The following is a 57,430-nucleotide window of genomic DNA, read 5'->3' on the forward strand; positions in this document are numbered from 1 at the left end:
GGGCGGCGAACCGGCTGAGCAGCATCCGCTTCAGTACGACGGTCACCGAGGTGACGTACGAGGACGGGCACTACCTCGTCCGCACCGACGCCGGTGACGTCCACCGCGCCCGCCATCTCGTCCTCGGCACGGGCACCCCGCCCCACATCCCTGAGGCCTGCCAGGGTCTGGACGGCGACTTCATCCACAACTCCCGCTATCTGCGGCACAAGCGGGAGCTGCAGAAGAAGGAGTCGATCACCCTGGTCGGCTCCGGCCAGTCCGCGGCCGAGATCTACTACGACCTGCTCAGCGAGATCGACGTCCACGGCTACCGGCTGAACTGGGTGACGCGCTCCCCCCGCTTCTTCCCGCTCGAATACACCAAGCTCACGCTGGAGATGACGAGCCCGGAGTACATCGACTACTACCGCGAACTCCCGGAAGCCACCCGCTACCGCCTCACCGCCGAGCACAAGGGCCTGTTCAAGGGCATCGACGGCGACCTGATCAACGAAATCTTCGACCTGCTCTACCGCAAGAACCTCGGCGGCCCCGTCCCCACGCGCCTGCTGACCAACTCCGCCCTCACCGGCGCGCGTCACGCGAACGGCACGTACACCCTCTCCTTCCGCCAGGAGGAGCAGGAGAAGGACTACGAGCTGGACTCCCAGGGCCTGATCCTGGCCACCGGCTACCGGTACACCGAGCCGGAGTTCCTGCGCCCGGTCAGGGACCGGCTGCGCTACGACTCCCGGGGCAACTTCGACGTCGCCCGCAACTACTCCATCGACAGCACGGGCCGGGGCGTCTTCCTGCAGAACGCCGGCGTGCACACCCACAGCATCACCAGCCCCGACCTGGGCATGGGCGCGTACCGCAACAGCTGCATCATCCGTCAGCTGCTCGGCACCGAGTACTACCCGGTCGAGAAGACCGTCGCGTTCCAGGAGTTCGCCATATGACCTTCGCCTTCCGTCCCCTCGACCCCCTCCAGGACGCCGAGCTGCTGCACGGCTGGGTCACCCATCCCAAAGCGGTCTTCTGGATGATGCGGGACGCCACGCCGGTGGACGTCGAGCGCGCCTACACGGAGATCGCGGCCGATGAGCACCATCACGCGCTGCTCGGGCTCGACGCGGACGGCGTGCCCGCCTTCCTGATGGAGAAGTACGACCCGGCCAACCGTGAACTGGTCGGCCTGTACGAGCCGTTGCCCGGCGACATCGGCATGCACTTCCTCACCCCGCCGGCCGAGAAGCCCGTCCACGGCTTCACCCGGTCCGTCATCACCGCCGTGATGGCGCACCTCTTCGAGGACCCGGCGGTGGAGCGCGTCGTCGTCGAACCGGACGTCTCCAACCGGGCTGTGCACGCCCTGAACGAGGCCGTCGGGTTCGTGCCCGACCGGGAGATCCAGAAGCCGGAGAAGCGGGCGCTGCTGAGCTTCTGCACCCGCGGGCAGTTCGAGAAGGCGACGGTGTCCGCATGACCCTCGCCGACGCCGTGGCCCACCTCTCCCCCGAACGCTGGGAGAAGGCCAACCGCCTCCTCATCCGCAAGGCTCTCGCCGAGTTCGCCCACGAGCGGCTGATCACGCCGGAGCGGGACGGTGACACGTACGTCGTCCGCAGCGACGACGGTCTGACCCGCTACCGCTTCACCACCACCCGCCACGCCCTCGACCACTGGCAGGTGGACGCCGGGTCCGTCACGCGCCACCGTGACGGCACCGAACTCCCGCTCGCCGCCCTGGACTTCTTCATCGAGCTGAAGGGCGCCCTGGGTCTGAGCGAGGCGGTCCTGCCGGTCTATCTGGAGGAGATCTCCTCCACCCTCTCCGGCACCTGCTACAAGCTCGCCAAGCCGCAGATCCCGGTCGCCGAGCTGGCGCGCGGCGGCTTCCAGGCCATCGAGAGCGGTATGACCGAGGGCCACCCCTGCTTCGTCGCCAACAACGGACGGCTCGGCTTCGGCATCCACGAGTACCTGTCGTACGCCCCCGAGACCGCGAGCCCGGTCCGCCTGGTGTGGCTCGCCGCGCACCGCTCGCGGGCGGCGTTCACGGCGGGCGTCGGGATCGAGTACGAGTCCTTCGTACGGGACGAGTTGGGCGAGAAGACGGTCGAGCGATTCGACGGCGTCCTGCGCGAGAAGGACCTCGACCCCGCCGACTACCTCCTCATCCCCGTCCACCCCTGGCAGTGGTGGAACAAGCTCACCGTCACCTTCGCCGCGGAGGTCGCGCGCGGCCGTCTCGTGTGCCTGGGCGAGGGCGACGACGAGTACCTGGCCCAGCAGTCCATCCGGACCTTCCTCAACCGGTCCCATCCCGAGAAGCACTATGTGAAGACGGCCCTGTCCGTCCTCAACATGGGCTTCATGCGCGGACTGTCGGCCGCCTACATGGAGGCCACCCCCGCCATCAACGACTGGCTGGCCCAACTCGTCGAGGGCGACCCGGTGTTGAAGGCCACGGGTCTGTCGATCATCCGCGAGCGGGCCGCCGTCGGCTACCGGCACCTGGAGTACGAGAAGGCGACGGACCGCTACTCGCCGTACCGCAAGATGCTCGCGGCGCTGTGGCGCGAGAGCCCGGTCTCCGGTCTCCGGGACGGCGAGTCACTGGCCACGATGGCCTCGCTCGTCCACGTCGACCACGAAGGTGCGTCCTTCGCGGGCGCGCTGATCGAGCAGTCGGGGCTCGCGCCGACGGAGTGGCTGCGCCACTACCTGCGGGCGTACTTCACCCCGCTGCTGCACAGCTTCTACGCCTACGACCTGGTCTACATGCCGCACGGCGAGAACGTGATCCTGGTCCTTGAGGACGGCGTGGTCCGGCGCGCGATCTACAAGGACATCGCCGAGGAGATCGCCGTCATGGACCCGGACGCGGTGCTGCCGCCGGCGGTCGAGCGGCTGCGCGTGGACGTACCGGAGGACATGAAGCTCCTCTCGGTCTTCACGGACGTCTTCGACTGCTTCTTCCGCTTCCTCGCCGCGAACCTCGCGGGTGAGGGGATCCTGGAGGAGGACGACTTCTGGCGCACGGTCGCGGAGGTCACCCGCGCCTACCAGGAGTCGGTGCCCGAACTCGCCGACAAGTTCGAGCAGTACGACATGTTCGTCCCCGAGTTCGCGCTGTCCTGCCTCAACCGGCTCCAGCTGCGCGACAACGAGCAGATGGTCGACCTGGCGGATCCGTCGGGCGCCCTCCAGCTGGTCGGAACCCTCAAAAATCCCATCGCCGGGCTCTGATCACAGGGACGGGCACCCTCGGAGTACGGTCCTCCGGGGGTGCCCGTCGGCGTCCGGCACCTCTAGCGCCCTCAGGGGCACGGGGCCGTATCGATGTGCGGCTCCGCCGCGTGGGCGCGATCAGCCCCCACCGGCGGTCAGACGAATCACCAAGGCACCTGCGGCGATCGGTAGTAGCTGATCCCCAACGCCTCCCACCGCGGAGCCTGCGCAGCAAGACGCACCTTGTAGGTGTCCCAGTCGTGCGTGGAAGCCGGCGACCAGCCGAGCTCGGCCACTCCGGGCAGCCTCGGGAAAGCCATGTAGTCGATGTCGGCGTTCGTCACGATCGTCTCGGTCCACAGCGGCGCCTCGACGCCCCTGACCGACGAACTCGGCGCTCCGGCAAGGTAGTTGCCCGGGTCCCAGTCGTAGGCGCGCCGCACCTCCACCAGGCCGGCCCAGTCCTGGCCGAGCGGGGTGTCCTCGGTGTACTTCATGTCGAGGTAGATCCGGTCGGCGGGCGAGAGGATCAGCCCCGTCCCGTTCTGCGCGGCCTTCGCGACCTGCGCCTTCTCCGCCGCGTCGGTGTCGTCCAGCCCCCAGTACTGGGCGATGGCGCCCTTGACCGGGTGTGCGCCGGTCAGCTGGTGCCAGCCGATCACCGTCTTGCCGTACTTGGCGACGACGGGCTGCACCCGGTCCATGAACTTCACGTAGTCCTCGTGGCTGGTGGAGTGCGCCTCGTCACCGCCGATGTGAAGATAGCGGCCCGGCGTGATGGCGGCCAGCTCGCGGATGACGTCGTCCACGAAGTCGTACGTGATGTCCTTGCCGACGCACAGCGAGCTGAAGCCGACGTCGGTGCCGGTGTAGAGCGGGGGCGCCACGCCGTCGCAGTTCAGGGCGGCGTACGAGGCGAGGGCCGCGTTGGTGTGGCCGGGCATGTCGATCTCGGGGACGACCTCCAGATAGCGGGAGGCGGCGTACCGGACGATCTCCTTGTAGTCGGCCTTGGTGTAGTGGCCGCCCTCGCCGCCGCCGACCTGGGTCGAGCCGCCGTACGTCGCGAGGCGTGGCCAGGAGTCGATGGCGATGCGCCAGCCCTGGTCGTCACTCAGGTGCAGATGCAGCTTGTTGACCTTGTAGAGGGCCAACTCGTCGATGTAGCGCTTGACCTGGTCCACGGTGAAGAAGTGGCGGGAGACATCGAGCATCGCCCCGCGGTAGGCGTAGCGCGGGCTGTCCTTGATCGTGCCGCCCGCGACCAGCCAGGGTCCGCGCTGCACAGATTCCTTCTCGACGGCCGCCGGGAGCAGCTGGCGCAGGGTCTGGACGCCGCGGAAGAGGCCTGCGGGCTCGGCGGCGGTGATGGTGACGCCCTTGCCGCCGCTGTCCAGGCGGTAGCCCTCAGCGCCGAACCCGCCTTTCTCCAGGCGGAGTCGGATGCCGCCCCCGCCGTGCGCGGTGAGGGGCAGGCGGTAGCCGGTGGAGGGCCGCAGGATGCCCGCGAGGTACTCACCGACGCGGCGCGCCTCGCGCGAGTCGTCCACACGGATGTGCGTGTCCCGGGTGATGCGGTACGGGGATCCGCCCGGCGTGACCGACGCGGGAGCCGGAACCACCCGGTCCAGCGGGGCCGCCTTCACCTGCGGTGCGGGTGCCGCGCCCGCGGTGAAGGCGCCGGCCGCAGCGACGAGCAGCAGGGACCCGAGGACGCGGGCCATACGGGGAGTCGTTCTGTGGTGCCGTCTCACATGCGCTCCCTTCGACAGTGATCATCGGTGATCACCACTGACCAGGATTGGTAGAGACCACTCTCCCGCAGATCCGGTGAAACAATCCCCCCATGGCGGAAATCATCCAGAAGGACGGCACGTGGGCCTTCGACGGCGATGCCGTGCGACTGACGCCCGGCCGGGACAGAAACGTCAGCCTGCTCCGCCGGACCCTGGGCGAACTCGTCGTCCCGCTGGGGGCGTTGGCGGGGATCTCGTTCGAGCAGGGCAGGAAGTCGGGACGGCTCAGGCTGCGGCTGCGCGACGGTGCCGACCCGCTGCTGCACGCCTCCGGCGGACGGCTCACCGAACCCAACGACCCCTACCAGCTGCTCGTCGAGGCCGACCGCTACGGCGTCGCCGAGTACTTCGTGGAAGAGGTGCGCAACGCCCTGCTGCTGGACGGCGTTCCGTCGGACCCGGTGACCGAGTACCTGCTGCCCGGCCCGTCCGTCCCGCTCTCCGTCGCCGCCGGGGACGGCGCCGCGACCTTCGACGGCGAGCACATCCGCCTGGAGTGGAACTGGAAGACGGAGGACGCCAAGGCGGCTGCCGGCGCCCGCACCCTGGCCGTCACGGACGTCGTCGCCGTGGAGTGGCAGCCGGCGGCCGGTCTGGAGAACGGGCATCTGCGCTTCAACGTGCGCCACGCGCCCACCAAGGCGCCGCCCAAGTACGACCCCAACTCCGTGGAACTGTGGGGCTTCAAGAAGGATCCGCTGATGGCCCTGATCGCGGCGGCCGTACAGGCACGGCTGCGGCATCCCTCGGCGGCCACGACGGCCACCACGGCCGACGTGCCTCCCCCCGAGTCCCCCGAGCGGCTCGTGTCCGCCGGCGGGCGCGAGGACGACCACGACGCGCTGCTGCGGCGGCTGCGCGAGCTCGGCGAGCTGCACCGCACGGGCGTGCTGACGGACGAGGAGTTCGCGCTGGCCAAACAGGCGGTCCTCAAGCGCATGTAGCGCATGCGAGGACCGCCTGTGTGACGCGGGTGTGCGCCCCGCCTCCCGGGCGCACGGCTGTTACTTGGCCTTGCGCGCCACCGTGAAGTGGTCGATGCGGTCACCGGTCTCGGCGATGCCCGACACCTTCAGCTTGGCGTAGTGACCCCGCGGCGCGGGCTCGACGTCCACGCGCAGGAAGGAGTAGTTGAGGTAGCGCACCCGCGACCAGGCGACGGTCTCGTTGACCTTGCCGTCCTTGGTGTTGATGAAGGAGGCGACGGAGTCGACCTCGTTCAGGTGCCCCTCGTAGGAGTCCGGCGCGGTGAACGCGTACAGGCTGCGGCCCGCGGCGCCCGCCGTCACGTAGACGACGCCCTCGGTCTCGGGGTACGCGGTCTCGCCGATGGGCAGCTTCTTGGTGACCTTGTCGCCCTTGATGACGTCGGTGCGCTCGTATTGGTGGTTGTGGCCGTTGATGACCAGGTCCACGGTGTACTTCTCGAACAGCGGCACCCACTCCTGTCGCACGCCCCCCTCCGAGGCGTGCGCGGTGGAGGTGCAGTACGCGCAGTGGTGGAAGAACACGACGATGAAGTCGATGTCCTTCGCGGCCCGGTACTTCTTCAGCTGGGCTTCGAACCACTTGGTCTGGGTGCCGCCGGAGATGCCGAGGTTGGCCGGGATCTCGAAGGAGACGTCGTTCGGGTCCAGCGAGATGATCGCCGTGTTGCCGTGGACGAAGGAGTACACGCCCGGCAGGTGCGCCTTGTCCGGCCCGTTGTCGGGGAGCGTGAAGCGCGCCTCCTCGCCGCCGTAGCCGTTGGGCGAGTACCAGGCCTCCATGTCGTGGTTGCCGTAACTGACCATCCACGGCACGGACTTGGCGACCGACTCGGTCTGGGCGAGGAACTGGTCCCACACCCGCGAGTCGAAGCCGGTGTCGGCGGTCTTGCCCGCGCCCGCCGGGTCGGCGTAGGCGATGTCGCCGGCGTGCAGGTGGAAGCTGGGGTTCTGGCCGAGGATCAGGCTGTCGTTGGCCAGGCCGTGGTAGCTGACGCCCTGGTCGCCGAAGGCCGTGAAGGTGAACGGCTCCTTGTGCGAGGGCGCGGTCCTGAAGGTGCCCAGGGTACCCAGCAGATGCGGCTCGGCGGGATCGAAGCCCTGGTGGCCGACGCCGTAGTAGTACGTCTTGCCGGGGCGCAGGTGGCTGAGCCTGGCGTGCACGTAGTACTGCGTGTGGTCGCCGCTCGCGCCGACGCCGGCCGGCGTGTAGAGCGTGCGGACCTCGGCCTCGATCTTGCGGGAGAGGTCCCAAGGGTGGGCGCCGATGCGGATGAAGGGCTTCTTCACCGCGACCGGGACCTGCCAGGAGACGGTCATCTCGGTGCTGGCGTCTTTGCCGTAGGCGAGGTGGCGGCCGAAGGGGGCGACGAGCGAGCCGTCGACGTGCTCGGTCGCGGGGGCGGAGCGCTGTGTAGGTACGGCCGCCTGGGCGACCGCACCCGGCACGAACGCGCCACCGGCGACGGCGCCGATCGTCACGGCGCCGCCTCTCATCAGGTTGCGCCGCGAGAATCTTGCGCGCAGGTACTCGTGCTGCTCGGCCATGCTCATGCGCTCGGCGAGCTGCTCCGGTACTCCCATACGAGGAATGTCCATGGCGTCTGAAACTCGTGCACATGAACGACGTCGCACAAGACTCAGGATGGACAGTCCGCAAACAGAGGTTCATAAGAACACCAAGGAACCCCCTCAGGCCCTTGCCCGATATCGGGCAGGATTCTTGCGAAACGCCTTTCGGTACCCCAGGATCTACCGGGTGCACGACGAACTTGTTGATCACCTGACCCGTTCCACGCCCCTGAGCCGGGGCGAGGCGCTGCGGGTGATCCAGGACGTGCTCGCCTACTTCGACGAGACGACCGAGGACTACGTCCGTCGCCGCCACCGCGAGCTGCAGGCCCAGGGCCTGGTGAACGCGACGATCTTCGAACGGATCGAGGCGGACCTGAAATACCGCGCGGTCGCGCCGCCGGAGCTTACGCTCAGGCAGCTGCGCCGCATCGTCTACGGCTGAGGGATTCATCTGCATGTGCGGAATCGTCGGATACATCGGGAAGCGTGACGTGGCCCCGCTGCTGCTGGAGGGGCTGCAGCGGCTGGAGTACCGCGGCTACGACTCGGCGGGCATCGTCGTCACGTCCCCCAAGGCGGCGGGCCTGAAGATGGTCAAGGCCAAGGGGCGCGTGCGCGAGCTGGAGGCCAAGGTCCCGGCCCGCTTCAAGGGCACCACGGGCATCGCCCACACCCGCTGGGCCACCCACGGCGCCCCCTCCGACGTGAACGCCCACCCGCACCTGGACGCCGAGGGCAAGGTCGCCGTCGTCCACAACGGCATCATCGACAACGCCTCCGACCTGCGCCGCAAACTGGAGGCGGACGGCGTCGAGTTCCTCTCCGAGACGGACACCGAGGTGCTGGTCCACCTCATCGCCCGCGCCCAGGCCGAGACCCTGGAGGAGAAGGTCCGCGAGACCCTGCGGGTCATCGAGGGCACGTACGGCATCGCCGTCATGCACGCCGACTTCCCCGACCGCATCGTGGTGGCCCGAAACGGCTCCCCGGTGGTCCTCGGCGTCGGCGAGAAGGAGATGTTCGTCGCCTCGGACATCGCCGCCCTGGTCGCCCACACGCGGCAGATAGTGACTCTGGACGACGGCGAGATGGCCACCCTCAAGGCCGACGACTTCCGGACGTACACCACCGAGGGCACCCGCACGACGTCCGAGCCGACCACCGTGGAGTGGGAGGCGGCCTCCTACGACATGGGCGGCCACGACACCTACATGCACAAGGAGATCCACGAGCAGGCCGACGCCGTGGACCGCGTGCTGCGCGGCCGCATCGACGACCGCTTCTCCACCGTGCACCTCGGCGGCCTGAACCTGGACGCCCGCGAGGCGCGCCAGATCCGCCGGGTGAAGATCCTCGGCTGCGGCACCTCGTACCACGCGGGCATGATCGGCGCCCAGATGATCGAGGAGCTGGCCCGTATCCCCGCGGACGCCGAGCCGGCCTCCGAGTTCCGGTACCGCAACGCGGTCGTGGACCCCGAGACCCTCTACGTCGCCGTCTCGCAGTCCGGCGAGACCTACGACGTCCTCGCGGCCGTCCAGGAGCTGAAGCGCAAGGGCGCGAGGGTGTTCGGCGTCGTCAACGTGGTGGGCTCGGCGATCGCGCGCGAGGCGGACGCCGGCATCTACGTGCACGCGGGCCCCGAGGTCTGCGTGGTCTCCACCAAGTGCTTCACGAACACCACGGTGGCCTTCGCCCTTCTCGCGCTCCACCTGGGTCGCACCCGCGACCTGTCGGTCCGCGACGGCAAGCGGATCATCGAGGGCCTGCGGAAGCTGCCGGCGCAGATCACCGAGGTCCTGCAGCAGGAGGAGGAGATCAAGAAGCTGGCCGCGCAGTACGCCGACGCCCGCTCGATGCTCTTCATCGGCCGGGTCCGCGGCTACCCGGTGGCCCGCGAGGCCTCCCTGAAGCTGAAGGAGGTCTCGTACATCCACGCCGAGGCCTACCCCGCCTCCGAGCTCAAGCACGGCCCCCTGGCCCTGATCGAGCCCGCCCTCCCCACGGTCGCGATCGTCCCCGACGACGACCTCCTGGAGAAGAACCGCGCGGCCATGGAGGAGATCAAGGCCCGCAGCGGCCGCATCCTCGCGGTGGCGCACCAGGAGCAGGAGAAGGCCGACGCGACGATCGTGGTCCCGAAGAACGAGGACGAGCTGGACCCGATCCTGATGGGCATCCCGCTCCAACTCCTCGCCTACCACACGGCCTTGGCCCTCGGGCGGGACATCGACAAGCCGAGGAACCTCGCGAAGTCGGTGACGGTCGAGTAGCGCCTCGTCAGGGGCGCGGGGCTGTGCCAATGTGCGGCTCCGCCGCGTGGGCGCGAGCAACCACAACGCTCCTGCAGAGGCCGAGCAAGGGAACGGACCCCCACGTGTTGCCACCAACCACGTAGGGGTCCGCTCCATTCGCCGGGGGCCGCCCAAACCCCCGGCCTGCGCGGCTAGCCGGTGGCCGTCACGCCCCGGCCGGCGGCACGTCGAGGAAGCACGGTCGGCCAGTGCGCGAGGGCCGCGGTCGCCGCGTACCAGGCCACCGCCCCCGCCGCGACGGAGAACCAGCCGCCGGCCTTCGCCACTGAGTCGCTGGTCGCGAACTGCGCGATGGCGAGGAGCACGAGGGAGACGAAGAACAACCCGTAGGTGCCCTGGGTGAGTTGGTCCCCGCCCGCGAGGGTCAGGGTGAGCGCCACGAGGGCGAACAGCAGCAGGAAGAGTCCCGCCGCGTTGGCCGACATGGCGCTGCCGGCCGCGAGCGCCCAGGTGAACCAGAGGGCGCCGAGGGCGGCGTAGGCCGTACCTGTCGGCACGTCACGGTCGCGGAAGGCGAACAGTCCGGCGACGAACAGCGCAACGCCGCCTACGTAGTGGGCCAGTGATACGGCGTCAGCGGCCGACACCCCATTGATCACGTCGGTGTGTCCGAGTCCGAACGCCAACAGGGTGATACCCAGGGCGAGTCGGCCGACCACGGTAGTGGTTCCGCTTCCCGCGGAGACGTCGTTGTCCACGGCGGGGCTCCCTTCGTGCATGTGCAGTTGTGCGGTGACCGATGTATGCCCTTCACAAAGGCACAAACACCTCTACGCGCGAGTAGGTTTGCACGCTGCACAAAGAAGGCCGCCTGTTCCCGGATCGCATCTCACCTGGGGGAACGAGACGTTACGGAATCACAACGACGGGTCGCTTTGCCCGCTTGGCGAGCCGCCCGGCCACGGAGCCGAAGATACGTCCGACGATGCCGTGCGTGGAGCCGACGACGATCGCGTCCGCCTCGTACTCCTGACCCACCTCTTCGAGTTCGTGGCAGATGTCGCCGCCGCGCTCGACCAGGATCCAGGGCACCTCGGCCAGATAGTCCGCGCAGGCGAGTTCGAGCCCGAGCACCTCGGTGCGGTGGTCCGGCACGTCGACGAAGACCGGTGGCTCGCAGCCGGCCCACACCGTGGTGGGCAGCCGGTTGGCGACATGGACGATGATCAGGCCCGATCCGGAGCGGTGGGCCATGCCGATCGCGTAGGCGAGGGCACGCTCACTGGAGGTGGAGCCGTCGAAACCGACGACGACACCGTGCTTGAAGGCTGGATCGCAGGAGTGGCGTGAGTCTTCCGCCGCCTGGGGCTCGGCCGCCGTGGGATCGGCGACGGGCCGCTTGCGGTCCGCGGGTTCGAAGAATTCGTGACCGGCCATGGCTGTCTCGGGGATTTGATCCTTTTGGGAGGGACGACAGTGTGCGGCGGAGCTGTGTCCGGGAATCATCTTCCCAACCCCATACCCCCAAGGGTACGGCGGCACGCCTCCTTCGCCCAGATCCCGCACACGGCGCGTGGGGGTTCCAGGGAGCATGCACGAGGGGGCGCCCGTAACGCAATGGTTGCTGCGCTGTACAGGCGGTTCGCACAGGATTCACTTACCCGGCGGCCGGCAGGACGGGGGCGTACAGTGACCGACCGGTCGAACAGGCGTTGAACACCGTGACCCAGCCCCAGGGAGCACGCATGCCCGGACCGCACCCCACCCCCGAGACTCCCCGCACGACCGCCCCGCCCCAGGACACCGCGACCGACGTCGTCCGCTGGGCGGCCTTCAGCTGCGTCCTCGTCCCCGTGGTCCTCCTCTGGTACGGCACCTCTCTCGCCGGCGCGACGGGCACGGCACTCGGTCTCGCCGCCGTCACCGGCGCCTGCCGCCTTCTGCTGCGCCAGTCCGAACGCTGCGCGGCGCGCCCGCCGGGCGGGGAACCCACGTCCCGCCGCGGCCGCCATCACAGAAGCGGCACGGGTGCTCACAGAGGCGGGCGTCACACTGGGGGAAGTACACCGGTCGGCTGACCGGTTTCCGCGCACGCGTCCGACGCTTTTCAGCCAACTTCCGGACACCGTGCATTCCTTGCCCCAACCACCCCCCAACCCCCGTTCCACCTGCACGGACAGGGGTGCGAGGGGACCGCGTACCCTACGTGGATTGGCCACTGCGACAAGGCGCACTTCCCTGCACGGCCCGTGAGTGCAACGCTTCGTGATCGAATGCTTCACGCCAAGTTGCCATGTCGACAATGTGCCGGTTGCCGAACCGGGTCACCCCGGCACCACGCGACACAGTAGATTCGATCTTGACGTCTTACGGCGGGGGACTCGTGCAGGACCGAGGGGAAACGTGCAGGAGCGACACAACCGAGGAGCCGCGACCACCGAGGGGGGCTTAGCAGTATGAGCCACGACTCCACTGCCGCGCCGGAAGCCGCGGCCCGGAAGCTTTCCGGGCGACGCCGCAAGGAGATCGTCGCGGTGCTGCTGTTCAGCGGCGGCCCCATCTTCGAGAGTTCCATACCACTGTCGGTGTTCGGTATCGACCGCCAGGATGCCGGCGTACCGCGCTACCGACTGCTGGTGTGCGGGGGTGAGGAAGGCCCGCTGCGGACCACAGGGGGCCTGGAACTCACGACGCCACACGGCCTGGAGGCGATCTCACGCGCAGGCACGGTCGTCGTGCCGGCCTGGCGCTCGATCACGTCTCCGCCACCGGAGGATGCGCTCGACGCACTGCGTCGGGCGCACGAAGAGGGTGCCCGCATAGTCGGCCTGTGCACCGGCGCCTTCGTCCTGGCGGCGGCGGGCCTGCTGGACGGCCGTCCCGCGACCACACACTGGATGTACGCGCCGACGCTGGCCAAGCGCTATCCGTCGGTGCACGTCGATCCGAGAGAACTCTTCGTCGACGACGGCGACGTGCTGACGTCCGCCGGGACGGCGGCCGGAATCGATCTCTGTCTCCACATCGTGCGGACGGACCACGGCAACGAGGCGGCGGGCGCGCTGGCCCGGCGTCTGGTCGTCCCGCCGCGCCGGTCGGGCGGTCAGGAGCGCTACCTCGATCGATCTTTACCAGAGGAGATCGGCGCCGACCCGCTCGCCGAGGTCGTCGCCTGGGCGCTGGAGCATCTGCACGAGCAGTTCGACGTGGAGACGCTCGCCGCGCGTGCGTACATGAGCAGGCGCACCTTCGACCGCCGTTTCCGCTCGCTCACGGGAAGCGCTCCCCTGCAGTGGCTGATCACTCAGCGCGTACTGCAGGCGCAGCGTCTCCTGGAGACGTCGGACTACTCGGTGGACGAGGTCGCGGGTCGCTGCGGCTTCCGCTCGCCGGTGGCCCTGCGCGGACACTTCCGCCGTCAGCTGGGTTCGTCTCCGGCCGCCTACCGCGCCGCGTACCGCGCTCGCCGTCCGCAGGGCGACAGGCCGGTCGACGTGGAGGGAGCGTCCGGCCCACCCGGGCCTCCGCCCCTGCTGCATCCGGAGGGACCGGTGCCGCTGCAGAGCCGACGGGCTGCGGCGAGCGCGTTGGGAGCGGCGGCGCTGTCCGCGTCCGCCCCCCTGGAGAACGGCCGTGAGGCATACGTCACGAGCCGGGCGAGCGTGCCGGGGCAACGCAGCAGCGGTATGTGAGCACGTCCTCGGACACCGGTCGGGCATGCTGTCTTCTCAGCCCGTCCGGCGTCCGAGGATCAGGCGCCTTCAGGACCGAGCAGGGATCCGGGGGCCGGAGCCCGCGGCGAGGCCCGCTGCCACACCGGGCACCCCAATAACCGGGCGCCAGCCTTAGGGTGGTCGCATGAACGATCGCATGGTGTGGATCGACTGCGAGATGACCGGCCTCTCGCTGTCCGACGACGCGCTCATCGAGGTGGCCGCCCTGGTCACCGACTCCGAGCTGAACATCCTCGGAGAAGGAGTCGACATCGTCGTCCGTCCGCCGGACCGGGCACTGGAGACGATGCCGGAGGTGGTGCGTCAGATGCACACCGCGTCCGGGCTGCTGGAGGAACTCGCCGGCGGCACGACGCTGACGGACGCCGAGGAGCAGGTCCTCTCCTACGTCCGCGAACACGTGAAGGAACCCGGCAAGGCCCCGCTGTGCGGCAACTCGGTCGGCACCGACCGCGGCTTCCTGCTCCGGGACATGCCGACGCTGGAGGACTACCTCCACTACCGGATCGTCGATGTGTCGAGCATCAAGGAGCTCGCCCGGCGCTGGTACCCCCGGGCCTACTTCAACAGCCCGGAGAAGAACGGCAACCACCGCGCCCTCGCCGACATCCGCGAGTCGATCGCGGAACTGCGCTACTACCGCGAGGCGATCTTCGTACCCCAGCCCGGCCCCGACTCCGACACGGCGAGGACGATCGCCGCGAAGCACGTCCTGCCTGCGCAGTAGACGCCCAAACGGGGCGCCGGAAAAGCCGTGCGCGAGCACCCCTTCGGACCCTGTACACTTTTTCTCGGCCGGTCGGAAAACCACGAAGTTAACCGCCGGTCGTGGTGGGTGTAGCTCAGATGGTAGAGCACCTGGTTGTGGTCCAGGATGTCGCGGGTTCGAGTCCCGTCACTCACCCTGAAGGATCAGCCGGTGATCCCGCGGAAGCGGGGTCACCGGCTGATTCGCGTTCAGCCACCGCACTGCCGGCCCTCAAGTCCCTCGCTGATCCGGTGACTTGGCGCTCGGCGTAGGCTGCCGCGGATGACCGAGCCGTTCCGCACCGCCCGTCTGGACGTCGTCCCGCTGCGCGTCGGGCACGCCGCCGAGATGGCCGCCGTCCTGTCGGACCCGGCCCTGCACACGTTCATCGGCGGTGCCCCCGCCTCCCCCGAAGACCTCCGGCCCCGCTACGAGCGCCTGGTCGCGGGATCCTCCGACCCGTCCGTCACCTGGTGCAACTGGGTGCTCAGGCTGCGCGAGGACTCCCGGCTGGTGGGGACCCTCCAGGCCACGCTCGGACAGGCCGTCGCGGAGATCGCCTGGGTGGTCGGCACCCCGTGGCAGGGGCGGGGCCTGGCCTCCGAAGCCGCCCGCGGACTCGTCGCACTGCTGGGACAGACCCCCTCCGTGCTCACGGTGGTCGCACACATCCATCCCGAGCACCGGGCGTCGGAAGCGGTGGCGCGGGCTGCCGGACTGGAGCCTACGGACGAGGAGCAGGACGGCGAGCGGACGTGGCGGCTCCCGCTACGCCCCTGACCACCCGCCGCCCACCGCGCAGACGGAGGCTCGACGGCGGCAGCCTCGCCAAGGGCCGGCAGTGGATGAGGAGTCATTCGCCCCGGCGATCGTCATCAGGAACAGGTGGGGCAAGGGGCGACGAGGCCGTGATCAGGAACCGGTGGGGTGACGAGGCCGTGATCAGGACGACGTCCGCGTCACCAGTTCCGTCGCCAGTACCACCTGTCGGCGTTCCAGATCGCGGGAGACGGCCGGGCGGCGGTCGGCGATCTCGCCGAGCAGGAGGTCGATCATGCGGCGGCCCATCTCCTCGATGGGCTGGCGGACGCTGGTGAGCGGCGGGTCCATGTGGCGGGCGATGGCCGAGTCGTCGTAGCCGACGAGCGCCACGTCGTCGGGGATGCGGCGGCCCTTCTCGCGCAACACCTGGCGGGCGCCGGCCGCCATCACGTCCGAGCCCGCGAAGACCGCGTCCAGGTCGGGGCGGCGGGCGAGCAGCTTCGTCATCGCCCGGCGACCGCCCTCCTCGGTGAAGTCGCCCGGCTCGATGAGCTGTTCGTCGACCTCGTGGCCCGCGTCGCGCAGGGCGTCGCGGTAGCCGTCGACGCGGCGCTGGGCGCCGTAGACGTCGAGGCGGCCGGTGATGTGCGCGATGCTGCGGCGGCCCCGGCCGGCCAGGTGCTCCACCGCCGAGCGGCCGCCACCGTAGTTGTCCGAGTCCACCGACGTCAGCGTCTCCGCGGCCGACCTGGGACCGCTGATCACCGCCGGGATCTCCAGCTGGGCCAGCAGATCCGGGAGCGGGTCGTCCGCGTGCACCGAGACCAGCAGGACGCCGTCCACGCGGTGGGCGGCCAGGTACTGGGCCAGCCGGCGGCGCTCCTTGTCGCCGCCCGCGAAGATCAGCAGGAGCTGCATCTCGGTGTCCGACAGCTCGGCGCCGACACCTTTCAGCATGTCCGAGAAGTACGGCTCCGAGAAGAAGCGGGTCTCCGGCTCGGGGACGACCAGGGCGATCGCGTCCGTGCGGTTGGCCGCGAGGGCGCGGGCGGCCGTGTTGGGGACGTAGCCGAGCTCGGCCACCGCCGCCTCGACCGCGGCGCGGGTCGCGTCGCTGACCCTGGGCGAGCCGTTGATCACCCGGGAGACCGTGCCGCGGCCCACGCCGGCGCGGGCGGCCACCTCTTCGAGCGTGGGCCGCCCTCCGCTTCGGCTCCGCGACATTGGCTCCGCCCTTCCGCCGTTGACCCCGTGTTGGCCTGGAATCTAACAGTCCCGTGGGACCGGTGAGCGCCCCTGGGGGCTGCCCCGGGTGGGACGGGTGCTTCGGCCCGAACAGCCTTGCCCCCACACGCCGAACGGCTTCGCCCTCGCACGCCGACGGGCCGGAAGACGACACCCGGCACCGGAACCATCAAGTCCACTTAACGGCCCGATAACTGAACGCATCTCGCCCCGCGCACTCCCTTGACACCCCCGCCCGAACCGACGAACCTTCAACACATCACTTGTGGGAGCGCTCCCACAGTACCTGACACATACACATCCCGCACGTTCCCCGCCCGAGCCGCAGCGAGTAAGAACGGGCCCAACCAGTGCAGTTGGCCGGGGGGTCGGCACGTCAGGCAACAGGAGGACGCAAATGGGCACGAGTACCCGACGGTCCCGCAGGCTGATGGCTCTAGCGGCCGTCGCCGCGCTGGCGACGGGACTGCTGGCCGGCTGCTCCAAGGACTCGGACGACGGTTCGTCGAACGACAGCGGCGGCAACGCCAAGGGCAAGACCACGTTGACCATCGGCACCTTCGGTGTGTTCGGCTACAAGCAGGCCGGTCTCTACGACGAGTACATGAAGCTGCACCCGGACATCAGCATCAAGGAGAACGTCACCACCCGTACCGACGTGTACTGGCCGAAGGTCCTCACCCGGCTGCAGGCCGGATCCGGCACCGACGACGTCCAGGCGATCGAGGTCGGCAACATCACGGAGGCCGTGCAGACGCAGGGCAGCAAGTTCGTCGACCTCGGCAAGGACGTCGACAAGTCCCAGTGGCTGGGCTGGAAGAACTCCCAGGCCACCACCAAGGACGGCAAGCTGATCGGGCTCGGCACCGACGTCGGCCCGATGGCGATCTGTTACCGCAAGGACCTCTTCAAGAAGGCCGGCCTGGACACGGACCGCACCAAGCTCGCCGCGCAGTGGAAGGGCGACTGGTCGAAGTACGTGGACGTGGGCAAGGAGTACATGAAGAAGGCGCCCAAGGGCACGAAGTTCGTGGACTCGGCCTCGTCCGTCTACAACGCGGCCCTCGGTGGCGCGAGCGAGCGCTACTACGACAAGGGCGGCAACGTCATCTGGGACAAGTCCAACGGCGTGAAGAGCGCCTGGGACGACGCGATGGCCGTGGCGACCAGCGACATGTCGGCGAAGCTGAAGCAGTTCGACAAGCCGTGGGACCAGGGCTTCGCCAACGGCACCTTCGCCACCGTGGCCTGCCCGGCGTGGATGATCGGCTACATCGAGCAGAAGTCCGGTGACTCCGGCAAGGGCAACTGGGACGTGGCGGCGGCCCCGACCGCGGCCAACTGGGGCGGCTCCTTCCTCGGCGTGCCGACGGCGGGCAAGCACCAGAAGGAGGCCATCGCCCTGACGAAGTGGCTGACCGCGCCCGAGCAGCAGGCGAAGGTCTTCGCCAAGCAGGCCAGCTTCCCGTCGACCCCGTCGGCGTACGCGGGCCTGAAGCCGGCCGCGGACACCACGGCCTACTTCTCGAACGCGCCGATCACACAGATCTTCGCGGACTCGGCGAAGACCATCCCGGTCCAGTACTTCGGCATCAAGGACCAGCCGATCAACACGGCGATCACCGACGTCGGCATCCTCCAGGTCGAGCAGAAGGGCAAGAGCCCGACGCAGGGCTGGGACGCGGCCAAGAACGAGGTCAAGGACGTGCTCGGCCAGTGACCAGCTCCAAGCAGGCTCTCGCGCATCCCGCGTCGAGCGCCGAGGCCGCGCCCGGCACCCCGCCGGGCGCGGCCCGGGGCGCTCACGGTCGCGGTACACCGCCGGGCCCCGATTCGTGGCGCAGCCGGCTGTACCGCTGGGACATGAAGGCGTCCCCGTACGCGTTCATCGCCCCCTTCTTCATCATCTTCGGGGCGTTCTCGCTGGTCCCGCTGCTGTACACGGCCTGGTACTCGCTGCACGACGTGCAGCTGTCCTCGCTGGACCAGCAGACGTGGGCGGGCCTGGACAACTACCAGAACCTGCTCACCTCGGACTTCTTCTGGAACGCCCTCAAGAACACCTTCACCATCGGTGTGATCTCGACCGTCCCGCAGCTGATGGCGGCGATCGGCCTGGCGCACCTGCTCAACTACCGGCTGCGCGGCTCGACCGTGTGGCGGGTCGTGATGCTCACCCCGTACGCCACCTCGGTGGCGGCGGCGACGCTGGTCTTCACGCTGCTGTATTCGTGGGACGGCGGCATGGTCAACTGGTTCCTGCACTTCGTGGGGATCGGTCCGGTCAACTGGCGTGAGTCCGACTGGGGTTCGCAGTTCGCGGTGTCCTCGATCGTGATCTGGCGGTGGACCGGGTACAACGCGCTGATCTACCTGGCGGCGATGCAGGCGATCCCGGTCGACCTGTACGAGTCGGCGTCGATCGACGGCGCCAACCGCTGGCAGCAGTTCCTGCATGTGACGGTCCCGCAGCTGCGGCCCACGATCCTCTTCACGGTCGTGGTGTCCTCCATCGGCGCGACCCAGCTCTTCGGTGAGCCCCTGCTGTTCGGCGGGGTCAGCGGCTCCAAGGGCGGCTCCGAGCACCAGTACCAGACGCTCGGCCTGTACATGTACGACCAGGGCTGGATCATCGGCAACCTCGGCAAGGCGTCCGCGATCGCCTGGTCGATGTTCCTGATCCTGCTGATCGTCGCCGTGATCAATCTGCTGTTCACCCGACGCCTGAGGAAGTCCCTATGACCACCAGCGAACTGACGTTGCCTCAGGCGCGGAAGAAGAAGGGCCGCGGGCCGACGGAACGCCGCCGGGTGATGGGCGCGGGCAAGCAGCTGCACGCGGGCCCGGTGACGTACATCGTCCTGACGGTCTTCGCGCTGCTCTCGCTGGCACCCCTGGTGTGGACGGCGATCGCGGCCTCGCGCACCGACCGGCGGCTGGCCGAGACGCCACCGCCCCTGTGGTTCGGCGGGAACCTGTTCAAGAACCTGGAGAGCGCCTGGGACCAGGCCGGGCTCGGCACCGCGATGCTGAACAGCACGGTCGTCGCGGGCACCATCACCATCAGTACGGTGCTCTTCTCCACGCTCGCCGGGTTCGCCTTCGCCAAATTGCGGTTCAGGTTCTCCAGCGTTCTGCTGCTGCTGACGATCGGCACGATGATGATCCCGCCGCAGCTGGCCGTCGTACCGCTGTATCTGTGGATGAGTGACCTGGGCTGGTCGAACCAGCTGCAGACGGTCATCCTGCCGACGCTGGTGACGGCCTTCGGGACGTTCTTCATGCGGCAGTACCTGGTGCAGGCGCTGCCGACCGAGCTGATCGAGGCGGCCCGGGTGGACGGTGCGAGCAGTCTGCGGGTGGTGTGGCACGTGGTGTTCCCGGCGGCGCGGCCGGCGATGGCCGTGCTGGGCCTGCTGACCTTCGTGTTCGCCTGGAACGACTTCCTGTGGCCGATCATCGCCCTCACCCAGCAGAACCCGACCGTGCAGGTCGCCCTGAACTCGCTCGGCACCGGTTATGTCCCCGACCAGGCCGTGATCATGGCGGGCGCGCTGCTGGGCACGCTGCCGCTGCTGATCGCGTTCATCCTGTTCGGCAAGCAGATCGTGGGCGGCATCATGCAGGGCGCGATCAAGGGCTGACCGCGCTCCCTGCCCTCCCTCTCCCCCCTCGCCTTTCTGTCCTTTCTCTCCTTACCCCGTACGACGTTCGGGGCCGGGTCACCGCCGCCTCGGCCCCCTTCTCCCCCCTCCGACTCTTCGGTCTGCACGACCAGTTATGGGAGCGCTTCCATGCTTGAAACCGCACAGCCGGCGACTCCGGTGACCTTTCCCCCCGCCTTCCTCTGGGGGGCGGCGACCTCCGCGTACCAGATCGAAGGGGCGGTGCGGGAGGGCGGCCGGACGCCCTCGATCTGGGACACCTTCAGCCATACGCCGGGCAGGACGGCCGGCGGTGAGCACGGTGACATCGCTGTCGACCACTACCACCGGTACCGCGAAGACGTGGCGCTCATGGCCGAGTTGGGCCTGTCCGCGTACCGCTTCTCGATCTCCTGGTCGCGGGTGCAGCCGACGGGGCGGGGTCCGGCCGTGCAGGTGGGCCTGGACTTCTACCGGCGGCTCGTGGACGAGCTGCTCGCCCACGGCATCAAGCCCGCCGTCACCCTCTACCACTGGGATCTGCCGCAGGAGCTGGAGGACGCGGGCGGCTGGCCCGAGCGGGACACGGCGCTGCGGTTCGCCGAGTACGCGCAGATCGTCGGGGAGGCGCTGGGCGACCGCGTGGAGCAGTGGATCACGCTCAACGAGCCGTGGTGCAGCGCGTTTCTCGGCTACGGCTCAGGGGTGCACGCGCCGGGCCGTACGGAGCCGGAGGCCACGCTCAGGGCCGCGCACCATCTCAACCTGGCACACGGACTGGGCACTTCGGCCCTGCGGTCGGTGATGCCGGCCCGCAACTCGGTCGCCATCAGTCTCAACTCGTCGGTGGTCAGGCCGCTTTCGCCGGGCGCCCCGGCGGATCTGGCGGCGGTGCGGAAGATCGACGACCTGGCCAACGGTGTCTTCCACGGCCCCATCCTGCACGGGGCGTACCCGGAGTCGCTGTTCGCGGCGACCGAGCCGATCACCGACTGGTCGTACGTCCTCGACGGGGACCTGCGCGCGATCAACCAGCCGCTGGACGCGCTGGGCCTCAACTACTACACCCCGGCGCTGGTTTCGGCGGCGGACGCCCGGATCACCGGCCCGCGCGCCGACGGCCACGGCGCCAGTGCCCACTCCCCCTGGCCGGGCGCGGACGACGTCGCCTTCCACCAGGCTCCGGGCGAGCGGACCGAGATGGGCTGGTCGATCGATCCGACGGGCCTGCACGAGCTGATCATGCGGTACTCGCGGGAGGCACCGGGCCTGCCCCTCTACATCACGGAGAACGGCGCGGCCTACGACGACAAGCCCGACTCCGACGGCCGCGTCCACGACCCCGAGCGCATCGCCTATCTGCAGGGCCACCTCTCGGCCGTGCGCCGGGCGATCACCGACGGCGCGGACGTCCGCGGCTACTACCTGTGGTCCCTGATGGACAACTTCGAGTGGGCGTACGGCTATGAGAAGCGCTTCGGCGCGGTCTACGTCGACTACGCGACCCTTGCCCGTACGCCGAAGTCGAGCGCCCGCTGGTACGGGCGGGCGGCCCGGACGGGGACGCTGCCTGCGGTGGCGGGCGACTAGCGGGGCCCCTGGGGAGGGGCCCACTGGCGGGGGGCGGGGCGGGCGGTCCGGGGGCGTCGCGCCCCGGCCGGGTGGGGGGTGGTCCGGCCGGGGCGCAGTTGCCCCCGTTCCGCGGTGGTCAGGTGTCCGCGGTGAGGCGTCCGTGGTCAGGTGTCCGTCTGGTGTGCGCCGTGGTCAGGTCAACTACCCGGCTCTGAAGGGCCAGGCTTGGAGGTAGAGCCCAACTGGCTGCTGGGTGGTCTCCTCCGTCCAGCACCCTGAGTGGGTGCAGGGGCGTGTGACTGCGCCCCGCTTCGCCACAACTGCCACGCACGGGCGCGGATGTTGCGGGAGGCATTGCGGTCGGCGTGATCAACGAATCCGCACGACCGGCACGCGAACCGTCCCTGAGAGACACGGTTCAGCTTGTCTGTGTGTCCGCACTCCGCACACATGCGGGAGGTGTAGGCGGGGTCAACGAACAGCACCGGGACACCGGCCCTGCGGGCCTTGTACTCCACGAACTGTCCGAGCTGGGCGAAGGCCCAGGAATGCAACGCGACCCGTTGGGGCTTTCTCAGCCGTACCCGCTGGCGGATACCGGCAAGGTCTTCCATGCCGATTCCGCGCCCGGTGCGTTCAGCCTCGGTCACAATGCGCTTTGAGATGATGTGGTTGGCCTCAGCCGCTTTGCGCTGCTCCCTGCGGCACTGCCGCTTGAGGACCCGCTTGGCTGACTGGGTGCCCTTCTTCTGGAGCTTCGCCCGCAGGGCAAGCTGACGCTTGCGGTAGCGGTTCAGCCCGCGTCCGGCGTGGATCTTCCCGTCCGAGGTGGTGGCGATGTTGACGATGCCCAGGTCCACGCCGAGGAAATCGGCCGGCTCGTACTGCTCGGCCTCGGGGACTTCGCACGTGGCGATGAGGAACCACATGCCGTCACGGTGGACAAGATCAGACTCGCCCTTGCGGCGATCGGCCAGCAGCTTGCGGGCCTGCTCGGAGCAGGCGAACCGTACGCCCCGGATACGTCCGGCGGTGGTCCAGATGCTGACGGTCTGCTCATCGACCTGCCAGCTGAGACACCGGTCGTCATACGGCTGTGCCGCGTCCGGCCGGAAGCCGATCGGCTTTCCCTCTGCCCTGCGGCGACGCTTCGACCCCGGCTTGCCGAGGTTCCCGTTGCGGATGTTCGCCCGCAGGGTGGTGTAGGCATCGGCGACCTTCCGCAGCACGTGCAGCGCGGGTTGCGCCGACAGTCCCCGGTCTTTCAGGTCGCGGTAGGCGAAGCCCTGCAACGCCTTGCGGGAGCTCTCACCCCGCTCATACGCCTGGCCCGACAGCCAGTTCGCCGCGTCGTTCGCCGTGCGCAGGGTGCACTCAAGTGCCGACGCCACCTCGGGTGTCGGCAGGAGACGAACCTGCACGACGAGCTTCATGCGGATCATCGTAGCATCGTGTCTATGTCACCTCGATGGGAACCAAACCCCGATATCCGTAGGGGCCGCAGCGTCGTCTACACCCTTCATGCACATCTGGTCTTCGTCCCAAAGTACCGGCGCGGAGTCTTCACCGACGAGATCCTGACGCGCTGCGAAGAGATCATGCGGGAGGTCTGCGAGAAGGCCAACGCCGAGCTGCGCGAGTTCAACGGCGAACGCGATCATGTCCATCTCCTCATCCACTACCCGCCGCAGGTCAAGCTGTCCACGCTGGTCGGATCACTCAAGGGCGTGTCCGCCCACTACCTCCGCAAGGAGTACGCCGACCACATCCGCAAGTACCTGTGGGGCGCGCACTTCTGGTCACCCTCATACTTCGCGGCCTCCGCCGGAGGAGCACCGCTGTCCGTCATCAAGGAGTACATCGAGCAGCAAAAACGCCCGCTGTAACGCGGGCGTCAGAGCAGTCCAGACAAGCCATTCCTCCCGAGCCCCAAAGGGCCGGGATTCCTGGCTAGATCATGTTGAAGGCGCCGAACGCCTTCGAGAAGGCGAACTTGTCCTGGACGATCGAGCTGCAGGTGGCGTCGGCGGTGGGCTTGGCGCCGCCGTCGCACTGCTTGTCGCGGGTCGCCGACCACATCGACAGCCAGCCGAGGCCCTTGGACTTGGCGAAGGTCACCAGCTGCGCGGCGTCGTCGGCCTTGAAGACCTCCGACGAGACGTCGTTGACGCCGATCATCGGGGTGACGGCGACCGCCTTCCAGGCCGCGCTGTCGGACAGCCCGAGCACGCTCTTGACCTGGGCCTGCGTGGCGGTGGCGGCCTGCTCGGCGTAGGTGCCCATGTCGCCGCTGTACGAGGCGCCGTAGTCCATCGCCATGATGTTGACGGCGCTGGTCCTCACACCGTTGGACTTGGCGTTGGAGAGCAGGTTCACGCCGTCCTGGGTGAGGCCCTCCGGCATGACCGGGAGGGTGAAGGAGACGTCCAGGTCGGGGTGGGCCGCCTGGAGCTTGGCTATCGCCTTCGCGCGGTTGGTGTTCGCCGTGGTGTTCGGCAGCGCGCCGCCCTCCACGTCGAAGTCGACCTTGGTCAGCTTGTACGCGTCCACGACCTTGCCGTACGCCGCCGCCAGCGCGTCCGCCGAGGAGCACGTCGTCGCCAGTTCGGAACCGGAGGCACCGCCGAAGGAGACCCGGACGTCGCCGCCCTTGGCGCGCAGCGCGCCGATCTGTGAGGCCACCCCGTCGCTGCCGAGGTCGCTGACCCCGCCCCACTTCGGCGTGCAGCCGCCGCCGTCGGTGACGAAGGCGAGGTTGTAGTTCTTCACCCCGGTCGCCTCGGCGCTCGCGAGCAGGTCGAAGGCCGGGTAGAGGGAGGTGTCGACGTAGGGCGCGAAGCCGGCGCTCGCCGTGGTGCCGGTGCCGGAGCTCTGGGACGGGGTGGGGGTGGGCGTGGGGGTGGCCGACTTGGTGGGGGTCGGGGTCGGCATGGAGGTGGGTGTCGCGGTCGGGGTCGGGGACTCGGTGGGGCGGCCGCTGGGTTCGGGGGTCGCGCCGTCGTCCGCGGAGCAGTTGGCGCCGTCGATGAGACAGCTCTTCGGGTCGGCCGTTCCGTTGACGACGAAGCCGACGGTGACGGACTTGCCGGGCGCGAGGCCGTCGGTGTCCCACTTGGGCGGTGTCACGGTGACGTGCTGTCCGCTCACGCTGGACTCGGCGTTCCACAGCGAGCTGAGCCTGGCGCCGGTGGGCAGGTCGAACTCCAGCTTCCAGGCCTTCTCCGTCTGGCCGCTGTTGTTCGTGACGACGTACTGGGCGGTGTAACCGGTCGACCAGTCGCTGGTCTTGGTGTAGGCGGCGCCCACGCCGGCCGCCTGCGCGGTTCCGGTGAGCAGGATGGCGCCGCCACCGATCACGGCCGCCACGACAACGCCGCCGATCGCCTTGTTCCTGCCACTGACCTTGTGCCGGTGCGTGCTCATGCGCGTGCCTGCCTTCGCTGTTCACGGGGATCCACGGGGGCTTCCCGAGGTGGGGTGCGGCAGCACGCTAGCGATCCGGAATCGGGCAAAGCTCCTGATCCGGGCGGGGGTTGAGGATCTTAGGGTGCGCTTAAGGAAGGGATGGGGGCTGGTTAAAGGTAGAGACCAATTCGGCCTGCACGGTCACCGGTTCCGACGGCGGCCGTCACCTGGCGAAGGCCTTCCTGCGGCGCCGTACCGACCGGTGCCCGCGCCCGCCGGGCGTCCGCTCCCGCCCGTCCAGCTGGATCCAGATCCGCACCTCGGCGCCGCCGAGGACCGACGACCCGATGCGCACATCCCCGCCGGTCGACTCCGCGAGCCGGCGCACGATGTCCAGCCCGAGGCCGGTCGAGCCGTCGCTGCCGGAGCCCCGGCCGCGCGCCATCGCCCGCTCCGGGTCGGGGATGCCCGGGCCGGCGTCCGACACCAGCACGATCACCGCGTCCTCGCCGTTGTGCAGGTCGACCGCGAAGGCCGTGCCCTCGGCGGTGTGCCGGAACACGTTGCCGAGCAGGCCGTCCAGTGCGGCCACGAGGTCCGCCCTGGCCACCGGTATGCGCACCGGCCGGTCGGCGCCCGCCACCCGCCACTTGCGGCCCTCGTCCTCCGCGAGTGCCGACCAGAACGCCATCCGCTCGCGGACCACCTCGGCCGCGTCGCATCCGGCACCGGGGCCGGCCGCCGCGGTCTGCGGTTTGGCGTCCCGGGCCGTGCGGATGATGGTGTCGACCTCGCGCTCCAGCTGGGCGACGGCGGCCCGGGTCTGGTCGGCGGCCGGCCCCTCGCCCAGCGAGGCCGCGTTCAGCCGCAGCACGGTCAGGGGCGTACGCAGCCGGTGGGACAGGTCGGCCGCCAACTCCCGTTCGTTCGCGAGGAGTTGTACGACCTGGTCGGCCATGGAGTTGAACGCGACGGCGGCCAGCCGCAGTTCGGCCGGCCCTTCCTCGGGCACTCTCGCGCCCAGCTTGCCCTCCCCCAGCTCGTGCGCACCCTCGACCAGCTTCTGCGCGGGCTGCACCATCCGTACGCCCAGCCGGTCGGCGACCGCGACCGAGCCGACGATCAGCGCGACGCCGACCCCGGCGAGCACCGCCCAGGCCGTGCCGACGCCGTTGCTGACCTCGGACTCGGGGACGTACACCTCGACGACGGCGATCGAGCCGGAGCTGAGGGCGACCGGCTGCAGCAGGGTCGCGCCCCCGGCGACCTTGGTGGTGGAGGCGCGGCCCAGCTTGCGCACGGTCGCGATGTCCTCGTCGGCGGCGCGCCGCCGGCCGATGTCGACGGCCGTCTGTGTGCCGGCCGCCGGTATGTGCACCGCCATCCCGGAGTCCGAGCCCGCGGATGCCACGACCCGTTCCAACTGGTCGCGTTCGGTGGTGATGGACAGTGCCGGGGCGACCGCGGCCGCCTCCCGCTCGGCGTTGGAGAACGCGCGGTCCCGGGCCATCTCCTTGATGACGAGCCCGAGCGGCACCGCGAAGGCGACCACGACCATGGCGGTGACCGCCAGACAGACCCTGACCAGTGCCCATCTCATCGCGGCGGCCCCGATTCCTCGGAGGCGGGCGGCTCCAGCTTCACGCCGACGCCCCGCAGTGTGTGGAGATAGCGCGGCTGTGCCGCCGTCTCGCCCAGCTTCCGCCGCAGCCAGGACAGATGGACGTCGATGGTCTGGTCGTCGCCGTAGGACTGCTGCCACACCTCGGCGAGCAGTTCCTTGCGCGGGACGACGACGCCCGGCCGGCCTGCCAGGAAGGCGAGCAGGTCGAACTCGCGGCGGGTGAGGTCGAGCCGGACGCCGTCCAGTTCGGCCTGGCGGCGCAGTGGGTCGACGGTGAGGCCGCCGACGCGCAGGACGGTGGACGGCGGGGCGTCCGCGGGGGCGGACCGGGACCGTCGCAGGACCGCGGCCATCCGTGCGGAGAGGTGCTCGACGGAGAAGGGCTTGGTCAGGTAGTCGTCCGCGCCCGCGTTCAGCAGCCGGACGATCTCCGTCTCGTCGTCCCGCGCGGTCGCGATGATCACCGGCACGTCGGTGATGCCGCGCAGCATCTTCAGGGCCTCGGACCCGTCCAGGTCGGGCAGTCCGAGGTCCAGGATGACCACGTCGAAGGTGAAATGGGCGACCTCGCGCAGCGCCTCCAGCGCCGTCCCGACACTGCGCACGATGTGCGCGGCGTCCGTCAGGTGCCGGATCAGCGCCGAGCGTACGAACTGGTCGTCCTCGACCACGAGCACACTTGCCATGCGCGGCACCGTACGCCATGCGCAGGAGCCGCATCGGGGCCTGTGGACAACTCCGCTCATGTGGACAACGGGCGGGACACCGGTGGGACGTGTGAGGCAGTATGGCCCGCGATGCGCAGAGCCCTCGTACACGTACTGGCTTGGACGCTCGCCACGGGCGCGGCGGTCACGCTGTCGTGGTGGGGCGTCCACACGGTCATGGCGGGCACGGCCTACGACCCGCCGCGCGCCCTGCCGATCACGGCGGCGGACGCGACCACGCAGGAGTCGAAGCCGCTGGCGTCGTCGACGAAGCGGCCCTCCCCGTCAGCGTCGAGGAGCGCGTCGCACAGACCCCCACCGGCCCCGACCCGCACGCCGTCGACGACACCGACGGCCGGCGCCACCCCGACCCCCACCTCGTCCGGGCAGGTCAAGGCCTACGACACGGACGGCGGCCGTGCGGTGTTCGACCTGGGCAGGACGGACGCGACGCTGGTGTCGGCGACGCCGGGGGCGGGCTGGTCGATGCAGGTCTGGAAGACGGAGACATGGATCCGGGTGGAGTTCAGCTCGGGTGCGGACCGGGTGTCGGTGTTCTGCACCTGGCACGACGGGCCGCCGCATGTGGAGATCGGGAACTACTGACGGCCCGGGTCCGACAGGGCCTAGCGGAACACCGAGGGCGGCGGCGCCGGGGAGGCGACCGCAGCCGCGTCCGTGACGGGCGCCGCTCCGCCGGTGAAGTCGACGAGCGCGCGCCCGTGTTCGACCCGGCCGGGGTGCGGGTCGGAGGCGGCGCCGCGGGTCAGTTCCGCGATCGGCAGCGGGGCGTCGGAGGCGACGAGGACCGCGTTGCCGAAGCGCTTGCCGCGCAGCACGGTCGGGTCGGCGAGCAGCGCGAGTTCGGGGAAGCGGGCGGCCGCCGTGGCGATCTGGCCGCGGAGATGCGCGAGCGGCGGCCCGTCGGCGATGTTGGCGGCGTACACGCCACCCGGTTTCAGGGCCCGGCGGACCTCGTCGAGGAACTCGGCCGAGGTGAGGTGGGCGGGGGTGCGGGCCCCGCTGAACACATCGGCGACGACGAGGTCGGCCCAGCCGTCGAGCACCTTGGCGAGCCCTTCGCGGGCGTCCACGGAACGCACCCGGATCCGGGCGTTCGGGTCCAACGGCAGCTCCCGGCGGACCAGTTGGACGAGCGCCGCGTCCCGCTCGACGACCTGCTGGGTGGAGCGGGGGCGGGTGGCGGCGACATAGCGGGCGAGGGTGAGGGCTCCCCCGCCGAGGTGCACGGCGTGCACGGGCTTCCCGGCCGGCGCGACGAGGTCGATGACGTGCCCGAGCCGGCGCTGGTACTCGAAGGAGAGGTGGGAGGGGTCGTCGAGGTCGACGTGCGACTGCGGCGCCCCGTCGATCAGCAGCGTCCAGGCCCGCGCCCGCTCCGGGTCGGGCATCAGCTGGGCGAGGCCGCCGTCGACGGCCTCGACGACTGCTTCGGCGCCGCCACCACCGCGCCGTGACTTCCTGGTCTTTCCCACTGCGCCATTATCGGCAGCCCGGGACGGACCCGCCCGCGCAGGGGTCGGCACGGCCCCGGGTCAGCGGCAGCTGTCCGCGGCCTTGATGATCCGTGCCGCCTCGCCGAGCGCGGCACGCAGGACCGCCGGATCGGTGGCGAGGTCGGCCTCGCCGGGCGGGAGCAGCCAGTCCGAGCCCTCCACGGGCGGCTCGGGGTTCAGGCGCAGACCGCGGCCGTCGGTCTCCGTACAGGTGCTGCCCGGGACGTCCCAGGCGGCGGCCGTGCCGGGCGGGACCAGGAAGCCCAGGGTGGTGCAGCCGTCGTCGTGCAGGACGGGACCGACCGCGTCGCCCGTCCCGCGCCGCAGGATGTCGACCGCCTCAAGGCCCTGCCGCGTGGGCACGGTGACGAGATCGCACGCGCCGCCGGTGAGGGGCGGCTCGCTGCGCTCCGGGGTCGGGGCATGCGCCACCGTCGTCGACGGCGTACGAGGAACGACGCTCTGGCTGGTCTCCATCGCGGCCTCCACTACGGAACCCCTCCTTGAACGAAGCGGGTCGGGAGTTCGGGCGGCTCCCGGTCCACCGGGTTCAACGCGTCGCCGCGTCAACGGCTACGGCGGAAGTCAGCCACAAAGGATGGCAGTTCATGGCAGATCCCGTATGAGATATCCGGTTTGTAGCCAAACCCTGCGTGGCGGGTCGTGCACAGCCGGTACGTTCTTGCTCCGCCGGAAGCAGGGCGCTACACGGACAACTCACCCCGAATCCGGCATGGTTCGACGGTTCGCACGAGAGGACCCGGCCATGACGTCGTCCAAGCCGACCTCGTCTCAGCCCACGCCCACACGGCCACCGCGGCCGAACCTCGTCTTCCGGCAGTTGCGCGGACAGCGCTCGCCGGCCGAGTTCGCCGCGGCGGTCCGACGGGCCGCGCGCGAGATCGGGGAGCGGGTCAGCTGCGACGCGCGCTACGTCGGCCGGGTCGAGGCGGGCGAGATCCGCTGCCCCAACTACGCATACGAACGGGTGTTCCTGCATATGTTCCCCGGCCGCACGCTCACCGACCTGGGCTTCGCGTCCCGCGCGTCCGTACGCGGACGCCGGGCGCACGCCTCCGGTGAGACGCAGGGGGCGTACGAGCCGTATGAGACGCAGAACCGGCAGGAACCTCAGGACCCGTACGACCCGCATGAGCATCACGAGAGCCATGCGTTTCACGAGAACCACGAGGAGAGCGACGTGCTGCGTCGCGCATTCATGACCGGCGGGGGCGCCACGGTGGCCGCCGCCTCACTGAGCCCGATCGGGCTCGCCTTCGACGCCGCGGCAGCGGGGCGTCCCCTCCGCCGCCCCGGTACGAACGACGCGTACGCGCTCGAAGAGGCCGTTCGCAGAATCCGGCTGCTCGACGACCGGCACGGCGCGGACGGGCTCTACCGGCGCGCGTCGGAGCCGTTGCGCGCCGCGTACGCGCTGCTGGACGCGGGCGCGACCCGTCAGGCGACCGCCGAGCGTCTCCACTCCGGCGCCGGTGAACTCGCCATCTCCGTGGGCTGGCTGGCCCACGACTCGGGACGCTTCGACGACGCGCGCTCGCACTACGCGGAGGCGCTCGCGACCGCCCGGATGACCGGCGACGACGCCCTGGAGGCGCATGCCTTCTGCAACACGGCGTTCCTCGCGCGCGACGCCGGGCGCCCGCGCGAGGCGGTCCGAGCCGCGCAGGCCGCGCAACGCGTCGCGCACCCCCTCGGATCTCCCCGTCTGATGTCGCTGCTCGCGCTGCGCGAGGCGGGCGGCTGGGCGGGGCTCGCCGACCGCACCGGCTGCGCACAGGCCCTCGTCCGCGCCCAGACCTTCTATGAGCGGGGCCCCACGGAGGCGGATCCCGAGTGGATGAGCTTCTACGGAGAGGCCGAACTGGAGGGCCTGGAGGCGCAGTGCTGGTCGACGCTGGGCGACTGGCCGCGCGCCGCCCGCCACGCGCGCCGTGCGGCGCAGCTCCAGAACCCGCACTTCACCCGCAACATCGCCCTGTACACGGCCGAACTGGCCGACGACCTGGCGAGAGGCGGCCGCCCCGACGAGGCGGCGGCGGCCGGGATGCGGGTGCTGGATCTGCTGGACCAGGTCCAGTCGTCACGGATCCAGACCATGCTGGCGGGGACGGCACGCGTACTGCTGCCGCACCGGCGCGCGTCCGGGGTGTCGGGGTTCCTGGAGCGGCACGCCTCCGTGCCGCGCACGGCGTGAGCGGTCCGCGGCGGCGGGGTCAGCCCGCGAGGTGCCCCAGGTCGTTCCAGCTCTCGACGGCCGGCTCGCCGTAGGCCCATCCGAGCACCGACAGGGACGTCGGGTTGAGCCGGATCCGGGCCGCGAAGTCCAGCGGCAGACCCAGCCACCGTGCCCCGATGGACCGCAGGATGTGCCCGTGCGCGAACACGAGCACGTCGCGCTCCGCCTCGCGCGCCCACGCCACCACATCGTCGGCCCGGGCGCTCACCTCGGCGAGGGACTCGCCCTGAGGGACACCGTCCCGCCAGATCAGCCAGCCGGGCCTGACGGCCTGGATGTCCTCGGGCGTCATGCCCTCGTACGCCCCGTAGTCCCACTCCATCAGCGTGTCCCAGGCGGCGGCCCGCTCCCCGAACCCGGCCAGTTCGCACGTCTCACGCGCGCGTGCCAGCGGGCTGGTGCGCACCTCGACGTCCGGGAGCCCCTCGAAGGGCGCCCGGTGCAGCCGCTCGCCGAGCAGCTTGGCGCCGCGCCGGCCCTCCTCCAGCAACGGCACGTCGGTCCTGCCGGTGTGCTTTCCGGACAGCGACCACTCGGTCTGTCCGTGCCGGGCCAGCAGGATGCGCGGTGCCATGGGAGAAGGAACCTTTCCGGAAGAGTTCGCAGGCGGAACCCTTCCATCATCGCGCACCCCGCGCGGGGGCAACCCGGCGGGCGATCTCAGCGTCTTTGAGAGCCGGGGCGCCCGAAACGGGCGCGCACGTACGCCGTAAAGTGACACGACCGGGCCTCCGGGCACCGCGCGAGAACGAAGGGGGAGCGATCGGATGCCGAAGACCGAGACGGCACCGGGCATCGAGGCAGCAACCCCGCGGACCCGCCTGCGCTGGTGGACCGAGTTGCCACTGATACTCCTGGTGTACGCCTGCTACTCGGCCGGCCGGCTCCTCGCCCGCGGCGACACCGACGGCGCCGTCGACCACGGCCTGTCGATCCTGCGGATCGAGAAGGTCCTGCACATCAACGCCGAGCATCCGCTCAACCGGCTCTTCACGCACGAGGCGTGGCTCGGCGTCCCGGCCGACTTCTGGTACGCGTCACTGCACTACCTGGTCACGCCCGCCATCCTCATCTGGATGTTCCGGTCCCGCGCCGTGCACTACCGCGCCGCCCGCACCTGGCTGATGACGTCCACCTTCATCGGCCTGATCGGCTTCACCCTGCTGCCGACCTGCCCACCGCGCCTGCTCTCGGCGGGCCACGGATTCGTCGACACGATGGCCCAGTACAGCTCGTACGGCTGGTGGGGCGGCGAGGCCAGCGCCCCGCGCGGCCTCGGGGGCATGACGAACCAGTACGCGGCCATGCCGAGCCTGCACGTGGGCTGGGCGCTGTGGTGCGGGGTCATGCTGTGGCGGTACGGCAGGACGCCCGCGACGAAGGTCGCCGCCGTCGCCTACCCGCTGCTGACCACGATCGTGGTCATGGGCACCGCGAACCACTACTTCCTCGACGCGGTCGCGGGTGCGGCCGTGATGGGGGTCGGGCTGGTCCTGACGCCGTACGTGATACGCGGCGCGGACCGGGTCCGGGCGCGGATCTCGTTCGTCTCAGGGCGCTCCCAGGCCGCAGGTTCCTCCATTGTCAGTGCCGGATGCCAGACTTCCGCGGGTGAGCGAATTCCACGGCAGCGCGACTCCCGGACCGGATCCGGAGCCGAACCGGGTGCCTCTCCCACGGACGCGGGGGAAGGCGCTCCGGCAGCGGCTCGCTGAGCTGCGCGGGCCCGACGTACCACCCAAGGCGCTGGACGCGCGCGCCCTCGCGGCGCTCGCCGCCAACCCGGGCTGCCAAAGGCGCGCGATCCTGGACGGCGCCGGGGTGAACAAGGCCGTGCTGGCGAGCGCGTTGGGCTCCCCGTCTGCCTTCGGGCAGTCGCAGTTCGCGTTCACGCGGGGCAACGCGTTCGAGGCGAAGGTCAAGGGGGACGGCGGCGCGGAACTGCTCAGGCTGGTGCACGAGAAGCTGGACCGGCACGCCGAGCCGCCCGCCGAGGCGCAGGTGCCCGACCTCTTGGCCACCGGCCCCGAGGGCCGCGCGGCCCGTACGGCACTGGCGCTGCGCGAGGCCACCGCGGCCCCCGGCACCTGGACCCTGCTCGACCATCCGATGCTCGCGCTCGACGTCGCCGGCTCCCCCGCGTTCCTGGAGCCGGACGCCGTGGTCGTGCACCCCGACGGCAGCTGGACGGTCGTCGAGATCAAGTCCTTCCCGATGCTGGACGGTGCCGCGGACCCGGCGAAGGTGGGCGCGGCCGCACGACAGGCCGCGGTGTACGTGCTGGCCCTTGAGGAGGTCGCCGCCCGCCTCGACCCGGCCCCCCGGGTGCGCCACCGGATCCTGCTCGTCTGCCCCAAGGACTTCTCCAACGTGCCCACCGCCTCGGCCGTCGACGTGCGCAAGCAGCGCGCGGTCACCGGCCGCCAGCTGGCCCGCCTCACCCGCATCGAGGACATCGCCGACACGCTCCCCGAGGGCACCTGTTTCTCTCCGGAGCTGCCCGCCGCCGAGCTGACGTCCGCCGTGGAGTCGGTCCCGGCGACGTACGCGCCCGAGTGCCTGTCCGCCTGCGAGCTGGCCTTCCACTGCCGTGACCGCTCCCGCGCGGCCGGCGCGGTGACCACCCTGGGCCGCTCGGTCCGCGCCGAACTCGGCGGCCTGTCGACGGTCGAGGACGTCCTCGCCGCGGCCCGCGGCGAGAGCGGCGACCCCGAGGACCCGGCGGTGGCGGCGCTGCGCCGAGCGGCGCGACTCCGTGCGCAGGCCCTCGGCCAGGAGGTCACCCCATGTCGCTGATCTCCACCCTCGGCCGGCTGGAGGCCGTGCGCACCGGCCACGCCCAGCCCGCCGCCACCGTCCGGCACCGGCATCTGTCGGAGCGGCCCCTGGTCTTCGTGCCGCTCACCACCGCGGGCGAGGCCGGTGCCCCGCTCGGCGCGCTGGTGGGCACCGACCGGGACGCCCCGCGTCTGCTGGCCGTGTCCCAGCCGCGCGACCGCGACCTCAGGTTCGCGTTCCTGGCGGAGCTGGCCGACATCGTCCTGCCGTATCTCGACGCGTACACGGACGCCGTGGAGGCCGCCGAGCGCAACGAGACCGACCCGGAGACCGGCAAGCGGGTCAAGGTCGAGGTCGAACTGTGCGCGGACGCCCCGCAGTTGATCGTCCCGAGCCGCGCGGGCGTCGACTTCGTACGATTGCTCGGCCGCTCCATGCGCTTCAGGCGTACGGCGGAACAGGACCCGGAGACCCCGTATCCCGCGCCCCCGCGCGTGCCCCTGCTGGGCCGCTGGCTGACGCACTTCGGGGAGCGCGCCCGCGTCCCGGGCTCCTCCCTCCTGCTGGCGATGACGGACGTCCTGGCCCGGCACTGGGCGACCGGCCAGTCCACGCTGGAGGACCAGCACCTGGGCGCACTGCTCGCCTGGATCGCCCCGCCGGAGGGATCGACGGGTGCCGACGCGGCGCTCGCCGCCGAACTCGCCCGCGACGCCCGGGGCCAGCTGCTCTGCCCGCCCGCCGGACCGGCCACCGACCCGGCGTTCGACAACAAGCTGCTCGCCCCCGCGATCGAGCGCCACGACCGTGCGCGTACCGCCCTCGCCGCCGCCGAGGACGGTCTGGAGGCGGACGACCGGCTCGGTGAACTCACCAACGCCGAGCGGGACATCCGCGCCCTGGTGCTCAGCCGCACCCTGCCGACCTGGGAGAAGGTCTGGCAGGGCCTCGACCTTCTGCGGGCGCTGCCGGACGGGGCGCATGTCGAGGAGCGGTGGACGCGCGACCGCTGGTCCTTCACCGGCCACCGCGACCGGATCGTCGCGGGCGAGCCCCCGCAGCCGCGCCGCGACGACGCGGTCACCGCGGCGGGCAAGCTGGCCGCCCGCGAGCGCGAGCAGGCGCGGCTGGAGGCCCAGGAGGCCCTCGACGACCCGTTGGTGATGGCGGGGCGGCGGCTGTCCGGGGAGGCGTTCGCCGGGGAGGTGACGGACGTCGTGATGGCGTACAGCGAGGGCAAGCGGCCCAGTCCGCGCCCGCTGGTCACCGTACGGACCGAGGACCTTCCGCACCTGGGCGAGCGGGCCAGGGTGTACCGCTCGCTGGGCGGCAAGCCGCAGTCGGCGGAGTTCGTCGGGCGGGAGGGGGACGATCTGCTCGTCCTGCGCATCGTCGACAAGATGGGCCGCGGCAAGGTGCCCGAGTCCGGCTCGGTGCCCGAGAAGGGCGACCTGCTCTGCTTCACGACCTTCGAGCACGAGCAGCGCGGCGGGCCGAAACTGCCCGACGCGGAGGAGACACCGTGGACCCACGGCGGGCCGCCGGGCGAAGCCGTTCACGAGACCGCCGATCCCCCGACCGCCGAGGACGTCCTGTGACCGCCGCCTTCGATCCCGGTGCCCTGGCCGGCGAGGCCACCGACGCCATCCTCCGCGACACCCTGCACGGCACCCATCGCGGCGTGGTCGTGGACTCGCCGCCCGGCGCCGGCAAGTCCACGCTCGTCGTCCGCGCGGCCCTCGAACTGGCCGACGCGGGCCGCCCGTTGATGATCGTGGCCCAGACGAACGCACAGGTCGACGACCTCGTGCTGAGGCTCGCGGAGAAGAGCCCGCAGCTCCCCGTGGGCCGCCTGCACAGCAGCGAGGCCGACCCGTACGACAAGGCGCTCGACGACCTGCCGAACGTACGCAAGTCGGCGAAGGCGGCAGAGCTGAGCCGCCTCTCGGTCGTCGTCTCCACGTCCGCGAAGTGGGCGCATGTGAAGGTCGACGAGCCGTGGCGGCACGCGATCGTCGACGAGGCGTACCAGATGCGCTCGGACTCGCTGCTCGCCGTGGCGGGGCTGTTCGAGCGGGCACTGTTCGTCGGTGACCCGGGCCAGCTCGACCCCTTCTCCATCGTGGGCAGCGAGCAGTGGGCGGGCCTGTCGTACGACCCCTCCGCCTCCGCCGTGACCACCCTTCTGGCCCACAACCCCGAGCTGCCGCAGCACCGCCTCCCGGTGTCCTGGCGCCTCCCGGCCTCCGCCGCGCCCCTGGTCTCGGACGCCTTCTACCCGTACACCCCCTTCCGCAGCGGCACGGACCACGGCGACCGCCGCCTCTCCTTCGCCGTCCCGTCCGACGGCTCCGGTCCCGACCGGGTGATCGACGAGGCCGCGGAGTCCGGCTGGGGCCTGCTGGAACTGCCCGCACGGCACACCCCGCGGACGGACCCGGAGGCGGTGCGGGCGGTGGCCCTGGTCGTACGACGGCTGCTGGACCGGGGCGGCGCGGCTACGTCGGAGCGCGCACCCGAGGAGCCCCTGCCGCTCACCCCCGACCGGATCGCCGTCGGCACGGCCCACCGCGACCAGGCGGCGGCCGTCCGCGCGGCACTCGCGGAGCTGGGCGTCACGGACGTCACCGTCGACACCGCGAACCGCCTCCAGGGCCGCGAGTACGACGTGACGGTCGTCCTGCACCCTCTCTCCGGCCGCCCCGACGCCACCGCCTTCCACCTGGAGACGGGCCGCCTCTGCGTCCTCGCCTCCCGCCACCGCCACGCGTGCATCGTGGTCTGCCGGGCGGGCGTGAGCGAGCTGCTGGACGACTACCCGTCGACGGAGCCCGTCCAGCTGGGAACGCTCGTGAAGTTCCCTGACGGATGGGAGGCGAACCACGCGGTGCTGGCGCGGCTCGGGGAACATCGCGTGGTGTGGACGCCTTGAGCATGCGGAGGCCGAGGCCTTCGTGCTCCGCGGCCCACTTGCGCGGGCGCGGGACAATGGACGGTGGTCCGCTCTTGGACGGGCCGGACGCGACGTACGAGGAGGAGAAGACATGGCGGAGCCCACGCCGCGTCGGAACGAACCGCGGCTACGCCCCGCGCCCCTGCTGTTCGAGCCCGCGGAGGCGGCCTCCGACCCGGAGCACTTCTTCGACCTGGAGTCGATCGACGACCCACGGGCGCTGCTGGCCCGCGCGACGGAGCTGGCGCACGCGTTCCGCGCGGCGGCCGACCGTGCGGTGGAGTTCCAGGCGATGGCGGCCGCCCAGCTGGCGGACCCCAGGCACTTCGACCGGCTGACGCCGGCGGACATCGCGGAACGGGCCGAGTGGACCGAGGACTATGCCAAGAAGATGGTCGAGTTCGGACGCGACCTGATGAGCGGGGCCGAAGGCCGGGGCTCCGCGGACCCGGTCTGAAAACGGGCCACTTCGCTGTGGCATATGCCAGGCGGGCAAGATACTCCCTCCCCCTCCCGCCTGTCCCGATTTCCGGCAACTCTCGGGAGCGGTGCGTTCACGGCCGGTAGATATAGATGTCATGAGCAGCGAACGCATCGATCCGTTCTCCGACCGCTTCGACGTCTCGGGAGTCACCGCGGACGGAGCCGCCTGGCTCGCCTCGGCAGGAACGTATCCGCGAAGCACGCTCACCCTCTGGAGGGAGCGCCCGGACGCTCCGGTCGTGCTCCCCTGCGGCACCGCCTTCGACGTCGTCAGCACACCCGCGGTCTTCGGCCGCCGGATGGTCGACCGGCTGTGGGACGAGGGACCCGGTTCGGGGCCGGTGGCGACCTTCCGGGGACGCATGCTGCTGTTCGCCGCGCCCGGCGCGGCCCAGCGGCTGCCCTCCCTGCTGCGCTGGGAGGAGGTCGGCCGTACGGCGGCGATCCCGCCCCTGCTGTGCCACGGCAACGGCGACGCGGTGACCGTCCCGGCCCTTCTCTCCACCGACCGGCCGACCTCGTGCGACTCCCGCTGGCTCGTCGCCCCCGACACCCGTCACCCCTGGCTGCCGGGCGCCGAAATCCTCCTCTGGGCAGCCGTCCGGGCGGCCCGCGCCGCCGTGCGGATATCGATTTTTCCCCCGGCCGATCAGGATGCTAAGGTCTACGACGTCAGCAGGCGCCGCTAGCTCAGTTGGTTAGAGCAGCTGACTCTTAATCAGCGGGTCCGGGGTTCGAGTCCCTGGCGGCGCACAGTCTGTGACCTGGGCATCCTTCTCTTCGGAAGGGTGCCCTTGGTCGTTTTCAAGGTCGGATGCTAGCGAGGGGCTAACGCCACCGTCGTCCGGCCGCGTGGTGGGCGGTTGGGGGACGAGCGCGGCCGCAGCTTCAGCTGCCTGGCGGGCGATCTCCGGCAGCACCGAGGCGTACGTGTCAGCCGTGATCTGGATCGTTGAGTGCCTGAGCATGGCGGAGACCACTTTCATTTCTGCTCCGGCAGCGAGCGCCAAGGTGGCGGCCAGGTGCCGTAGGTCGTGCAGACGGATTGGTGGCAGGTAGCCGGGGTGCGGGTACGGCCGGAGCGGGCGCTCGGGGAAGAGCTGGTACCAGACGTGGGGGTCGACGATGCCGTTGGCCTTGAGCCCGCGTACACGTTGGAAGCCGGTCACAGCCCGCCGCGTCAGCGGCCCGAAGCACCCATCGATCGTCAGGCCGAGCGTCGCTTGGACATCCTCAACGGCGAGACCGGTGTCTCCCGTGCGCAGGGTGTTGGCCCGCTTGATCGTCCGGACGAAGTGGCGGCTGACGTAGTCGGGATGCAGCGGTTTGCCGGTCTCGGTGGTGAAGACGTAGTGGCTGTCGGTCCAGCCCGAACCCAGTAGCTTCCGCTCCTCCAGCTGGCGTTGGCGATGTGCTCGCAGAACCGTGACGGTCATGGAGTCCAGCGCGATGATGCCGTCGCTGTCGTCCTTGGGCCGGGTGACGGCCGTTTTCCAGCCCACCTGCACGATCTGCTGGACGATGGCCAGCGTGCCGGTGTCCAAGTTCACGTCCGGCCAGCGCAGTCCGATGCCTTCGCCTCGGCGCGGTCCTCGGAAGACCAAAAGGTGGTAGTAGGCGTAGAGCCGGTCGGCCGTAATGAGGCCGAGGAAGGCGCCGGTCTGCTCAGGTGTCCAGACAGCCACCTTCGGGCGTCGGCCAAAGGCCATCCAGTCGATGACTCGCGGCGCGGTCCAGACGACCGCCTTCGGTCGGGGTGCGCTCTCCACTTCGACCGCCAGTGCTGGGTTGTCGATGATCTGGCGCTGCCGGACGGCGGCGTTGAGCGCCGCCCGGAGCGTGGCATGGATGCGTTGGAGGGTCGCCGGGCCGATCGGACGCGAGCTCGTGGCAGCGCTGGCCACGATGGCGTCATAGGCGGTCCGGATCTGCGCCGGCCGTAGCTTCTCCAGGGGGATGTCACCGATCTGGGGCTTGAGGTAGTTCTGGATGAAACCCACATAGGAGCGGCGGGTGTTGTCCGCCAGCTTGCGCTTGCTACCCATCCACTCGTCCAGCCACTCGCCGGTGGTCTGCTGCACGGTGAGTGAGACGCCGGCGCTGAAACGGCGGCGTACGTCGGCGTGCTCCGGCAACTGCTGATAGCGGCGGTAGTGGTCACGGATGAGGTCGACGATCTCCAGCCGACCCGCGTCATCGTCTGTGCCGGGTATCTCCAGGAGCTGGATGGCCCGCCGCAGCTCCGTGACCGCCATGGTCTGACTGGCGAAACCACCCCGGGTAATCTGCTGCCGCCCGTGCTCCCGTCGGCCCGCGTCGGACAGCGGTACGTCGACGACATATGACCAGGTGCCGTGCTTCTTCGAGCAGGCCAGGCGCCTACCGGCCGCGTTGTAGCGGGCCGGACACTTGCAGCGCTTATAGGTGGTGCCCTGCATGATGCATGCCTTACCTTGCCGTCTGCGCGTCGCCAGGATGGGCCGCGCGCAGGTCGTGTTCCAGTTCGGTCAGCAGCTCCCGGGTGATGTGGCCGCGCAAGGTGGCCAGTTGGCCCTGGGATGCCTTGGGCCGACGTTCCTGGAGACGCAGATCTCGCTCCTGCGACAAGGTCCGGTCCCACCGTTGCAGCGCCACCAGGTTGACCCACTCCGGCGACGTTCCGACCTTGCGGGCTACGTGCCGCTCGGCCTCACCGACGCTGGCGACCGCCCGCTCCACCAAACCGGGGTCTGCCCGCCCAGATCGCTGCACCTCCGCCAGGAAGTCGGACGTCCGATTGGCCAGCGCCAACGACTCGGTGATCTCGACCGCCCGCTCGGGCAGCGCCTGCACGGCGGCCGTGTTGCCGGACAGCAACGCCTTGACCGCGCCAACGGTCAGCCGCGCCCCGGGCGACAGCTCGACAAGGTCATCCGATGCTCCGGCCACGAAGTCGGCCGGCGATACCTCGAAGGCGAGCGCCAGCAGGAGCACTTCCTCCAGCGCTATGCGCCGAGCCCCGACCTCTGCCTGCGCGACGGTTCCGCGGATCCAGGTCGTCAGACCGTGCTGCTGAAGCAGTGCGGCAGCCTCTTCCTGCTTCAGGCCACGGGCTTTCCTGATCTCTCTCAGGCCAGCTCCGAGCACCTGTCGCAGCGTTTGTGGCGTCCGTTCCATGAGGTCACCTCGGGGAGGAAAGTGTCTCAACGGTACGTCGTGATCTGCTCAGCAACAAGAGCGGTTGACTTGCAACAAACTAGGACGGATCATCTGCTCTTAGAACAGAGCACGCCACCGCAGGTGAGGTGAGCCGCATGGTCGGCATGAGCCGGGCCGAGTTGCTGGAGCTACCGGTCACCATCGACCTCGTAACCGCCGCCCGAGCCCTGGGCATCGGGCGCACGCGAGCCTTTGAACTGGTTCGCCAAGGCGAGTTTCCGGTACCGGCAGTACGCGTCGGGACAACGTGGCGGGTGCCTACCGCTCCCCTCCTGCGCCTCTTGGGCCTATCTGGCGATCAGTAGGCCCAACCTCCGGGGAGGTTGGGGACGGCCCCCACCACCACGTCCCGGCACACAGGCAGCGTCGACGCGTGGCGCATGAGCCAGCGCACGCACCCCCTGAAGCATCGAACGAACGGGCGCCGCCCCGGAGCCGCAGGCAACTCCAGACAGACCACGGGCCCTCGATGTAATCCGTTCGGGGGTACATTCGCGGGTCCTCGGCGTGTCGCGACCAAAGAGAACAGTGAGAGAGTCCGTTGATTTCCGTGCCCTCTTGTTGAAGTCCGGGTCGATGCGGGCGCAAGAAATGTCTGGATTCGCTTTATATGAGCTAGCGGAAGAACGATTCTGCTTTGGCCATAGATTTATGCGCCTGGTGCGAACCGTCACGACACTTCGACATGTCGACTTGGTGACGGCGTACACAGACACGCTAAGTCGACCCCAATGCACTAACCTTCGACTGGACTCAAGGCGGCCCGCTCCCCCGCGCCTCCGTGAGTCCTTTGCTCCAAACGCGCCAGTGGGAGCCTCCCACCGGCGCTCGCCACTCAAACCCGTAATACGGGCGATACGAGCGAAGGGTTCAACGGTTCAATGGCGCGTGAAGTGCCGCGCGAGCTCTCCGGGCGGACGATCCGAAAGGATCAGCTGGAAGATCTCGTTGAGGTCGTGGAACGTGAGTTTCCTTCATCTTCGGAGCGCAAGTTCTCCATAGCAGGCGAGGATGGCGTCCACAAGGACATCTCCTTCGAGGCCGTCATGAAGGCGGCGGGTCGCCCTGCCGTAGTCGATAATCTGACGATCTCCGACCGAGTTGGGGACAAGAGCTTCACTTTTGAGGCCAAACGTGGCTTGATCAAGATCAAAGCTGAAGGGGGAGAGCGACACTTCCCTGTTGGGTTTTGCGAGGAAGTCCAGGGGATTCTCAGGACCCGTACCTCCAGGCTGCGCCGGATCCTCCCGGCACGCATGCGGTTCATCGCCTACTGGTGCTTGGGGGCAGAAACAGTGATGGCCCTTATCGCCATCCTGATGACGTCGATTCTCGTGGGCTGGGTAGCGGCCATCAGCTCCATCTGCATCTCCGCGGCCACCCTCATGATCACCTGGATCATCCGGCGTCACTTCACCACGTACATCTTGCTGAAAGACGACGCCCGGGAGCCCTGGAAGCGGACGGAGAAGCTGGCCGTCGTAGGTGTCGCGGTTCAGATCATCGTGGCCCTGATGGTCAACGGGCCGAAGTGGCTTCCGGACAACGGGACACCGGTGACGCCAAAGTCCGGTTCTACCGGGCAGTCGTCAAGCCACGCTGGCGCCACGGCGTCGCGGGCCGCGGCCTCCGCCCTCTCGCGAGACACTCAGCGCTCACCGCTGGCCAAGATCATGGTGAAGCCAGCGGTCGGCTCGGCCGGCGAACCGTTCGTGCTGACCGGCACGGGCTTCGAGCCGGGCGCTGATGTCTGGGTGGAGCTGGTGGCGGGGCCGGGGACGACCTTGTCCAAAGACAAGGGTGAACGCCACCTCGTTCGCGTGAACGGCAAGGGTGAGATCGAGCCCGAGAAGATCACCGTCGGGCGGGGCGTCTGCTGTACTGACGGAACGCTCCGAGTCGTCGTCAACCCGGAGGGAAAGATAGCTGCGGTCGAGACGACGTACAAGCTGAAGTGACTGCGGTGGCGGGCTTCTCGGGCCCGAGGGCCCCGGGTGGATGGGGCACACGCATACCGCTGCAGGATTTGAGGCCGTCCGTGTGCCCAGCCCCGGACGGCTTCGTCTTTCTCTATCGCCCCAATACTGCTGGGTGACCTCGCCGCTCGAAAGAGCGACCATTGAGAGGACAAGGCAAGGGCAAGTGGTGCCCACCGAACCTCACTGAGCCAGCAGCCTGACAGAAGAGGCATGCTATAAGAAGCATTCGGGCCGCTCGGGCGGCTGAAGCCGTAACTCTCATCGGCACGTTGGCAGTGGTCGGCTGCAGTGGCAGCACGACAGGCGCCGGGACAGCCAGCACGTCAGTACAGACGATCTCCTCCCCATCGCCCACCAGCAGGCTGCCTTCGACTGCACAATTGGAAGCCGCGCTACTGGAGGCGGGCGAGTTGGGACCAGATTTTGCCAAGGAATCGGCCAGCCCATCACCGTCCGAGTCCAACAGATCAGACGAGGGGTGACACGTTCAAGGGCTGTCGGCCCTTGGCGATGCTGTTGAACGCAGGAGCTGGTCGCTCAAACAATCCCCAAGCCAGTATCACGTTCAAGGCTCAGGAGGGGGCACACGGCCTGCTGCTCACTACTCCTGAACACCAGAATCGTCGCACCGGACACGCTCACCAGAGACGATTCACATGATCGTGTTACGAGCTCTTGGCGCCCTCGGGGCGGGGGACGATTCGCCCTGCCTGAGGCATCGCTCTCACGGCGCGGCGGCCTCTTTGGAGATTGTCACGACGGCAGTGGAGCGCACGCTGAAGATCCTTTTTCCATCGACGGTGGTGAAATCCAAGAAATCACCATGGATGGCGAAATCTTCCGCTTCAATTCTCCGTTCCCTGAGCGGCTCGTCTTTTGGAGTCGTGTACTCGACGGTGAAAATAGCCATGCGCGGACCTCCTCGGCAGAATCGTCTCAAGTCTGGCGGGGCTCACCGCCACTGCGGGCCCGACACGCCGACGTCCGAGAGGCCCAGGGGGCTAAGATTCCCATCCCAATCGGGAAGAGCCGCGCCGCAGCCGGATCCTGCCCGTCAGCTCCCACCGGCTCACCCGAACGGACGGGGAACCGAAAGCGTCTATGGTCCGTCCTGACGAGTTCCACAGGCAGTTCCCTGCTTCGATCACCGCCTCAGCGGCAACCTTTAACACAATCGTCCAATCGTAATCGCCCTGAAAGCGTGACTCGATGAACCTCCGGCTCGAAGTCCACCTCACCGATGCTGTAGGCCAAACCCCCGAAGGGGGCGGATCATGGCGAGCCATTGTCAAGGATGGCAATACGCTGCGCCACGACACGGGTGTGTTGCCTTATCAAGGCAACACATGGACGGCCGATTTGCCGATTTCAGCGACCTGGACTCATGCTTCCCTGCAACTGGACCCCGACCGCTACGCTGCCCAAGGCGTACAGGTAAACCCTTCCGCCGGGGGCGTATACCGCAACAACTCGGCCGCGCGGATCGTACTCGATGGCGGTAATACTCGGCTACGGCTTGATCTCCCCTTGCTCAGAATCCGCGAGGCTCCAGGCGTTCAGATCCCTTCGACCCCGAAGCCCGGAGACGACCCCAAGGCAGCCTGGCTGACCACCAGTAAGAGTCAGACCAGGGCTATCAGTCTCCGGTACCGCGAGGTGAACGTAAACGACTGGCCCAACGCCCGCAAGACGCGGATGGTGACACCCGGCCCCGCACCCTCCGCCGTACTGGATGACCCCGACCACCCCGACTGGGGCCGCCTCCATCACCAGGACAGGAGTTCAGATCCGTCGACTGCGGGTGCGCCACTGGTGCTCGAATACGGCGAAGTAGGCAGAACGAGCGCCACCGAGCCGAGATTTCTCGTCGGAATCTGGGCACCTGCGCCAGCCGGCTCCAGCGCCGTTCCCGCCTGGCGGGACATGGTCGCGTTCTATCACCCGAGCACTGCGAAGACATGGTTCCCCGCGGACACCTACCCCTTCAGGAATCATTATCCCTATCCCGTCAGCAGCAACACACAGGTCGATCCGAGCCATCCTGATCGCCTGTTTCAGCCCTACGTCAATCTCGCCCTGAAGTACATGTTCGGCCACTGGAGCCACTTCGTGGACAAAGATCGGCAGCTCGTCCTGGTGACGCCGATCCTGCCTCACCCCCTCCCGGGACCCAACCCGGCGAAGCCCTCCCGAGACGAGAACGAGTACGGCCTGCCGTTCCGCGCCCAGTCCGGTCTGGCCCGGCTGCTAACGGAAGTAAACCTTTTCCTTCATCAGCGGAGGTATGGCTGGTCCGGTACGAACCTGGATGATTGGTGGGGGGCCAGAGCACCGATGGGGCAACCACGCTCGCCTGCGGAGGTCCCCACCTTCTTCCTGGACGAACGTGCGGCCCCTCAGGTACGGCGCGTGGCGGTCGCTGCTTTCAGTTCGTCTTCGCAGCTGCTGGAAGCTGCCCTGACAACGAAGGATTTGCCTTCCGCTGCCCGCTACACGGGACGCAACTGGGGAGTTCCAGATGTGCGGAAGGCGCTCCTTGAGCCGTGGATGGAGACATGGTGCCTTGATCCATTGCTCGGGAAGACCACGGTTCAGGCTCCCGTTTTCGAGAAAAATTTGATGAAGTGGTGGAGTGAGTCGGAGAGCCGACGCTTCCTTCTGGCGAATTCCGGCACGACAGGAGGAAGTAATCCTGGCGCCCTCTATCCCGCGATTCGAACCGCATCCAGTGCCTTGCGCAAACGCTCCAAGTCCGATCCGAACCGGAATGCCGAGGCTTGGTGGGGGCCGAATCAACGCTGGATCGGGATGTTCTGCTCCAATCCCTATCTTTCGGCTGTCGCAGACGTCCTGGTCCCGTGGCCGCCTTTCACCGCGCACCCATCATCCGATGACGCGCACGCGTTTATGCATGTGCTGGCTGTCGGGCTGGCCCTTGGCTGGTCGACACTGGGGCGGCCGTAGTCGAACACCATGTCTCACAACTGCTGGCCGGTCTTGGCGTCGTAGCGCACGGCCGTCGCGACTACCTGGTCGGTCGGCAGGACCTCGACCCACTGATCGAAGACCTGGTAGGGCTTGGCCGGCTGGAATCCTCCCGCCAAAGGATCGAACCCATTCTCGAACACCTTCTCCGACGCCTGCGTGGTCGTGGGGTCGGCATTGGTTGTGCTCAGCTCCTTGGCCAGCAAGGTCAGGACCTCACCGACCTTCTTGCCCTGGTACGTGGAGGGATCGCCGTCGCTCGGGACGTAGCCGACGTCGAGGCCGGCTTCGCCCTCTACTTGAGTCAGCCAGTTCAACGCGGCCTGCTCCTGACCCGGCCGGACTGGCAGGACGGCCTTCACCCACGCGGCGTTGAGGAATTCGTTGCGCCGTTCGTCCGAGTCGATCTGGATCAGCCACCCCAGGGAACTGCCCAGCGGAGCGGGCTGGGTCTGATCGGTGATGAGGTAGTCCACCCGCCATTCGTCCGGCGACGTCGCCTGCCCGTCGTTCGCCTTGTACTTCTCCGCCCGTGAATACCATCCGGCGACTGTCTGGCCCTGCAAGGGCAGGGGGGCGTCTCCGGTCGGCGAGGTCTCGTCCTCGGGAGGCAGCGGATACCGGCCCGTGCTGCTGGTGGTGGTCGGAGGTGCGGGTAGCAGACCGGGGCGCCAGTAGTCGGGGGCGACGAAGTACAGCATCTCCTCCACGTCGAAAAGGTGCTGAATTCCCTCTGCCTCCGGAAACGGTTGGAAACTCGGGTCCTTGGGGTACTGCTTAGCCTGCTCTAGCCGGCGAATGAGGTTCCTGAACACCACACGGCGCTCCTCACTGCGCAGATCTTCCGGGGTGCGGCTGCGCATGGTGCTGACCAGTTGCAGCCGCTCGCGCACGGCCTTCCCGTACGCGTCGTGCTGCAGACGCGCGACCTGCTTCTGGTAGGCGTCCTGCGCATCCTGATTGGCTTTCTCGATCGCCTGCGTGGTTTCTGCCTTCGGCGAGTACACGATAGTGGCGCTGAAGGGAAGAGACTTGTTCCCCTGGAAGTTGGCATACGTCAACCGCAGCCCGAGGGACTTCTTGTCCCGATCTGGGTTGTCAGTCATCCCCAGGTCATGAGGATTGACGGTGTATTGCACTTGGGCGCCGTGGAAATCGACTTCCGGAGGCACACCCTTCTTGATTTCGTATCCATCGGGCGGCTCTGGCAGGGAAAAGTCGAACCGGAACTGGATGAGATCGTTCGCACCCACATCCGGCTTGAAGATGCCGACATTGGGGTCGGTGTCCGGTGTGTAGGTGTCCTGCGCATCGTGATCGGCGCCGTGGGTCAGAACGAAGGGCAGCGACAACTGGTGTGTAAGCTTCTGGTCCTGCGGAAGCGGCTTCATCTCCGGCTTCTGGACCGCTGTCAGATCGGGCGCCTCGGCCACATGGACCATGTCACCTAGTCCGAGCTCCCGGCCCGGATCGCCGATGAACACCTGCCAGCAGAGCCGGGTTCCGACGTGCTGAAGTTGCACGCCGACCTTGCGCATCTTGCGTCGCAGCTCGTAATTGACCAGATCGCTGCCGGTGGGGTTCGTCAGAACATAGCGGCGGCTGGAGGTATCCGTCGTCTCGGTCACCGTCTTGAAGCTGGTCTTGAAGTTACGCGTGATCTCGCTCGTGGCTTTCGCAGACTGGGTACGCGTGTGCTTGTGTGTTTCCTCGGACCCACGTTTGACGGTGTTCTCCGTGCCGAAGCTGGCACTCACATCGGCATGGTAGATTTTCGCGTTCACCCCGCCGGTGGCACTGACTCCAAGTTTCGTGTCAGTCGAGTTTTCTTCCTTCACCGCGTCGGCGACGTCGTCCTGATCGGTCAGACTCTCCTCGGACTTCTGAGAGGCCGACTCCGACACCTCGCTCACTTTCTCGACCAGCGTGCGCCTGGTGCTGGTCTCGACCACTTCCACGGTGCCTCCCGGGCTGACCCAGATGTGGCCGACGGGAGAACCAAGGAAAGTGTCGAACTCGAAGAAATACTCCCGGAACAGGTTCACCAGCCCCACTGGGGACAGACCGCCGATAGCGCCCGCGTCGTAGTACCCGGCCAGCGCTGCAAGTGGTTGATCGACCATCGTGCGGGCGTTCGCGCCCTTGAACTGGCCGAGGGTAGTGAGCCCGGCGAACGCCGACTCGGGATGCGCCGTGGCGGCGGCCATGGAGGAAGAAGCGCCAAACCATCCCGTCAGCGGATGATAGATCCCGAACAGTTCACTGGCGTAGGGCGGTGCACCGGTGAAGTCGGCCAGCGGTCGCCCGGCATAGGCAGGTGCTCCCCGCCCCGGCATGGTGATCTTCTGTGCATGGCTGGTGGGACCGTTCGTCGTGACAGCGAAGGGTACCGACACGAGGGGATTGCCAGGTGTGGTCTTCATCAGAAGGATCTCTCCAGTGGCCGCTCGGACCGGAGCGACAAAGGAGATCGTCTGTGGACCGGCCGTGGCAGTCAGACGGCCCACATACTGGCGAGGATCAGCCGGGTCCTTCTGGAGGAATGTGCCCTGCAGGGCCGTCACCCCGGGCAAGGTTGCGGGATCCAGTACGTTGATATCACTGGACAGGGCGAGAGCGAGGCGCTGTCCCTGCGGGATCTCCTGATTACTGCCATCGATCTTGTAGGTCCAGAGGTTGTACGCGACTCCGACCGCACCGCCGAGTACGGGCGACGTGCCGACGAGTGTGAGCACCAGCGTCATGGGAGGGCCCTTCGGTTCGTCATCTCCCTTTCTGTGCTCCCATGACATGCAGCAGTCATCACCGTGCCAGGCCCGAAATCACTCGACTGCATATTCCTGTGGCGTATTCCATACGCCATAGGACAGGGCTCGCGTGTGGCGCGACACAGCAGTCCCGGCGCACGCGGGCCTTTGAATTGATCCGCCGGGGAGAGTTTCGGGTGCCGGCAGCACGTGTCGGGGCCACGTGGCGGGTGCCCACCGCCCCGCTCCTGCAACTCTTGGGCCTCTCAGGCGATCAGCAGACCTAGAGACCACGATCCGCACTCGCCCCGCCCTTGGACGGGTTATTGGGCAGGCAGCGCGGTCGCTGGCGTGCTCCCCCGGGTGCGCCCCGCCGATCGGAGGAGCGGGGCCCACCCGATCAGTCACCATCTGTGCGCCCCGCCGTCCCGGCTCCCCGTACGGCTCGGGGGCAGCGGAGATGCTGCCCTCCCCGGGAACAACCGTTCCCGAGGGGAACAGACATCGGAGGTGGCCATGCCGCAACTGAATCGCGTCGACCACAAGGTGAAGCACAAATCGACTATTCCGGCGAACTCCGGCGAGGAAATCGAGCTCTTCGTGCGGGAATACACGAAGGCCACCGGGCCCGCCGGCACCCCTAAGCCGGTTCTCATGCTCCATGGCAGGAGCGTTCCGGCCCTGCCCGGCTTCGACCTCGTGCTCCCTGACAAAGGCAGTTCCCCAAACCCGGACACGAGCTACAGCTGGGCCCAGTTCCTGGCGGGCAAGGGCTACGACGTGTACATCATGGATCTCCAGGGCTCCGGGCTCTCCCCCCGCCCGAAGATGGAGGACCCGTGCAACGCCAACCCCGCCCAGCGGGGCCTGCTGGAAACCAACCCCGGCACGGCGACCTGCTCCCCGACAGCGCCCTACCCGCACCAACTGGGCAACTCCCAGAGCGAATGGGACGAGCTGGCCACCGTCGTCAAGTTCATCAGGGCGCGGTGCAGCAACGAGAAGGTCTCCTTCGTCGGCTGGTCCGCGGCCTCGTTCGTCATGGGGCCGTATGCGCTGCAGCATCCCGAAGACGTGGCGAGACTGTTCCTTCTCGCGCCCATCTTTCCCCCGGCCGGCCGGTGGTCGACCCACACCGACGCACCCTTTGCTCCGCCTCCCGGCACGGGTCTGCCGACGCAGCCCGAGTCCAAGCCGCCCGCGGTCTTCGGCTTCCCGATGAACCTGACCAGCAAGGCGGGCCTGCAGGCCACCATCAGTGACAAGGACCTGGCCGGCCACGTGTGGCAGACCATCATGGACTGCGACAGTGTCGGCCAGAAGTGGGGCGGTACCACCGCGGGGACACCCGAAGGCATCATGCGGTGGCGGAACTCCTACTGGTGGGGCTGGAACACCAGCACCGTGCCGTACGGCTCCACGCTCGGCACCGCTGTGCCGGTGTGCATCGTCTACGGAGACCAGGACACGACGGCCAACACCGCGGAGGCTCTGGGGCCGGTGCTGCACTTCTCCGTTCCGGACCTCTACCAGGCCATTCCGGGCGCCGACAAGCTGATGATCCGGGTCGAAGGCTGGGACCACCAGCCGGTTTGGGAACGCCGGCCCAACCAGATCCTGCAGCAGATGTCCTGGAAGTGGCTCGAAGACAAGAAGGTGTACGGCGTCGAGAGCGGAAGCTGGGTCATGGACGCGGACGGCGTGGTGACCGAAGTGGAGTGAGACCCCCGGCCGCGGGTGACACGCGGGACGAGCCGGGGCCGGCCGACACCGGGCCGCGGTGTGAGAACGGCCCGGTGTCGACGGCCAGGACCAAAGATTGGTGATCACCGCCTGGACAGACACGTCCGGCTGACTGGCCCAGTCAGCCAAGAGGCCCGCTCTAGTAGTGCGTCGGTGAATGCGGGCGCATCACCGGCCTGTCCGGCGGTGAGAACGAACGCCGGGGGCCTGCCAGAGGGCATTGTGAGCGGTCGCGCAATTCCCCATCAACAGCACCTTCAGCACCGCGTAATTCCCCACCTCGGCCGAGGCCGGTGACGGGCCGCCCGACTGCTGAGTGTGGGGCTGGTCCGGCCGGTCAAGGGCGCCTGCGGCGGCGCTCCGCGCTGGCCTGCGGCCACCCTGGACAGTCCTGACCAGCCCGAACGATCGGCGGATTATCGGGCGGCCCGGGAACCCTGGCGCCGTGGGGACGACGACGCGCCCCCATCATCCCCATGGGCACGACGACGCCGACTCCGCCGTCCCCATGGCCAATTACGAGGAGTTCCGCATGGGGAAATACGAGATCGTCGACAGGCATCGGCAGCGAGGTAGATCTTGGTGGTCAGCCCGCCGCGGGAGCGGCCGATGGCGTGGTCGGCCGGTTCGCCAGCCGCGGCCCCTTTTTGCGGGCCCCGGCCGCGTGCTGGTGAGCCCGCACGGCCTCTGGTCGATCCGACCACGGCCACACGCTCGGCGCTCTCAAGATGCAGTCTTAAAGTCACTGTGATCCAATAGATGTTAGCTCCGTACCTCCAGTCGGTGTATGGGTCGTCAAGACCACACAAGTCCTGGGCAACTGCCTCTACGACACTTCGCAGAGGTGCATGAGATGCAGCCGTTCATCTACCTATCTTCTTCTCGAGGAGCCATCTGCTTGCTCCTCGTCGTGGTCGCTCTCGGACTTTTCGTTCTCCCGATTGCCGCTCCGCGCCTCGGCTGTTGGAAGGTTCGAGGACTACTAGTTGGGATGGCGCTGCTCTGGCTGTGGGCTGCCTACCGAGTTGGAACATATACAATCAAGGAATCCAATCTCTCCAATAATTCACTCTCCTCAGATAAGATAATTGGAAGGGGTGCCAATGCCGCAACATCTTGCCTAATTAATCATCAACTAGAATGTTTTGGAGCGCAAGACTCTCTAACCTATCCACATCCGCCAGGTTACATTACATGGATCGCAATTTTTATTGCACTCGTAGCTTTTGTGCGCTGCATCGAAGTGCGCAACGCGCGCAGTGCTCCGATTTCAATTCAGGTGGAAAGTTTCCTCGATCCCGAAAACTCCAATGGGGCGAACCAGAAAGAAATTCACCCTAATCGTTCCGAGATTAGCGCCTCCATAGTGCGTAGGGTTCTGTCTAGTTATGTGCAGACCCCGCCACCGATGCCCGGGACGGCTCCGATATTGAGCGTACCTGCAGTACTCAATGAAGCGAGCCCTAAAGACGGCAACATTATTACTAAATTTTTGGCGCTAGCTTGGCAGACTGCTTTTCCCGAACGAGGATGGAAGCTTAGAGGAACCATTGAACCCGCCCCGGTAACTCCACGAATTAATCCTGCCGGCGTTACAGTCCAAGTAGCAGAGCGCTCAGGAAACCGCAGCATCGAGCAGCGCACATACTGGAAGGAAAACTTCGAAGAAGCCAGCTACGCGGCTGCTTATGGAGTAGCTCAGCTCGCGATTGGAAGCTCCCCTAGGCTACCCGAATGGGCCAAGTGGCGCGCCAGGATGGGGTACGGGCTTCGGATGTACCGAGACGGTGTCGACCATGCACGCGGTGGAAATTTCCTTGAGGCAACCCCCCTGCTCTGCGGTGCGGTGAAAGCCGATCCAGGCAACATGCTAGCCCAGGCAGAATATGCCCTTGCGCTGGAGGGATCGGGAAATTACCTTGACGCTTTGGAGATATACCTAAAACTGAGCAATCCCAACAATGAGATGCTCCAGCCGCGTTATCGTGCTGCCGTCGTGATGGATTTGGTGAGCTTCTGGCTACAGGACTGGAAGAGCGCGGCAGGCACCTCTACACGAGAACGACTAAGGGTCGCTTTGACGGAAGCAAATCTCTCGGTGGAAAACTATCCTGCCGCTGACGCTTCGGATACTTCAATAAAAGAATTCTTCCTCCAGCGCTCTGGCGAGCAGCTTCAGCGGCTCATCTCCTCCATGTCCTACCGGCGACTTTTGATGAAATGGCTGCCCCAAAGTGGCAGGATCCTCTACGGAGACTTCGTGCGACCGCTAGGAACTCTTCGCCCAACTGCGAAGTCAGCCATTCTCATTTCACAATGTTGCCAAGAGTTGAGCACCTTCCTCAATAAGCCGAACGTCACCACTCATAAATCTCTAGCAGAATATCGCGAAGATTCAGAGTTCCCGAAACTTGAGCATCGACTCTATAAAGCCTTGGAGATAGGACTCCTAGCGAAGTGGGCCGGCCGTCGCGGCCAGCTTGGCACATCTGGAAGAAATGTTCGGGTTGGAAAAATTGGAGCCCTGGAGAATTCCCACATATTCGGCTTGCCGCTCTATAACGCTGCCTGCTTCTATGCGCGTCTTGTGAATGGAGATAGGACTACGAGCGGCCAACAAGAGCTAAGCAATGAAGCTGCCACCAAAGCGCTCGACTATCTCAGCAAATCGTTGCAACGATCGGAGCTAAAAGAAGGCTGGATGTATGCAATCGAGCAGGATTCAGACTTCCGGGATCTACGAACTCACAAACTCTACCGGGAATGGTTCCTGAAGCGCCTTGATGGCTAGCCAAAAAGGAAAGAGCCTCGCTGCGTGAGCAGCGAGGCGTGTATTTATGAACACATGATACTTACCAAGCTAGGGATCAGATCAGGTTCGTTGGTGTCCAGCCGAGTATGGGCCGTCCCTTGGGCGGGTTATCAGGGCGGAGAAATTCCTTGTGCTCGCATGTGACACACTTCAGGACAGTGCGCCAGGGAACAAGGAAGCTTCTTCGGGTGAAGAAATCGTGGTTCCCTTCCATGCCGACGCTGCAAGACCTACTGCCAGGGACAACTCCCATGTAAGGCACTCTTTGCACGACTTACTCCTTAGCTCTGCAGACCGAAACTCCAGCTAACGCAAGTGTGTGCTTACTGCGGGTTAACTGAAAGCAATCCGATAGAGACGGAAAACCCAACAAAGCAAATCAGGTATCCGTTGATAGATTAAATGAATTTCCAGAAAAAGACAAGACGACAAAAACCGAACACGGTTTAATTGGGCGCGCATTCATCGACTATCTGCTCAACTTTCGTCGGACTAAACCGCATATTTGCCTCAATCGCAAGAGATAAGTGACTGACGTCACAGAGCCTGGCGTACGGCCTGCAACCGCACACAGATCACGGTGAAATTTCGCCTTGATAGCTCGACACCGACGGTCTCTAGCCTCGATCTTTCGTGAGATCCAGTAGGCGGAGCAAGACTTGATCACTGAAGCAGCACCAGGTACCCCGGCTGCACGCCGTAGATCGTCTCGATCGCCGTGCCAGCCGTGACCCAGACACTCGTCGGTTTGTCACCCGTCGGAATCTCGAAGACGCCGTGCACTGGCCCCTGACTGCCGGGGTTGATGCCGAAGGTTGGTGGTGTCTGGCCCTGGCTACTCCAGTACTGGGCGTAGTCCGTGGCGTACTCGTCATCCTTCTGCGTCTCGGTGTACCGAGTGTCGCCTACGTTGAGGCTGACCGTGTTCTGCGCATTCCAGCTCGCCATGCTCTTGCCGACGTTGGTCCCGTTCATGGTCAGGACGCAGAACTGCTTGCCAGCCTCCGGGGCCGGCGTGGTCGTCGGTGCCCCAACGGAGTCCGCGGCGTACGCCATCACCGCCTGGTCCAGCGGCTTGCCGCAGTCCACACTGCGCACGGTGAGCTTCCATTGATCAGGTTCACTGGGAGTGTCGGACGTCAAGAGAGCGAAGGTGAAGGCCTCACCGGGGTGGACCGTGCCGAGCAGCTTGGCACCAGGAGGTATGCCAGCGGTGGAGCCACCGCCCTCTGAAGACGGTGATGTTCCAGTTGAGACGCTCGCCGACGGCCCCGTGGTCCCGGAGCTGCTCGGAGTTCCTGAGCCTCCGGAGCAAGCCGTTGCCACCACGACGAGTGCTGCTGTGGCCGTCGTGGCGTAGAGCGGTCGACGCCAGGCCATATCTCAATGCTGATCCTGGTCGCGCTCTGCCGCGACTCGGACAGCGCATGGTCAGGGATGTACCCGCGAGCCCAGGTGACGTCCTACCTGGGGCACTGTCGGCGTCGGCTGAACCTGGGCGTCAACGAGAGGCACACTGGCTGTCGGTACGTCAGTACTCCCGCGAGTCGACGGTCACCGCCGCTCGCCAGAGCGCGACACCTTTCACCGCCTACGACCCCGATCGCCGAAACGGGATAGTGCGCGCCGGTCAGTCTCCTCATTGTGTTTAGCCGTTGTTAGGGCCGATCGGCAGGTCAGGCTTCGCGACGGCCAGCTTTCTCGCACAAGCTTGTGCTGTGGCAGCTCAAAGATTGAGGTTTGTTCGAGCCTTGTCGACGGCGAGCTGGTAAAAGGCACTCGCCAGTTGCGACGAACCTCCGCCTGCTTGGAAGAACGAGTACGACAGCACCACGTTCTTGCTCAGCCGCTCGATCGCGATATAGCCGTTTACGAGCACTCCTCGGTAGGTACCGTCCAGGCGGACAGCAGACGAGCCAGGACCACCAAAATGGATTGGCGTGAGCGAGAAGTCGATCGTTTTGCCCGCCGAGACGAGGGTGATGGAGTCGCAAGACTCTAGCGCTCGCTTGGTCGCTGCGTAGTCAGTGCCCAAAGCGGCTGGCGGCTCGGCCAGCAGCTCTTCAGCCACGGCGACCGCCCCCTCCCGAGCCTTGAACGTGACGGTGGCCTGGGGATTGTTTGAGCGCCCAGCTCCTCCGTTCAACAGCATCGCCAAGGGCCGACAGCCCTTGAACGTGTCACCCTCATCTGATCTGTTGGACTCGGATGGTGACGGGCTGGCCGATTCCTTGGCAAAAGCTGGTCCCAGCTCGCCCGCCTCCAGTAGCGCGGCCTCCAATTGTGCAGTCGAAGGCAGCTTGCTGGTGGGCGATGGTGAGGAGGCCGTCTGTACCGACGCGCTGGCTGTCCCGGTGCCCGTCGTGCTGGACGACGTACTGCCATTGCAGCCGACCACTGCCAGCGTACCGATGAGAGTTACGGCTTCAGCCGCGCGGGCGGCCCGACTGCTTCTCATAGCACACCTCTACTGATCAGGTTGCTGGCTCCGCGTGGCTCGGTTGGGATCACTTGCCCTTGCCTTGTCCTCTCAATGGTCGCTCTTTACTGCGGCGAGGTCACCCAGCAGTATCTGGTGGCGGAGGAAGGCGAAGCCGCCCGCGCGGACATACCCCCGGCGAAGCGGGCCAAGGGGTCTCGTATATCTGCTGGCTACTCCTGGAAGGGGCGGGGGCGTCCGGAACTGGCACACAGACGTCACGAAATCCTGCAGATTGACCGGACGAGGTTGCAACGTCGTCGCTGATCGACTGGCGAGGCAGCGGGCCCGACTACTGGCCCCATCTCGATTAGGGCTGATGGGTCCCCAGCGGGGCTGTAAATCCTCGGCGCAGCCGGGTGCTACATCACTACCGTGGCCATGTGGCCAAGACGAACATGCCCCCAGCGGGCGAACCGCTCACGCCGGTCTACCCGTACAACGAACCCGGCCAGGCCATCGTCCTGCACGACGGCCTGATCGGTGGGCTCGGGGCGGCCGATGTTCCTGGTCGCGTCGAGCTCACGTGCTCGAACGGCTTCAACTTTGAGTGGAATGTTGGCGCTGGAGCGTCGCCGTTCTTTGCCAACCGAGACGAGGTTCCTCTGACGCTCAGCCGTCGGACGGGCGACATGACCATGCTCGGCGTGCCGCGCAACATCGACGGTGGCTGGTCGAACGGAGCCGTGTATGGCGACTCCGCAACTCCCCTGACTCGAATCCGCGTCCATTGGTTCAACCTGCCCAATTGGCACGGCCCACTGGGACTGGTCGAGAAGACGCCTCGTGGCGAGCACGAGTGGTCGGGCCGTTGGTGGCTCGAAGCTGACGGCTGGAAGATCACACTCGATGTGCGTCCCGACTACCGGCAGGTTTGGCGGGAGCTCCACAAGACCGATGTGTACGTGATGACGCATGTCATGGAGGTGCGCCGCGCCGATGACGCGGTCTTCACGGCCGATGAGGTCGACCCGTTGCTGACCGCGCTGCACGTCGGGATCTCGTTCGCCCTCGGCCGCTGGGCCGCTCCGATGCTGCCAGTCGGCGAAGACCGCGACGGACAAGTGGTGTGGGAGCAATGGCGAGCCGCCTTCTGCGACCCAGCCCGCCCGAACAGCGACGGCTGGTGGTACGACCAAGATCACGAGTCGTTGGGTGACTTCCTGAGCCTCGTGATCGACGCCTTCGCTGACCCGGACAAGCTCACGCCGCTGCGCTTCCAGATGATGTACGCCATCTCCTCGATGAGGAGCCGAGACTTCGTCGAGCCGCGGATCATCATGGGGACGGCAGGCTTGGAGCACATCGTGTGGCAGAGCCTCGTCCTCAGCGGGGTCATGACCAAGCAGCAGTACGCGGGAAGTCATGCACACGTTCGACTCCGCAAGGTTCTGCGTGATGCCCAGATCCCCGTTGACATCGATCCTGCTCTCTTGCCGGCAGCCGCACAGTACGCCGCCGAGGTGAAGGCGAACGAGAACAAGGACATCGACGGAGCTGACGTCGTGACGTGGGTCAGGAACCGACTGGTGCACCCGCAAGAGTCGCAGGTGCGGGTCTACGGACTGGACGGGCTGACGCGGGACGCATGGCTGCTGGCTCGGCACTACCTCGTACTGCTGATCCTCAACTCGCTCGGATACAACGGAAGTTACAGAGATCTCACACACATCCGAGGCTGGGTAGGGGACGTGAGTAAGGTGCCCTGGATCTGAAGGGTTCCGAGCGCGATGTCGATGTCGAGGTCTCCTCGTGCCGGCTTGTTCCGGATGGGGTACCGCCTCCTGTAGGCCAGGCTAGGAAGACCGTGTTCCGTCAACGCGTTGTGCCGTGGCACCGGGCCGCCGCTCGCACGCTCCAATCCGGACATCTCCTGGAGTGTCCAACCCAAAGATGTGTTTGATCTGGATGACCCTGAGTACTGAACCAAAGCTTCGATTGGCGGTTTGACCCAATCGAGGTCACCATGGAGGTATTGCCGACGGCCAGCAATTTAGCATCGCTGGGGCCGAGACCGGCGTTGCTTCTCTGCCTTCTGCGGGCACGCGACTGAGACCGGCAGGGGTGATCGCTAGACATCGGTTAGTGGCGCAACGGAGCAGGCGATCGTCAGGTCATTCGTTCCTGGAGAATCAACATGGAGCAGCAAATTACCGAGGCTCAGCTCGAAAAGCTCCAGCATCGAGCATCCCGCGTCCGTTCGTCTCTTAATCGCCGGGCCGAGAAA

General features: G+C 67.8%; 46 protein-coding genes, 2 tRNA genes and 2 pseudogenes (2 of these 50 running past the window's edge). 31 read left to right on the top strand and 19 right to left on the bottom strand.

All coding sequences use genetic code 11. The features are described from left to right. The 3 genes in view from OG870_RS17100 to OG870_RS17110 are tightly spaced (each overlapping or abutting the next) and all read left to right on the top strand, a layout consistent with a single transcriptional unit that may run on beyond the window. Positions 1–944, top strand: the 3' portion of a protein-coding gene (locus OG870_RS17100) for a lysine N(6)-hydroxylase/L-ornithine N(5)-oxygenase family protein (RefSeq protein ID WP_266514938.1). The gene continues 334 nt to the left of window position 1, outside the view; 944 of the gene's 1,278 nt are visible here — the last part of the coding sequence; its start codon lies beyond the left edge, outside the window; it ends in the stop codon at positions 942–944. Beyond that, entirely contained in the window at positions 941–1,471 is a 531-nt protein-coding gene (locus OG870_RS17105) for a GNAT family N-acetyltransferase (RefSeq protein ID WP_266584336.1), read from the top strand. The genes OG870_RS17100 and OG870_RS17105 overlap by 4 nt, the downstream gene beginning before the upstream one ends. Beyond that, on the top strand, positions 1,468–3,237 hold the full coding sequence (locus OG870_RS17110) for an IucA/IucC family protein (protein WP_266584334.1): 1,770 nt from the start codon (positions 1,468–1,470) through the stop codon (positions 3,235–3,237). The genes OG870_RS17105 and OG870_RS17110 overlap by 4 nt, the downstream gene beginning before the upstream one ends. Positions 3,238–3,383: 146 nt before the next feature. Here the strand turns inward: OG870_RS17110 and OG870_RS17115 are convergent, their stop codons facing one another. Further along, complete coding sequence (locus OG870_RS17115; RefSeq protein ID WP_323179367.1) at positions 3,384–4,973, bottom strand: beta-N-acetylhexosaminidase; 1,590 nt, start codon at positions 4,971–4,973, stop codon at positions 3,384–3,386. Between the two features lie 92 nt (positions 4,974–5,065). On the opposite strand from OG870_RS17115, the gene OG870_RS17120 reads away from it, so the two are divergent. Continuing rightward, the gene (locus OG870_RS17120) at positions 5,066–5,959 is read left to right on the top strand and encodes a DUF4429 domain-containing protein (RefSeq protein ID WP_266584332.1); all 894 of its coding nucleotides are present in this window, start codon (positions 5,066–5,068) and stop codon (positions 5,957–5,959) included. A 60-nt stretch (positions 5,960–6,019) separates the two neighbouring features. Here the strand turns inward: OG870_RS17120 and OG870_RS17125 are convergent, their stop codons facing one another. After that, positions 6,020–7,585 (bottom strand): purple acid phosphatase family protein, encoded by a 1,566-nt coding sequence (locus OG870_RS17125; protein WP_266514947.1) that lies wholly within the window; start codon positions 7,583–7,585, stop codon positions 6,020–6,022. Between the two features lie 175 nt (positions 7,586–7,760). Here OG870_RS17125 and OG870_RS17130 point away from each other — a divergent pair, with 175 nt between their 5' ends. Beyond that, a complete protein-coding gene (locus OG870_RS17130) occupies positions 7,761–8,018 on the top strand; it encodes a hypothetical protein (RefSeq protein WP_210921833.1) in 258 nt (85 codons plus the stop codon). Between the two features lie 13 nt (positions 8,019–8,031). Next, positions 8,032–9,849 (top strand): glutamine--fructose-6-phosphate transaminase (isomerizing), encoded by a 1,818-nt coding sequence (glmS, locus tag OG870_RS17135; RefSeq protein ID WP_266514952.1) that lies wholly within the window; start codon positions 8,032–8,034, stop codon positions 9,847–9,849. Positions 9,850–10,022: 173 nt separating this feature from the next. On the opposite strand, the gene OG870_RS17140 is transcribed toward glmS, so the two are convergent. Together OG870_RS17140 and OG870_RS17145 are read right to left on the bottom strand one after the other, a co-directional pair. After that, positions 10,023–10,589, bottom strand: coding sequence for a GPR1/FUN34/YaaH family transporter (locus OG870_RS17140; RefSeq protein WP_266514953.1), 567 nt, complete (start codon positions 10,587–10,589; stop codon positions 10,023–10,025). Positions 10,590–10,740: 151 nt separating this feature from the next. Beyond that, positions 10,741–11,268 (bottom strand): universal stress protein, encoded by a 528-nt coding sequence (locus OG870_RS17145; RefSeq protein WP_266514955.1) that lies wholly within the window; start codon positions 11,266–11,268, stop codon positions 10,741–10,743. 308 nt (positions 11,269–11,576) lie between these two features. On the opposite strand from OG870_RS17145, the gene OG870_RS17150 reads away from it, so the two are divergent. The 5 genes from OG870_RS17150 (at position 11,577) to OG870_RS17170 (ending at position 15,093) form a co-directional block, all read left to right on the top strand. Continuing rightward, positions 11,577–11,909: a hypothetical protein gene (locus OG870_RS17150; protein WP_266514957.1), complete on the top strand. Its 333-nt coding sequence runs from the start codon at positions 11,577–11,579 to the stop codon at positions 11,907–11,909. Between the two features lie 378 nt (positions 11,910–12,287). Then, entirely contained in the window at positions 12,288–13,523 is a 1,236-nt protein-coding gene (locus tag OG870_RS17155; RefSeq protein WP_266514959.1) for a helix-turn-helix domain-containing protein, read from the top strand. 166 nt (positions 13,524–13,689) lie between these two features. Continuing rightward, positions 13,690–14,292, top strand: coding sequence for an oligoribonuclease (orn, locus tag OG870_RS17160; protein WP_266514961.1), 603 nt, complete (start codon positions 13,690–13,692; stop codon positions 14,290–14,292). A 104-nt stretch (positions 14,293–14,396) separates the two neighbouring features. Next, positions 14,397–14,469 (top strand) — tRNA-His (locus OG870_RS17165). A gap of 126 nt (positions 14,470–14,595) precedes the next feature. Next, positions 14,596–15,093 carry a GNAT family N-acetyltransferase gene (locus OG870_RS17170; protein WP_266584330.1) on the top strand — a complete coding sequence of 166 codons (498 nt, stop codon included), beginning with the start codon at positions 14,596–14,598 and terminating at the stop codon, positions 15,091–15,093. Positions 15,094–15,255: 162 nt separating this feature from the next. On the opposite strand, the gene OG870_RS17175 is transcribed toward OG870_RS17170, so the two are convergent. Beyond that, the gene (locus tag OG870_RS17175; RefSeq protein ID WP_266514965.1) at positions 15,256–16,299 is read right to left on the bottom strand and encodes a LacI family DNA-binding transcriptional regulator; all 1,044 of its coding nucleotides are present in this window, start codon (positions 16,297–16,299) and stop codon (positions 15,256–15,258) included. A 418-nt stretch (positions 16,300–16,717) separates the two neighbouring features. Between OG870_RS17175 and OG870_RS17180 the strand changes: the two genes are divergently transcribed. The 4 genes from OG870_RS17180 (at position 16,718) to OG870_RS17195 (ending at position 21,554) form a co-directional block, all read left to right on the top strand. Then, complete coding sequence (locus tag OG870_RS17180; protein WP_266514967.1) at positions 16,718–18,040, top strand: ABC transporter substrate-binding protein; 1,323 nt, start codon at positions 16,718–16,720, stop codon at positions 18,038–18,040. Continuing rightward, positions 18,037–19,062 carry a carbohydrate ABC transporter permease gene (locus OG870_RS17185; RefSeq protein WP_266584328.1) on the top strand — a complete coding sequence of 342 codons (1,026 nt, stop codon included), beginning with the start codon at positions 18,037–18,039 and terminating at the stop codon, positions 19,060–19,062. The genes OG870_RS17180 and OG870_RS17185 overlap by 4 nt, the downstream gene beginning before the upstream one ends. Beyond that, on the top strand, positions 19,059–19,964 hold the full coding sequence (locus OG870_RS17190) for a carbohydrate ABC transporter permease (protein ID WP_266584326.1): 906 nt from the start codon (positions 19,059–19,061) through the stop codon (positions 19,962–19,964). Before OG870_RS17185 ends, OG870_RS17190 begins: the two co-directional genes overlap by 4 nt. Before the next feature lie 150 nt (positions 19,965–20,114). Next, positions 20,115–21,554: a GH1 family beta-glucosidase gene (locus OG870_RS17195; protein WP_266514972.1), complete on the top strand. Its 1,440-nt coding sequence runs from the start codon at positions 20,115–20,117 to the stop codon at positions 21,552–21,554. Positions 21,555–21,733: 179 nt separating this feature from the next. Here the strand turns inward: OG870_RS17195 and OG870_RS17200 are convergent, their stop codons facing one another. Next, positions 21,734–22,969, bottom strand: a complete 1,236-nt coding sequence (locus tag OG870_RS17200) for an RNA-guided endonuclease InsQ/TnpB family protein (RefSeq protein ID WP_266584324.1) — start codon at positions 22,967–22,969, stop codon at positions 21,734–21,736. A 24-nt stretch (positions 22,970–22,993) separates the two neighbouring features. On the opposite strand from OG870_RS17200, the gene tnpA reads away from it, so the two are divergent. Next, complete coding sequence (tnpA, locus tag OG870_RS17205) at positions 22,994–23,422, top strand: IS200/IS605 family transposase (RefSeq protein ID WP_266514974.1); 429 nt, start codon at positions 22,994–22,996, stop codon at positions 23,420–23,422. Between the two features lie 64 nt (positions 23,423–23,486). Here the strand turns inward: tnpA and OG870_RS17210 are convergent, their stop codons facing one another. From OG870_RS17210 to OG870_RS17220, 3 genes are all read right to left on the bottom strand, one after another. Beyond that, positions 23,487–24,959 carry a glycoside hydrolase family 18 protein gene (locus OG870_RS17210; protein ID WP_266584322.1) on the bottom strand — a complete coding sequence of 491 codons (1,473 nt, stop codon included), beginning with the start codon at positions 24,957–24,959 and terminating at the stop codon, positions 23,487–23,489. Positions 24,960–25,164: 205 nt separating this feature from the next. Next, positions 25,165–26,541, bottom strand: coding sequence for a sensor histidine kinase (locus tag OG870_RS17215; RefSeq protein ID WP_266514977.1), 1,377 nt, complete (start codon positions 26,539–26,541; stop codon positions 25,165–25,167). Beyond that, on the bottom strand, positions 26,538–27,251 hold the full coding sequence (locus OG870_RS17220; protein ID WP_266584320.1) for a response regulator transcription factor: 714 nt from the start codon (positions 27,249–27,251) through the stop codon (positions 26,538–26,540). Before OG870_RS17220 ends, OG870_RS17215 begins: the two co-directional genes overlap by 4 nt. Before the next feature lie 111 nt (positions 27,252–27,362). Between OG870_RS17220 and OG870_RS17225 the strand changes: the two genes are divergently transcribed. Further along, positions 27,363–27,878, top strand: coding sequence for a hypothetical protein (locus OG870_RS17225; protein WP_266584318.1), 516 nt, complete (start codon positions 27,363–27,365; stop codon positions 27,876–27,878). A 20-nt stretch (positions 27,879–27,898) separates the two neighbouring features. On the opposite strand, the gene OG870_RS17230 is transcribed toward OG870_RS17225, so the two are convergent. Together OG870_RS17230 and OG870_RS17235 are read right to left on the bottom strand one after the other, a co-directional pair. Further along, entirely contained in the window at positions 27,899–28,768 is an 870-nt protein-coding gene (locus OG870_RS17230) for a spermidine synthase (RefSeq protein WP_266514983.1), read from the bottom strand. Between the two features lie 60 nt (positions 28,769–28,828). Continuing rightward, complete coding sequence (locus tag OG870_RS17235; protein ID WP_266514985.1) at positions 28,829–29,266, bottom strand: hypothetical protein; 438 nt, start codon at positions 29,264–29,266, stop codon at positions 28,829–28,831. 289 nt (positions 29,267–29,555) lie between these two features. Between OG870_RS17235 and OG870_RS17240 the strand changes: the two genes are divergently transcribed. Further along, positions 29,556–31,004: a hypothetical protein gene (locus OG870_RS17240; protein WP_266584316.1), complete on the top strand. Its 1,449-nt coding sequence runs from the start codon at positions 29,556–29,558 to the stop codon at positions 31,002–31,004. Between the two features lie 19 nt (positions 31,005–31,023). On the opposite strand, the gene OG870_RS17245 is transcribed toward OG870_RS17240, so the two are convergent. After that, a complete protein-coding gene (locus OG870_RS17245; protein WP_266584314.1) occupies positions 31,024–31,620 on the bottom strand; it encodes a histidine phosphatase family protein in 597 nt (198 codons plus the stop codon). 193 nt (positions 31,621–31,813) lie between these two features. On the opposite strand from OG870_RS17245, the gene OG870_RS17250 reads away from it, so the two are divergent. From OG870_RS17250 to OG870_RS17280, 7 genes are all read left to right on the top strand, one after another. Further along, on the top strand, positions 31,814–32,761 hold the full coding sequence (locus OG870_RS17250; RefSeq protein ID WP_266584312.1) for a phosphatase PAP2 family protein: 948 nt from the start codon (positions 31,814–31,816) through the stop codon (positions 32,759–32,761). Further along, positions 32,712–33,842, top strand: coding sequence for a hypothetical protein (locus OG870_RS17255; protein ID WP_266584310.1), 1,131 nt, complete (start codon positions 32,712–32,714; stop codon positions 33,840–33,842). The genes OG870_RS17250 and OG870_RS17255 overlap by 50 nt, the downstream gene beginning before the upstream one ends. Continuing rightward, the gene (locus tag OG870_RS17260) at positions 33,833–35,422 is read left to right on the top strand and encodes a hypothetical protein (RefSeq protein WP_266584308.1); all 1,590 of its coding nucleotides are present in this window, start codon (positions 33,833–33,835) and stop codon (positions 35,420–35,422) included. The genes OG870_RS17255 and OG870_RS17260 overlap by 10 nt, the downstream gene beginning before the upstream one ends. Beyond that, positions 35,419–36,756, top strand: coding sequence for an AAA family ATPase (locus tag OG870_RS17265; protein ID WP_266584306.1), 1,338 nt, complete (start codon positions 35,419–35,421; stop codon positions 36,754–36,756). Before OG870_RS17260 ends, OG870_RS17265 begins: the two co-directional genes overlap by 4 nt. A gap of 112 nt (positions 36,757–36,868) precedes the next feature. Further along, positions 36,869–37,234 (top strand): hypothetical protein, encoded by a 366-nt coding sequence (locus OG870_RS17270; RefSeq protein ID WP_266514999.1) that lies wholly within the window; start codon positions 36,869–36,871, stop codon positions 37,232–37,234. A 121-nt stretch (positions 37,235–37,355) separates the two neighbouring features. After that, positions 37,356–37,949: a bifunctional DNA primase/polymerase gene (locus OG870_RS17275; protein WP_266515001.1), complete on the top strand. Its 594-nt coding sequence runs from the start codon at positions 37,356–37,358 to the stop codon at positions 37,947–37,949. Continuing rightward, positions 37,940–38,013, top strand: a tRNA-Lys gene (locus tag OG870_RS17280). The genes OG870_RS17275 and OG870_RS17280 overlap by 10 nt, the downstream gene beginning before the upstream one ends. A 356-nt stretch (positions 38,014–38,369) precedes the next feature. Here the strand turns inward: OG870_RS17280 and OG870_RS48180 are convergent. Together OG870_RS48180 and OG870_RS17290 are read right to left on the bottom strand one after the other, a co-directional pair. Then, a pseudogene (locus OG870_RS48180) lies at positions 38,370–39,698 on the bottom strand (peptidoglycan-binding protein); the annotation flags it as partial. A 10-nt stretch (positions 39,699–39,708) separates the two neighbouring features. Next, complete coding sequence (locus OG870_RS17290; protein WP_327691068.1) at positions 39,709–40,416, bottom strand: helix-turn-helix domain-containing protein; 708 nt, start codon at positions 40,414–40,416, stop codon at positions 39,709–39,711. Between the two features lie 923 nt (positions 40,417–41,339). On the opposite strand from OG870_RS17290, the gene OG870_RS17295 reads away from it, so the two are divergent. Beyond that, on the top strand, positions 41,340–42,416 hold the full coding sequence (locus OG870_RS17295) for a hypothetical protein (protein WP_327691069.1): 1,077 nt from the start codon (positions 41,340–41,342) through the stop codon (positions 42,414–42,416). A 745-nt stretch (positions 42,417–43,161) separates the two neighbouring features. Here OG870_RS17295 and OG870_RS17300 read toward each other — a convergent pair. Beyond that, positions 43,162–43,347, bottom strand: a complete 186-nt coding sequence (locus OG870_RS17300; RefSeq protein ID WP_327691070.1) for a hypothetical protein — start codon at positions 43,345–43,347, stop codon at positions 43,162–43,164. A gap of 299 nt (positions 43,348–43,646) precedes the next feature. Between OG870_RS17300 and OG870_RS17305 the strand changes: the two genes are divergently transcribed. Continuing rightward, a complete protein-coding gene (locus OG870_RS17305) occupies positions 43,647–45,401 on the top strand; it encodes a hypothetical protein (protein WP_327691071.1) in 1,755 nt (584 codons plus the stop codon). 14 nt (positions 45,402–45,415) lie between these two features. Here OG870_RS17305 and OG870_RS17310 read toward each other — a convergent pair whose 3' ends face one another. Further along, on the bottom strand, positions 45,416–48,166 hold the full coding sequence (locus OG870_RS17310; protein WP_327691072.1) for a hypothetical protein: 2,751 nt from the start codon (positions 48,164–48,166) through the stop codon (positions 45,416–45,418). A 519-nt stretch (positions 48,167–48,685) separates the two neighbouring features. On the opposite strand from OG870_RS17310, the gene OG870_RS17315 reads away from it, so the two are divergent. Then, positions 48,686–49,891, top strand: coding sequence for an alpha/beta hydrolase (locus tag OG870_RS17315; protein ID WP_327691073.1), 1,206 nt, complete (start codon positions 48,686–48,688; stop codon positions 49,889–49,891). A gap of 581 nt (positions 49,892–50,472) precedes the next feature. Here the strand turns inward: OG870_RS17315 and OG870_RS17320 are convergent. Beyond that, positions 50,473–50,594 (bottom strand): annotated as a pseudogene (locus OG870_RS17320) (IS5/IS1182 family transposase); the annotation flags it as partial. A gap of 309 nt (positions 50,595–50,903) precedes the next feature. On the opposite strand from OG870_RS17320, the gene OG870_RS17325 reads away from it, so the two are divergent. Further along, on the top strand, positions 50,904–52,703 hold the full coding sequence (locus OG870_RS17325; protein ID WP_327691074.1) for a hypothetical protein: 1,800 nt from the start codon (positions 50,904–50,906) through the stop codon (positions 52,701–52,703). Between the two features lie 684 nt (positions 52,704–53,387). Here the strand turns inward: OG870_RS17325 and OG870_RS17330 are convergent. Both OG870_RS17330 and OG870_RS17335 read right to left on the bottom strand, forming a co-directional pair. Continuing rightward, on the bottom strand, positions 53,388–53,867 hold the full coding sequence (locus OG870_RS17330) for a hypothetical protein (protein ID WP_327691075.1): 480 nt from the start codon (positions 53,865–53,867) through the stop codon (positions 53,388–53,390). A gap of 583 nt (positions 53,868–54,450) precedes the next feature. Then, positions 54,451–55,182, bottom strand: a complete 732-nt coding sequence (locus OG870_RS17335) for a hypothetical protein (protein ID WP_327691076.1) — start codon at positions 55,180–55,182, stop codon at positions 54,451–54,453. A 404-nt stretch (positions 55,183–55,586) separates the two neighbouring features. Here OG870_RS17335 and OG870_RS17340 point away from each other — a divergent pair, with 404 nt between their 5' ends. Together OG870_RS17340 and OG870_RS17345 are read left to right on the top strand one after the other, a co-directional pair. Next, a complete protein-coding gene (locus tag OG870_RS17340; protein WP_327691077.1) occupies positions 55,587–56,918 on the top strand; it encodes a hypothetical protein in 1,332 nt (443 codons plus the stop codon). Positions 56,919–57,340: 422 nt separating this feature from the next. Beyond that, positions 57,341–57,430, top strand: partial view of a hypothetical protein gene (locus tag OG870_RS17345; protein ID WP_327691078.1) — the 5' portion only. It continues 636 nt past the right edge of the window; 90 of the gene's 726 nt are visible here — the first part of the coding sequence; the start codon lies at positions 57,341–57,343; the stop codon falls past the right edge of the window.

Source organism: Streptomyces sp. NBC_00461 (genome assembly GCF_036013935.1).
Lineage (GTDB): Bacteria > Actinomycetota > Actinomycetes > Streptomycetales > Streptomycetaceae > Streptomyces.

Excerpts from the sequence above, each read along its gene's own strand:
- OG870_RS17295 (WP_327691069.1), top strand. The coding sequence starts at position 41,340 with ATGGCGCGTGAAGTGCCGCGCGAGCTCTCCGGGCGGACGATCCGAAAG.
- OG870_RS17275 (WP_266515001.1), top strand. The coding sequence starts at position 37,356 with ATGAGCAGCGAACGCATCGATCCGTTCTCCGACCGCTTCGACGTCTCG.
- OG870_RS17240 (WP_266584316.1), top strand. The coding sequence starts at position 29,556 with ATGACGTCGTCCAAGCCGACCTCGTCTCAGCCCACGCCCACACGGCCA.
- OG870_RS17125 (WP_266514947.1), bottom strand. The coding sequence starts at position 7,585 with ATGGGAGTACCGGAGCAGCTCGCCGAGCGCATGAGCATGGCCGAGCAG.
- OG870_RS17110 (WP_266584334.1), top strand. The coding sequence starts at position 1,468 with ATGACCCTCGCCGACGCCGTGGCCCACCTCTCCCCCGAACGCTGGGAG.
- orn (WP_266514961.1), top strand. The coding sequence starts at position 13,690 with ATGAACGATCGCATGGTGTGGATCGACTGCGAGATGACCGGCCTCTCG.
- OG870_RS17335 (WP_327691076.1), bottom strand. The coding sequence starts at position 55,182 with ATGAGAAGCAGTCGGGCCGCCCGCGCGGCTGAAGCCGTAACTCTCATC.
- OG870_RS17225 (WP_266584318.1), top strand. The coding sequence starts at position 27,363 with ATGCGCAGAGCCCTCGTACACGTACTGGCTTGGACGCTCGCCACGGGC.
- OG870_RS17260 (WP_266584308.1), top strand. The coding sequence starts at position 33,833 with ATGTCGCTGATCTCCACCCTCGGCCGGCTGGAGGCCGTGCGCACCGGC.
- OG870_RS17200 (WP_266584324.1), bottom strand. The coding sequence starts at position 22,969 with ATGAAGCTCGTCGTGCAGGTTCGTCTCCTGCCGACACCCGAGGTGGCG.
- OG870_RS17270 (WP_266514999.1), top strand. The coding sequence starts at position 36,869 with ATGGCGGAGCCCACGCCGCGTCGGAACGAACCGCGGCTACGCCCCGCG.
- OG870_RS17250 (WP_266584312.1), top strand. The coding sequence starts at position 31,814 with ATGCCGAAGACCGAGACGGCACCGGGCATCGAGGCAGCAACCCCGCGG.
- OG870_RS17310 (WP_327691072.1), bottom strand. The coding sequence starts at position 48,166 with ATGACGCTGGTGCTCACACTCGTCGGCACGTCGCCCGTACTCGGCGGT.
- OG870_RS17325 (WP_327691074.1), top strand. The coding sequence starts at position 50,904 with ATGGCGCTGCTCTGGCTGTGGGCTGCCTACCGAGTTGGAACATATACA.
- OG870_RS17210 (WP_266584322.1), bottom strand. The coding sequence starts at position 24,959 with ATGAGCACGCACCGGCACAAGGTCAGTGGCAGGAACAAGGCGATCGGC.
- OG870_RS17235 (WP_266514985.1), bottom strand. The coding sequence starts at position 29,266 with ATGGAGACCAGCCAGAGCGTCGTTCCTCGTACGCCGTCGACGACGGTG.
- OG870_RS17220 (WP_266584320.1), bottom strand. The coding sequence starts at position 27,251 with ATGGCAAGTGTGCTCGTGGTCGAGGACGACCAGTTCGTACGCTCGGCG.
- OG870_RS17315 (WP_327691073.1), top strand. The coding sequence starts at position 48,686 with ATGCCGCAACTGAATCGCGTCGACCACAAGGTGAAGCACAAATCGACT.
- OG870_RS17105 (WP_266584336.1), top strand. The coding sequence starts at position 941 with ATGACCTTCGCCTTCCGTCCCCTCGACCCCCTCCAGGACGCCGAGCTG.
- OG870_RS17180 (WP_266514967.1), top strand. The coding sequence starts at position 16,718 with ATGGGCACGAGTACCCGACGGTCCCGCAGGCTGATGGCTCTAGCGGCC.
- OG870_RS17290 (WP_327691068.1), bottom strand. The coding sequence starts at position 40,416 with ATGGAACGGACGCCACAAACGCTGCGACAGGTGCTCGGAGCTGGCCTG.
- tnpA (WP_266514974.1), top strand. The coding sequence starts at position 22,994 with ATGTCACCTCGATGGGAACCAAACCCCGATATCCGTAGGGGCCGCAGC.
- OG870_RS17145 (WP_266514955.1), bottom strand. The coding sequence starts at position 11,268 with ATGGCCGGTCACGAATTCTTCGAACCCGCGGACCGCAAGCGGCCCGTC.
- OG870_RS17305 (WP_327691071.1), top strand. The coding sequence starts at position 43,647 with ATGAACCTCCGGCTCGAAGTCCACCTCACCGATGCTGTAGGCCAAACC.
- OG870_RS17300 (WP_327691070.1), bottom strand. The coding sequence starts at position 43,347 with ATGGCTATTTTCACCGTCGAGTACACGACTCCAAAAGACGAGCCGCTC.
- OG870_RS17245 (WP_266584314.1), bottom strand. The coding sequence starts at position 31,620 with ATGGCACCGCGCATCCTGCTGGCCCGGCACGGACAGACCGAGTGGTCG.
- OG870_RS17120 (WP_266584332.1), top strand. The coding sequence starts at position 5,066 with ATGGCGGAAATCATCCAGAAGGACGGCACGTGGGCCTTCGACGGCGAT.
- OG870_RS17150 (WP_266514957.1), top strand. The coding sequence starts at position 11,577 with ATGCCCGGACCGCACCCCACCCCCGAGACTCCCCGCACGACCGCCCCG.
- OG870_RS17190 (WP_266584326.1), top strand. The coding sequence starts at position 19,059 with ATGACCACCAGCGAACTGACGTTGCCTCAGGCGCGGAAGAAGAAGGGC.
- OG870_RS17195 (WP_266514972.1), top strand. The coding sequence starts at position 20,115 with ATGCTTGAAACCGCACAGCCGGCGACTCCGGTGACCTTTCCCCCCGCC.
- OG870_RS17175 (WP_266514965.1), bottom strand. The coding sequence starts at position 16,299 with ATGTCGCGGAGCCGAAGCGGAGGGCGGCCCACGCTCGAAGAGGTGGCC.
- OG870_RS17170 (WP_266584330.1), top strand. The coding sequence starts at position 14,596 with ATGACCGAGCCGTTCCGCACCGCCCGTCTGGACGTCGTCCCGCTGCGC.
- OG870_RS17215 (WP_266514977.1), bottom strand. The coding sequence starts at position 26,541 with ATGAGATGGGCACTGGTCAGGGTCTGTCTGGCGGTCACCGCCATGGTC.
- glmS (WP_266514952.1), top strand. The coding sequence starts at position 8,032 with ATGTGCGGAATCGTCGGATACATCGGGAAGCGTGACGTGGCCCCGCTG.
- OG870_RS17155 (WP_266514959.1), top strand. The coding sequence starts at position 12,288 with ATGAGCCACGACTCCACTGCCGCGCCGGAAGCCGCGGCCCGGAAGCTT.